At 71.5% G+C, this 56001-nt stretch carries 51 protein-coding genes and 1 tRNA gene (2 of these 52 cut by a window edge); 13 read left to right on the forward strand and 39 right to left on the reverse strand.

Annotated elements, in window-relative coordinates; all coding sequences use genetic code 11:
• The 17 genes from D9598_RS16500 to D9598_RS16580 all read right to left on the reverse strand — a co-directional run.
• Window positions 1–104: the beginning of a terminase TerL endonuclease subunit gene (locus D9598_RS16500; RefSeq protein WP_198367634.1), read on the reverse strand. Its footprint begins 1510 nt before the window's first position; the window shows 104 of its 1614 coding nt (coding positions 1–104); the start codon lies at window positions 102–104; its stop codon lies beyond the left edge, outside the window.
• Entirely contained in the window at window positions 101–502 is a 402-nt protein-coding gene (locus tag D9598_RS16505) for a phage terminase small subunit P27 family (protein ID WP_232477353.1), read from the reverse strand. The genes D9598_RS16500 and D9598_RS16505 overlap by 4 nt, the downstream gene beginning before the upstream one ends.
• Window positions 502–966 (reverse strand): HNH endonuclease, encoded by a 465-nt coding sequence (locus D9598_RS16510; RefSeq protein ID WP_198367636.1) that lies wholly within the window; start codon window positions 964–966, stop codon window positions 502–504. Before D9598_RS16510 ends, D9598_RS16505 begins: the two co-directional genes overlap by 1 nt.
• 2 nt (window positions 967–968) lie before the next feature.
• The gene (locus D9598_RS16515) at window positions 969–1361 is read right to left on the reverse strand and encodes a hypothetical protein (protein WP_198367637.1); all 393 of its coding nucleotides are present in this window, start codon (window positions 1359–1361) and stop codon (window positions 969–971) included.
• A gap of 13 nt (window positions 1362–1374) precedes the next feature.
• Window positions 1375–2559, reverse strand: coding sequence for a phage major capsid protein (locus D9598_RS16520; protein WP_198367638.1), 1185 nt, complete (start codon window positions 2557–2559; stop codon window positions 1375–1377).
• Complete coding sequence (locus D9598_RS16525; RefSeq protein ID WP_198367639.1) at window positions 2559–3095, reverse strand: HK97 family phage prohead protease; 537 nt, start codon at window positions 3093–3095, stop codon at window positions 2559–2561. The genes D9598_RS16520 and D9598_RS16525 overlap by 1 nt, the downstream gene beginning before the upstream one ends.
• The gene (locus tag D9598_RS16530) at window positions 3088–4323 is read right to left on the reverse strand and encodes a phage portal protein (protein ID WP_198367640.1); all 1236 of its coding nucleotides are present in this window, start codon (window positions 4321–4323) and stop codon (window positions 3088–3090) included. Before D9598_RS16530 ends, D9598_RS16525 begins: the two co-directional genes overlap by 8 nt.
• Before the next feature lie 619 nt (window positions 4324–4942).
• Complete coding sequence (locus D9598_RS16535) at window positions 4943–6964, reverse strand: DUF927 domain-containing protein (RefSeq protein WP_198367641.1); 2022 nt, start codon at window positions 6962–6964, stop codon at window positions 4943–4945.
• Entirely contained in the window at window positions 6964–7965 is a 1002-nt protein-coding gene (locus tag D9598_RS16540; RefSeq protein WP_198367642.1) for a hypothetical protein, read from the reverse strand. Before D9598_RS16540 ends, D9598_RS16535 begins: the two co-directional genes overlap by 1 nt.
• On the reverse strand, window positions 7962–8396 hold the full coding sequence (locus D9598_RS16545; protein ID WP_198367643.1) for a hypothetical protein: 435 nt from the start codon (window positions 8394–8396) through the stop codon (window positions 7962–7964). Before D9598_RS16545 ends, D9598_RS16540 begins: the two co-directional genes overlap by 4 nt.
• Window positions 8393–8893 (reverse strand): hypothetical protein, encoded by a 501-nt coding sequence (locus tag D9598_RS16550; protein WP_198367644.1) that lies wholly within the window; start codon window positions 8891–8893, stop codon window positions 8393–8395. The genes D9598_RS16545 and D9598_RS16550 overlap by 4 nt, the downstream gene beginning before the upstream one ends.
• Window positions 8890–9093, reverse strand: a complete 204-nt coding sequence (locus D9598_RS16555; RefSeq protein WP_198367645.1) for a hypothetical protein — start codon at window positions 9091–9093, stop codon at window positions 8890–8892. The genes D9598_RS16550 and D9598_RS16555 overlap by 4 nt, the downstream gene beginning before the upstream one ends.
• A 115-nt stretch (window positions 9094–9208) precedes the next feature.
• Window positions 9209–9445, reverse strand: coding sequence for a DNA-binding protein (locus D9598_RS16560; protein WP_198367646.1), 237 nt, complete (start codon window positions 9443–9445; stop codon window positions 9209–9211).
• A 50-nt stretch (window positions 9446–9495) separates the two neighbouring features.
• On the reverse strand, window positions 9496–10416 hold the full coding sequence (locus D9598_RS16565; protein WP_198367647.1) for a hypothetical protein: 921 nt from the start codon (window positions 10414–10416) through the stop codon (window positions 9496–9498).
• Window positions 10417–10531: 115 nt separating this feature from the next.
• A complete protein-coding gene (locus tag D9598_RS16570; RefSeq protein WP_198367648.1) occupies window positions 10532–10735 on the reverse strand; it encodes a hypothetical protein in 204 nt (67 codons plus the stop codon).
• Complete coding sequence (locus D9598_RS16575) at window positions 10732–11100, reverse strand: hypothetical protein (protein ID WP_198367649.1); 369 nt, start codon at window positions 11098–11100, stop codon at window positions 10732–10734. Before D9598_RS16575 ends, D9598_RS16570 begins: the two co-directional genes overlap by 4 nt.
• A gap of 17 nt (window positions 11101–11117) precedes the next feature.
• Window positions 11118–12248: a hypothetical protein gene (locus tag D9598_RS16580; protein WP_198367650.1), complete on the reverse strand. Its 1131-nt coding sequence runs from the start codon at window positions 12246–12248 to the stop codon at window positions 11118–11120.
• Between the two features lie 101 nt (window positions 12249–12349).
• Between D9598_RS16580 and D9598_RS16585 the strand changes: the two genes are divergently transcribed.
• The 3 genes from D9598_RS16585 to D9598_RS16595 all read left to right on the forward strand — a co-directional run bounded on the left by D9598_RS16585 (window position 12350) and on the right by D9598_RS16595 (window position 13592).
• Window positions 12350–12544 carry a helix-turn-helix transcriptional regulator gene (locus D9598_RS16585; protein ID WP_198367651.1) on the forward strand — a complete coding sequence of 65 codons (195 nt, stop codon included), beginning with the start codon at window positions 12350–12352 and terminating at the stop codon, window positions 12542–12544.
• 176 nt (window positions 12545–12720) lie between these two features.
• Window positions 12721–12945 (forward strand): hypothetical protein, encoded by a 225-nt coding sequence (locus D9598_RS16590; protein WP_198367652.1) that lies wholly within the window; start codon window positions 12721–12723, stop codon window positions 12943–12945.
• 233 nt (window positions 12946–13178) lie between these two features.
• Window positions 13179–13592, forward strand: coding sequence for an SRPBCC family protein (locus D9598_RS16595; protein WP_198367653.1), 414 nt, complete (start codon window positions 13179–13181; stop codon window positions 13590–13592).
• A 695-nt stretch (window positions 13593–14287) separates the two neighbouring features.
• Here the strand turns inward: D9598_RS16595 and D9598_RS16600 are convergent.
• Window positions 14288–15544, reverse strand: coding sequence for a site-specific integrase (locus D9598_RS16600; protein WP_198367654.1), 1257 nt, complete (start codon window positions 15542–15544; stop codon window positions 14288–14290).
• Between the two features lie 391 nt (window positions 15545–15935).
• Window positions 15936–17105: a zinc-dependent alcohol dehydrogenase gene (locus D9598_RS16605; protein WP_198367655.1), complete on the reverse strand. Its 1170-nt coding sequence runs from the start codon at window positions 17103–17105 to the stop codon at window positions 15936–15938.
• Between the two features lie 298 nt (window positions 17106–17403).
• Here D9598_RS16605 and D9598_RS16610 point away from each other — a divergent pair, with 298 nt between their 5' ends.
• Genes D9598_RS16610 through D9598_RS16620 form a run of 3 tightly spaced genes read left to right on the forward strand, consistent with a single transcriptional unit; the run spans window position 17404 to window position 20723 of the window.
• Window positions 17404–18600, forward strand: a complete 1197-nt coding sequence (locus tag D9598_RS16610; protein ID WP_370592062.1) for a glycosyltransferase — start codon at window positions 17404–17406, stop codon at window positions 18598–18600.
• Window positions 18597–19652: a glycosyltransferase gene (locus D9598_RS21510; RefSeq protein ID WP_198367656.1), complete on the forward strand. Its 1056-nt coding sequence runs from the start codon at window positions 18597–18599 to the stop codon at window positions 19650–19652. The genes D9598_RS16610 and D9598_RS21510 overlap by 4 nt, the downstream gene beginning before the upstream one ends.
• Window positions 19653–19676: 24 nt before the next feature.
• Window positions 19677–20723, forward strand: a complete 1047-nt coding sequence (locus tag D9598_RS16620) for a glycosyltransferase (RefSeq protein ID WP_198367657.1) — start codon at window positions 19677–19679, stop codon at window positions 20721–20723.
• Here the strand turns inward: D9598_RS16620 and D9598_RS16625 are convergent.
• Window positions 20717–21580, reverse strand: a complete 864-nt coding sequence (locus D9598_RS16625; RefSeq protein ID WP_198367658.1) for a galactosyltransferase-related protein — start codon at window positions 21578–21580, stop codon at window positions 20717–20719. The two genes, D9598_RS16620 and D9598_RS16625, sit on opposite strands and share 7 nt — an antisense overlap.
• Before the next feature lie 289 nt (window positions 21581–21869).
• On the opposite strand from D9598_RS16625, the gene D9598_RS16630 reads away from it, so the two are divergent.
• Window positions 21870–22334 (forward strand): MgtC/SapB family protein, encoded by a 465-nt coding sequence (locus D9598_RS16630; protein WP_198367659.1) that lies wholly within the window; start codon window positions 21870–21872, stop codon window positions 22332–22334.
• Between the two features lie 100 nt (window positions 22335–22434).
• Window positions 22435–22623 (forward strand): hypothetical protein, encoded by a 189-nt coding sequence (locus D9598_RS16635; RefSeq protein WP_198367660.1) that lies wholly within the window; start codon window positions 22435–22437, stop codon window positions 22621–22623.
• A 56-nt stretch (window positions 22624–22679) separates the two neighbouring features.
• On the opposite strand, the gene D9598_RS16640 is transcribed toward D9598_RS16635, so the two are convergent.
• The 8 genes from D9598_RS16640 to D9598_RS16675 form a co-directional block, all read right to left on the reverse strand.
• On the reverse strand, window positions 22680–22904 hold the full coding sequence (locus tag D9598_RS16640) for a hypothetical protein (RefSeq protein ID WP_198367661.1): 225 nt from the start codon (window positions 22902–22904) through the stop codon (window positions 22680–22682).
• 138 nt (window positions 22905–23042) lie between these two features.
• Window positions 23043–23903, reverse strand: a complete 861-nt coding sequence (locus D9598_RS16645) for a Ku protein (protein WP_198367662.1) — start codon at window positions 23901–23903, stop codon at window positions 23043–23045.
• Entirely contained in the window at window positions 23900–26410 is a 2511-nt protein-coding gene (gene ligD, locus D9598_RS16650; protein ID WP_198367663.1) for a DNA ligase D, read from the reverse strand. Before ligD ends, D9598_RS16645 begins: the two co-directional genes overlap by 4 nt.
• Before the next feature lie 96 nt (window positions 26411–26506).
• Window positions 26507–27430: a VOC family protein gene (locus tag D9598_RS16655; protein ID WP_198367664.1), complete on the reverse strand. Its 924-nt coding sequence runs from the start codon at window positions 27428–27430 to the stop codon at window positions 26507–26509.
• Complete coding sequence (locus tag D9598_RS16660) at window positions 27427–28164, reverse strand: serine O-acetyltransferase (RefSeq protein ID WP_198367665.1); 738 nt, start codon at window positions 28162–28164, stop codon at window positions 27427–27429. Before D9598_RS16660 ends, D9598_RS16655 begins: the two co-directional genes overlap by 4 nt.
• The gene (locus tag D9598_RS16665) at window positions 28154–29695 is read right to left on the reverse strand and encodes an aldehyde dehydrogenase family protein (protein WP_198367666.1); all 1542 of its coding nucleotides are present in this window, start codon (window positions 29693–29695) and stop codon (window positions 28154–28156) included. The genes D9598_RS16660 and D9598_RS16665 overlap by 11 nt, the downstream gene beginning before the upstream one ends.
• Window positions 29688–30596, reverse strand: a complete 909-nt coding sequence (locus tag D9598_RS16670) for an NAD(P)-dependent oxidoreductase (protein WP_198367667.1) — start codon at window positions 30594–30596, stop codon at window positions 29688–29690. The genes D9598_RS16665 and D9598_RS16670 overlap by 8 nt, the downstream gene beginning before the upstream one ends.
• Before the next feature lie 109 nt (window positions 30597–30705).
• Window positions 30706–31614 carry a LysR family transcriptional regulator gene (locus D9598_RS16675; protein WP_232477328.1) on the reverse strand — a complete coding sequence of 303 codons (909 nt, stop codon included), beginning with the start codon at window positions 31612–31614 and terminating at the stop codon, window positions 30706–30708.
• A gap of 134 nt (window positions 31615–31748) precedes the next feature.
• Between D9598_RS16675 and D9598_RS16680 the strand changes: the two genes are divergently transcribed.
• Window positions 31749–32690 (forward strand): 2-dehydropantoate 2-reductase, encoded by a 942-nt coding sequence (locus D9598_RS16680; RefSeq protein WP_232477329.1) that lies wholly within the window; start codon window positions 31749–31751, stop codon window positions 32688–32690.
• Between the two features lie 65 nt (window positions 32691–32755).
• Here the strand turns inward: D9598_RS16680 and D9598_RS16685 are convergent, their stop codons facing one another.
• Window positions 32756–33742 (reverse strand): tripartite tricarboxylate transporter substrate binding protein, encoded by a 987-nt coding sequence (locus tag D9598_RS16685; RefSeq protein WP_198367669.1) that lies wholly within the window; start codon window positions 33740–33742, stop codon window positions 32756–32758.
• A 439-nt stretch (window positions 33743–34181) separates the two neighbouring features.
• Between D9598_RS16685 and D9598_RS16690 the strand changes: the two genes are divergently transcribed.
• Window positions 34182–37919, forward strand: coding sequence for a PAS domain-containing protein (locus D9598_RS16690; protein WP_198367670.1), 3738 nt, complete (start codon window positions 34182–34184; stop codon window positions 37917–37919).
• Between the two features lie 17 nt (window positions 37920–37936).
• Here the strand turns inward: D9598_RS16690 and D9598_RS16695 are convergent, their stop codons facing one another.
• The 3 genes from D9598_RS16695 to D9598_RS16705 all read right to left on the reverse strand — a co-directional run bounded on the left by D9598_RS16695 (window position 37937) and on the right by D9598_RS16705 (window position 42835).
• Window positions 37937–38899: a GTP-binding protein gene (locus tag D9598_RS16695; protein ID WP_232477331.1), complete on the reverse strand. Its 963-nt coding sequence runs from the start codon at window positions 38897–38899 to the stop codon at window positions 37937–37939.
• Window positions 38899–40389, reverse strand: coding sequence for an amidohydrolase family protein (locus D9598_RS16700; RefSeq protein ID WP_198367671.1), 1491 nt, complete (start codon window positions 40387–40389; stop codon window positions 38899–38901). Before D9598_RS16700 ends, D9598_RS16695 begins: the two co-directional genes overlap by 1 nt.
• 148 nt (window positions 40390–40537) lie before the next feature.
• Window positions 40538–42835: an FdhF/YdeP family oxidoreductase gene (locus D9598_RS16705; RefSeq protein ID WP_198367672.1), complete on the reverse strand. Its 2298-nt coding sequence runs from the start codon at window positions 42833–42835 to the stop codon at window positions 40538–40540.
• A 177-nt stretch (window positions 42836–43012) separates the two neighbouring features.
• On the opposite strand from D9598_RS16705, the gene D9598_RS16710 reads away from it, so the two are divergent.
• Together D9598_RS16710 and D9598_RS16715 are read left to right on the forward strand one after the other, a co-directional pair.
• Window positions 43013–43993 (forward strand): tripartite tricarboxylate transporter substrate binding protein, encoded by a 981-nt coding sequence (locus D9598_RS16710; protein WP_198367673.1) that lies wholly within the window; start codon window positions 43013–43015, stop codon window positions 43991–43993.
• Window positions 43994–44064: 71 nt separating this feature from the next.
• Window positions 44065–45342 (forward strand): hydroxymethylglutaryl-CoA reductase, degradative, encoded by a 1278-nt coding sequence (locus D9598_RS16715; RefSeq protein ID WP_198367674.1) that lies wholly within the window; start codon window positions 44065–44067, stop codon window positions 45340–45342.
• A 9-nt stretch (window positions 45343–45351) separates the two neighbouring features.
• Here D9598_RS16715 and D9598_RS16720 read toward each other — a convergent pair whose 3' ends face one another.
• Window positions 45352–46809, reverse strand: coding sequence for a PLP-dependent aminotransferase family protein (locus tag D9598_RS16720; RefSeq protein ID WP_232477333.1), 1458 nt, complete (start codon window positions 46807–46809; stop codon window positions 45352–45354).
• Between the two features lie 94 nt (window positions 46810–46903).
• Window positions 46904–47389, reverse strand: coding sequence for an Lrp/AsnC ligand binding domain-containing protein (locus D9598_RS16725; RefSeq protein ID WP_198367675.1), 486 nt, complete (start codon window positions 47387–47389; stop codon window positions 46904–46906).
• A 168-nt stretch (window positions 47390–47557) separates the two neighbouring features.
• On the opposite strand from D9598_RS16725, the gene putA reads away from it, so the two are divergent.
• Complete coding sequence (putA, locus tag D9598_RS16730) at window positions 47558–51241, forward strand: trifunctional transcriptional regulator/proline dehydrogenase/L-glutamate gamma-semialdehyde dehydrogenase (protein ID WP_232477360.1); 3684 nt, start codon at window positions 47558–47560, stop codon at window positions 51239–51241.
• 179 nt (window positions 51242–51420) lie between these two features.
• On the opposite strand, the gene D9598_RS16735 is transcribed toward putA, so the two are convergent.
• The 5 genes from D9598_RS16735 to D9598_RS16755 form a co-directional block, all read right to left on the reverse strand.
• Complete coding sequence (locus D9598_RS16735) at window positions 51421–52344, reverse strand: manganese catalase family protein (RefSeq protein WP_198367677.1); 924 nt, start codon at window positions 52342–52344, stop codon at window positions 51421–51423.
• Window positions 52345–52586: 242 nt separating this feature from the next.
• Window positions 52587–52661 (reverse strand) — tRNA-Gln (locus tag D9598_RS16740).
• Window positions 52652–53560, reverse strand: a complete 909-nt coding sequence (locus tag D9598_RS16745) for a 4-(cytidine 5'-diphospho)-2-C-methyl-D-erythritol kinase (protein WP_198367678.1) — start codon at window positions 53558–53560, stop codon at window positions 52652–52654. The genes D9598_RS16740 and D9598_RS16745 overlap by 10 nt, the downstream gene beginning before the upstream one ends.
• A 2-nt stretch (window positions 53561–53562) precedes the next feature.
• A complete protein-coding gene (locus D9598_RS16750) occupies window positions 53563–55296 on the reverse strand; it encodes a tetratricopeptide repeat protein (RefSeq protein ID WP_232477334.1) in 1734 nt (577 codons plus the stop codon).
• A gap of 173 nt (window positions 55297–55469) precedes the next feature.
• Window positions 55470–56001: the final stretch of an electron transfer flavoprotein-ubiquinone oxidoreductase gene (locus tag D9598_RS16755; protein WP_198367679.1), read on the reverse strand. It continues 1094 nt past the right edge of the window; only the last 532 of its 1626 coding nucleotides appear in the window; its start codon lies beyond the right edge, outside the window; its stop codon occupies window positions 55470–55472.

The raw sequence follows: 56001 nt of genomic DNA on the forward strand, positions 1-56001 counted from the left end.
CGCAGCTTCTCGACGAAGCGCACCGCCCGCTCACCATGGCCCAGCGGATCGGGGATCTCACCGGCCAGGAAGCGGGAGCCGGTCAGGCAGCCAGCAGCACTCACGCCAGCATGCCCTCCCACGGGTCAGCCTTGGGCGCGTCTGTGTGCTTGCCGCGCCGGCTTGGCGTCAGGCCCAGCTCGGCCGCGTAGAGCCGCACATCGCGCATGGCGATGCTCAGCATCTTGTAGGCGGGGTGGCTGATCGGCCCATTCCGCCCCTCGATCACATGCCCTTCGGTGTCCATCAGCACCGAATACTGCCGCATGGCCCCCACAGCCCGGCAGTAAGCCTCCAGCGTGGCCATGGTGTCGTCACCCAGCAGTTTGCGCTGGTGCAGGACCGGAGCGACGCGACGCCACTCCTTCCGCGCCTCCTCCGTCAGGCCGGCCGGCGGAGACGGACATTTCCCGGGCGCAAAGCCGCCCTCGATGACGGTCAGTTCCTGCTTTCCACCCTTCATCACGAAGGCCCTTTCCCTGAAGAGTCCATTGGAGGCGAGAATTCGTGTGCTGTGTGGGGCTCGGTCTCGGGCCCAGGCAGGCCAGATCGGCACCCCCCTATCCCCTCCTGCGACCGACCCCCGCCCCCTCGCTCGCGGTTGAACCCGGCCGTGACCTGCCGGTGACAGGGGGTGCAGAGGGGTCGGATGTTGCTGGGCACCAGCCGCAGGTCGGGCCGTAGGCGAAGGGGCTGGATGTGGTCAGCCTCGGTCGCCGCCGTGACCCGTCCCTGCGCCGCGCAGAACCGGCAGAGCGGTTCCGCTGCCAGCACCGCCTCGCGTAGCTGGCGCCAATGCTGGTCGTAGCCACGAGAGGAAGCCGAACCGCGCTCCCGATCCCAGACCTTGCTGCACTCCGGGCAGCGCCGCCCCGTGAAGGCCGGATGGCCCGGCGTCTTGCAGAAGCGCGGCGCTGCCCAGGGCATGGTCAGGCCACCGGGGCCGCGGCCGGGTTGCCGCGCACCACCAGCACGCTGGCGATGGCGCCGGTGGTGGCGCTGGCCACCGTCAGCACCGGCCGGATGTAGCGCTTGTTGCCGATGTAGCTGACGCGCTGCACCGTGTTGCCGCCCGGCGCGGCGGAGACGGCGGACAGGCTGCCCGCCAGATCAATGGCCGCGACATCCGTCCAGCCGCTGCTGCTGTTGTCGCTCTCCTGCAGCTTCGGCGTGTGGGTGCCATCGGTCCAGGCGCCGAAGGCCACCAGCACCGCCGCCGTGCCGAAGCCCAGCAGATCCACGGCCGTGCCATTGGCCGTGGCCGTGCGCGCCGCGGGCGGCAGGGCCAGGGCGGGGCTGATGTTGTGGGACAGGTCACGCATGGTCGCTCTCCTCTCAGCTCGCCGCGATGCGCAGCTTGCGCAGGGCCTCGGCCTTGGCCACGCCACCCGCCACGCGACGGCGGCCGTGGAAGCGCGTCACCCCGTTGGTCGCCTGGCTGTAGGGGTCACGCAGCACGGACAGGGCGACGCGGTCGAAGATGCGATAGCCCTGGCCGAAATCGCCGAAGACGACCGGCGTGGCGCCGGCAGCCACGTCCGGCATGTCGGGCATCTCCACCACCGGGCGGCCCAGCAGCGTGGTGGCCATGGCGCCGGCGATGCCCGCGGTGGCCAGCAGGTAGTTGCCCGTCGTGTCCTTCAGCTTGCGCGCCTGGGCCAGGGTGTTGCTGTTCATCGCCCAGACCGCGTTCGCCCGGTAGGCGGACGGGATGGCGTGATAGAGATCCAGCAGGCTGTCGGCGCTGAAGGTCGCGGCGCTGCCGCTGGCCACGGTCGGGATGGTGGGGTCCGCCATGAAGCCGAAGGGCCGCAGCACGCCGTCGCCATTGACGAAGGCCGCACCCTCGGCCCGGCCGAACTCCTCCGCGAACTCGAAGGAAAGCTCCGCCGCGACGTCGAAGGCGCTGTCCTCCAGCATGGCGTTCGAGACATCCACCCAGCAGGCGATCTCCCGCACTTCGTATCGGTTCTGCCCGAAGGTCACGGTGGTCTCGGGTCGGGGCTGGATCTCGCCGACCCACTGCGCCGTCATGCCGCCGGTGCGCTTGGGCAGGAGAACCGCGCCGGCCGCCGTGCTGGCCACACGAGCTACGGAGCGGACGGGCGAGAACTGCACCACGTTGCGCAGCAGCTCGGCGACGAACTGGTCGGGCGCCAGATAGCCGCCGGCGGTGTCGTCGCTGACGCGGAGGGTGCGCAGCTCCGGCGCTTCCAGGGCCTCGCGGCCACGGCGCAGGAAGGTGGCGAAGGCCCGCGTCTCGACCTCCGGCTCCTGCCGCGTCTCCAGCCCGATGCCGGGGCGGCGCAGCACGGTCTCGGTGCGGTCGAGGCGCGAGCGGATCTCGGTCATGGCGCTGTCGAGCTGGCCGAAGCGCTGATCGGCGCTGGTGGTGAAGCCCTGCACGGCGGAGCGAATCTCGGCCAGGTCGTTGACCTCGCCCTGCTCCTGCCCGTCGGGGGCCTCACGCGTTTCCCAGCCGGTGCGCGGATCGACGCCCGGCGATGCGAAGTTCGGCATCACGGTTTCCTCAGTTTGCCCGCGCACTGGCGGATGAAGGCGGCAAGCCCGGCCGCCGCGGGAGGGGTGGGAGCGGAGCGGACACTGGCCACGCGCGCCGCATGCTGCGCCGGACGCGAGACCAGCGAGATCTCGATCAGCTCCATCTCGGAGACGACACGCCCGCCGCCGGTGGCCGGTGCGGCGCGGATCGTCCTGAAGCCGATGCTGAGGCCGTCGAGCGCCTGGGCCTTCAGCATGGCGTGGGCGTCACGGCCGGCAGTGCTGTCCATCACCAGCATGCCGGTGACATGCAGGCCGGTGTCGTCCTCGCGGATCTCGGTCCAAACGCCGACAGGGCGGGCCGGATCGTGGGCCCAGAGCATCAGCGGGCGCGTGCCGGCGGTCCTGTGCGCCGCCAGGGACTTCGCGAAGGCACCGCGCTGCACGACATCGCCGAAGAGATCGCGCCGGCCCCAGACGGCGGCGTAACCGCTGATCTGGCCGCTCTCCTCGGGGGCAAAGCGCGTCTCGACGCCGGCGGACCTCTCAAGCATCGGCGCTGTCCTCTGGCTGCCGATCGACCGGCGCGGAGTTGACGGGACGGGTGAAGACCTCGCCGCCGTCATAGGGGCTGCGGTTCTCCATGGCGCGGATCTCGTTCGGGTTGAACACGCCGGCGGCGATGGCCTGCGAGTAGGCGGTGAAGCGCGCGGCCAGATCGGCGCGGGCCAGGTCATCCACCAGGAACTCGACGTAGAGGCCACCGCGGCGTTCCTCCGGCGTCAGCAGCGATACGCGGATCGAATCCGTCCAGGCGCGCAGGATCGGCAGCAGCGTGAAGGTCAGGAACTGGCGGCCCAGCTCCTCGGCATTGCTGTGCGTGACGCGATCGAGATCGGCCAGCAGATGCAGCGGCACGCGCCAGATGCGGGCGATCTCCTGCAGCTGGAAGCGCCGCACCTCCAGGTACTGCGCATCCACGGACGACATCTGCAACGGCTCAAAGGTGAGACCGCTTTCCAGGATCGCCGTCTTGCCGGTGTTGTCGGCATTCCAGCTCTTGCGGAGCACCTCGCGCTGCTCATGCGTTAAGAAGCTGGGCGACTTCAGGATGCCGCCGGGCCGCGCGCCACGGCCGAACAGCTTGGCGCCGTACTGCTCCAGGACCTGCGACAGGGCGATGGCCTCGCGGGCCTGCACCACCGGGCTGTCACCCTGATAGAGCCCGGTGCCGACGCCGCGGATATGCAGGATCTGATCGCGGCCGTAGCTGCGGCGCGTGCCGTCCGCCTCGGTGACGGTATAGATCGGCTCCCGCGTCAGCACGTGTGGGGCAACGGAGACGCTGGAGGGCGCCAGCGGGATCAGCTCGGAGACACCGCCCTCGCCACGCCCGATCCAGGCATAGGCATTGCCGTGCAGCGAGAGCTGGGTTTGCAGGACCAGGCGGAACTCGCTGGCCGGCGTCCAGGGATTGGCCACATCGGACAGCAGCGATTCCAGGGGATGGTCGTCGGCCCGTTCGCGCCCGCCATCGGCAGCACGACGATACAGGTGCAGGGGTAGCTGGCTCACGGTCTCGGCCAGGACCTTCACGGCGCCGTAGACAGCCGTGCAGCGCATCGCGGTTTCGGCGGAGACGGAGATCCCGGCGGCAGTCGGGCCCGCGCCACCCAGCAGGATCGCGGTCCAGGGATCACGAAGGGTGCCGGAAGCCGCCCGACTTTCGGGGGCGGAGAACAGGGCCTTGATCGAGCCCAGCAGGGAGGAAGCGCGCGCCATATCCGGCAGCGCTACGCGTTCTCAGGTGGCAGCACCAAGCGGAATAGAACGACGCAATCGATTGAATTTAGGAGGAAATCTCGGGAGGCGGCGAGGCTAGGCGCGGCATCTCGCCGGCTCTAGCTCCGCACCGCCTCATACTCGCCCGGTGCGAGATGGTCAGGCGGATGACAGGTTGCGCAGCACCAGCCCGGTGCGCCGCCATCCCGCTCACTGCGCAGATCCCGCCACCACCGGCCACCCTGACGCGGATCGAACCGTCCGCAGCAGCCGCACCAGGCACCGGGAGACGGGCGAGCCGCCGGATCGGGCCAGGACGGCGGGCGCTGCAACCCGGCCCTCAGCAGGCTGTCGATCAGCCGCCGGGGTTCCTGGGATGGCTCGGGTGAGGGTGCCTTCTCCTGGATGGCGGTGCGCTCGGCAGAGGTGTCGCGGGCGTCCCGCTCCGCATCCGTCAGAATCCAGGCCAGCAGCCCACCCAAATGTTTGTTTTCATCTCCCCCTTCGACATTTCGGTCGGAACGGTCGGAACGGTCGGAACACCTAGTAATTACAGTGGCTTGACCCGTTCCGACCTCCGCGCCGATGGTCGGAACGGTCGGAACACCCCCCTCCCCGCTCACGGCCGCTTCTCGTCCGGCTGACCAAGGATCTCGGGCCGGACGCAGTAGCAGCGGGCAAGGCCGATACCCGGAATGCGCACCCGGCGCGTCAGGTTCTTGCCGTCCCCGCCCTCAAGCATCTCGGCATTCAGGAGTGTCCTGGCGGCTTCGTTCGGATCGATGCCGGCCTCGGCACAAACCTCGCGCCAGATCTCAGGCGGGATAAGATACTCGTCGCGCCCATCCGGCAGCCGCCGGCGCCACCCGGCGCGGCGGATCACCGGGCGCTCGGGGCTGATCTCGTACCAGTTCCCGCTCTCGACCTGCGCCAGGGCGACGAAGCGGGCAGCGCCATTCTCGGTGATGAACAGGCGGATGGCCCGGAGATGCTGCGCCTCCTCACTGGCGCTGGACCCGCCACGGCGGGCGATCCAGGCGGCCAGCAGGGCCTTACAGGCGCGGGTGGCTTCCCCGCGTGGCCAGGGCAGGATGCTCCATTCGGTGGCCAGCTCACCGGCCAGGGCCAGCAGGGCAAAGCGCCGGGCCACGTCGCGAACCTGCGCATCGGCCTCGGGATCAAGCTGGGCGGTGAAGCGCGTGCGCATCGCCTCGGCCAACTGTGCCAGCATACCCGTCTCAGCTGCCCGTCCTTCGGCCAGCCGTGCCAGAAAGGCGCGGATCGGCGTGCCGTGCTGGCGGCGCAGCGCACCGTGCAGATGCGCCATCAGCGCCTCGTGCGAGGGCTGGCCGTGCAGCTTGGGCCATAGCCCCGTCGCCGGCATCGGGATGGAGGGCAGCCGCACCTCGGCCCCGGCGGAGAGTTTCTGCCCGGCCTTGGCCACCATCGCCGCCAGATCCAGCTCACCGGTCGAGAGGATGAAGGTCCGCCAGGTGCGCCGCCGCGCCGCGCTGGTGTCGCGCCGCATCCGGCCCTTGCCGGATTCGTTGGCCAGCATGTAGACGGCGCTGGCCACCTCGCGCGGGTCGGCCTGGTGCAGCTCGTCCAACCCGAGCAGCCCGTCGCCGCATTCCTCGGCCGCGCCCTCCAGCCCGTTGGCGGTGGAGCGCCAGTCGCGCAGCGCGCCACCCTTGAAGGGCAGCCCCCACACCGAGAGCGCCAGACGCAGCGCCAGGGTCTTGCCGGCCTTGGAGCGCCCGGCCAGGTGCAGCCCGCCGGAGGCCTCACCGAGCGGCTCCAGCAGTGGCCCGGCGAAGGCGGCGCAGAGTGCCACCACCGCCACGTCATTGCCGACAGCGCAGGCGGCGATCTCCTGCCGCCAGCCGTCCAGCGTGCCGGCCTCGGCCACCATCTGCGCCGCGTTCTCCGCCGGGGCCTTGAGCACCAGTGATTCCGCGGCCCGGCCGATGATCGCACCGTCCGGCAGCACATAGGCGGCCGGCTGGCCGGGCTGGGCATGCCAGCCGGCGCGGGAGACCAGGGTGACGCGGGAACCGGCCTGGACACCGGCCAAAGCCCTGCGGAGCTGCAGGCGGGCGGCCGGCTCAGGGGCGACGCGCAAGCCCCTCGACACCATGGCGCCTTCCAACTCGCCGGGCTCGGTCATCAGCAGCCGGGCGGGCATCGGCCATGTCTGGGTGCGTCCGTCAGGATCGCGCCAGCGAAGCCACACGCCCCACTCCTCACCGCCATTGTTGCGGCACAGCCCCAGCACCTCGATAGGCGGCGCCAGCCAGACCAATCCTTCCTCACCGGCATCGGCATAGAGGCCGTCCTGCTTCTGCATGATGCCGAAAGGCCACCGCACTTCTCCCGGACCAGGAGCATCCTTGCCACGGTGCGCCGCGGCGGCCTCGGCGCGGCGGCGGCGGAGCTCGGCCTGCACCGCCTTGTCGAGGGCGATGACACCCATGCCAAGCGCCTGGGCGACCTTCTTGCGCTCCTGCGCGTAGCCAATGCGGTCCAGGCCGGCCAGGCGGGCGATCTCCAGCGCCTCGGCTGCGCGATCGCGCTCTGCCTCGGTCCCGTTCTCCAGCGGCTCATCGTCCAGATCGGGCGGCACGAAATTATCCCCGTCCATCAGCGCATTCCCTCCGGCAGGGTGCCGCTGTCTGTGCGCTGGCGGATGGCCCAGGCGGCGATGGCGGCGCCCTCGCCCTTGGGCTTTCCGGCCTGGCACAGCGCGCCGTCGATCGCGCGGGTCACCTCGGATTCCGTCAGCAGCCCGGCCTTGACCAGGCGGGCGAGCCCCCAGGCCTCGGCCACCGCGGCCGGGTGGCGGTCACCCTCGCCGCGGCTGCTGATGGTGCTGATGGCGCGCGTCAGCGCCGCCAGGGCGTAGCGGCTGCCGCTGCCGGGGCTGACCGGCCGAACCGGCGCAACAGGCTCGGGCGGCGGCGCCAGGGCCTCCGCGCTGGGTGCCTGGATGATCGCGCTGGTGCCCTGGATGCGCAGCAGGCGCGCGGGCAGCGGGTCGGTGGCACCAGGAGCGAACAGCGGCGCCGCGGTGTAGTTCAGCTGCGCCGGGCGGAACAGCGCGGCATCCACCGGGGTGCCCTGAAACCAACGCACCAATTCGCTGCGGGCCAGGCGGCGGTCGCACCAGCCCCAGAGGCGCAGCCGGGCGCCGGGCTTGATGCCGTGCGAACTGGAGGCCTGCACGACCAGATCCGCCTGCCGCAGCGGCTCCGGGAGCATCGGCAGCACGGCGGCGGCGCAGGCGGCGAGGTCCCGGCGATCGAGGCCTTCCGGCAGCGGCACGCCATCGAGATCGAGGCTGAGCCAGCGGCGCGGTATGTCGCGCAGCGTGGCGGCCTCGCCGGTTTCCGGATCGGGATGCGCCAGGCGGCGGACGCTACGCGTGCGGGCCGGGTCGGCGATGGCGCCGCGCACGACGGCGCAGTCCCAGCGCGGGGCCAGGTCGCGCAGCAGGGCTTCCAGCGCATCGAGCCCGTCGATGACGACCTCGTGCAGGTCGAAGTGCTTGGCGGAATCGTAGCCGTCGCAAGTGCCGTCGGCGTGCCAGGTCTTGGTCAGGCGACGGTGCTTGGCGTGAAGGATGGTGATGCCGTCAGAGGTCATGCCGCGGCCTCCTCCCTGCGTCGCCGAGTGATGCCATTCAGATAGTCGAGCTTCTGCTGCCAGTACTTGTTCCATCGGCCCGAACCGACACCCCAGGCGGCATCGATGACCGTGCGGGCCATGGACTGTTCCTCGGCATTCAGCAGATGCAGGTGCTTGCTCAGGCTTTGCACGGCAACGTCACGCAGCGCATCGCGCAGGCCGCTCTCCGAGAAGCCGCGGTGCTTTCGCGACGACGGGCGCGGCGGGGGCGGTACCGGAGCGACGGACACGAAGCTCGTTGCCAACAGCGCCTCCCAGGTCGTGCCGGATTTCTGGATCAGCCGATGCGCGGCCAGTGCCGCAGCGGCACGCTCGCCGTCGACATCGCTGCCGAGCAAGCCAAGGATTTTCACCAGCCGCTCGCGGGTGGCGGGAGTGAGTGCGCTCACTGGATCGTCACTCCCTCAGGCGCGCCGGGCCGGGGATGCACATCACCGGGCGGCACCACGATGCTGAGAATGCGGCGCTCATCCATCATGGTCCGCGCCAGGGCCCGCCACGCGTCATGGTGCTGTCCCTGCATTTCAACTAGCACCACGCGCCCGGTGATCATGGTCAGCATGGCGGCCAGGATGTAGTGCCGGTCCTGGCCACCGGCAGCGTGCAGGATCACCATCTCCGACCACCGGAGCAGCGTCTTCGCCTGTTCCCAGCGATCCGGCCCGGTGGCCGAAGGATGATCGTCGGCGAGCAGGACACAGGTCGCCTTCTTCGCTTTCAGCAGATTCGCCGGAACCGGCGAGCCGCGCGTCGAGATTGTGACCGCGATCAGGCTGTCAGCGGCGGCACGCAACAGCGGCGCACGGAAGCCCTCGCCTGCCTGGATCATCTTGTCGATGGTCAGCTCGATCTCGGCGCGCTTGCGGATGTTGACGGGTGCGTTCATCGCCCGGCCTCCAGCATGCGCTTGTGGCTGATCGCCGCGGCCAGGGAGGCGAAGAACCGCAGCGCAGGCCGCCGGTTCATCGCATCGGGGATCAACAAGGCCGCGCGCGGCGTGTCCGGATCGTTCGCGCAGGGCACTTCGAGCAGGCGGATGCGCTTGTCATCAGGGCGCACTTCGGGCGCCAAGAGCCGATGGCTCATGTTTTGATTTTCTCCGACTTTCGTGTCTCAGAAACGGTAGTTGTCGAGACCGGCGGAGGCGTGTAGGAGATCGGTGTCCAGTCGATCTGCCTGCTTTTCTCCGCCTAGACCCTCCCTACCCCGCGTCGCTGCTGCTGGTGCGCAGCTTGCCAAGCTTCTCAAGCGCCCAGCGGTCCAACTCCTGCTTCGGATACAACGGCGAGCGGCCCATCTTGAAGTAGCGCGGTCCACCACCGGTGGTGACCAGTTTCGCCAGTGTCCCGACAGCCACCTTCAAACCGTGCTTCTGGTAGAGGTAGAGTGTGGCTTCCTGTCGATAGTAATTCTCCCGGAACTTCGGCAGTTCAGTCATGTTCGTTCTCCTTCAAATCAGAGGGATGGGCTCGGGAATTCAGGAGTTGGTTAGGAGGTATCCGGTGGATCTTCCTCGCCTGATTTCGGCAAGTCCCACGAGGGGTGGGGAGCGATCGTCCGGCCGCTAATCTCCGGTTTGGATGAGATGAGATTCTCGAACACTGGCTCGCCCCGATGCTCATGAATTGCATCGAGCGCGTTGCGGATCGCCAGAGAGACATTGATCGACAGAGTGCTGATCGCGTTCTCCCTTGCCGCGATGAACTCCTTCTCAATGCGCTGCATCTGAGCGCTAGTTCCTCGGTCGCGATGAAAGTCGAGGCTCCTCACCTCGCCGCTGATGTTGCGAACCTCGGCGTCACTTCCTCGCTCCCATCCGATGATCCGATACTCGGGATACGCTGTGTACTTGCCCGTTCCGGAGGCCAAGCGGACGTTGTCATCGCCAGCGCGCCCATAGCGGGAGAACACGTACTGGCGATCCACGATCTCAATGTGCAGGTCATGCACCAGGGTGGTGCGCGGACGGTAGATATCAGTCCTGGTTCGCAGCATGTGATGGAGCCAGAAGTCATCATTGATGAGGAACCGAACCTGCTCCGCCGACACCTCATCGTCCCCCCATGGGTAGTAGGGAGATCGGGGGTTGAGAGGCTTGTGAAGATAATCCGTCAACCGAGTAGGAAGTATTCCCCGGTCCTCTTCGAACTCCCCCACGACAAGTCCGGCCAGCCGCGCAGCGGGAAGCAGTTCCATCCCGCCCCTGTACAGCGCGCCCGTCATCGCAATGGCGCCCAGTGCGCTGACACGCCAAGCCCTGCTGCTGGCGTAGCCCCCACCGATCTCGGAGTTGGGGACGAGCCCCTTGCTCACCAGCAAGGCGAAATTGCGCGGCGTGGTCCCCCCGGCCACCGCAAGCTCGGTGGAGGTGAAGGTGTCCGGGGGCGAATCCTTCCGAGGGCGGGCCATATGATCCAGCTATCCCATGGCCCGCCGCGACACAATAGAAACCGTCACTGATGTGGAGGTTTAAGTTTTCTAGAGGCGGTCCATGGCCGCCCCGATGCCCCTGTTGCCACAGCCATCACGGCGCCGGCTCCCGGCCGCGTTCCACGGCCATCCGGTCGGCGTGGTAGCGCTGCATCTTGGCCAGCGCCTCGGCCTCCTGGTCGCGGACGATGTTGGCCTTGTGGAGGAGATGCTCGTGGGTCTTCCGCTCGGCGACGGTGTCGAAGACCTTTCGGCACCAGGCGCAGCGATGCGTCGCGGGCGGGGTGTGGCGGCTCATGCCTTCCCCTCCAGCATCGCCTCGGCCCGCTCGCCGATGGCGTAGAAGACCTCGATCTCCTCCGCCTGGAAGGCGTTGTGCCCCACCTCCTCTACGCGGGCGACCATGGCCACCACGCGGTGCAGGAAAGCCTCCAGGCCCGGCGGGAAGTCCTCGGCCAGGGCGGTCAGGGCATCGCGCTCGTCGTCGCACCAGCGCTCAACCAGGTCCCAGCGGTCGTCCGGGCCGTTCTCCATGGCCTCGTGCGCGTCCATGACGGCACGGTAGCGGGTCAGGGCAGGATCGGGGTTCTCACCCTCCAGGGCGAAAACCTCCGTGGTGGAATTCGCCACGCAGACAGGCGCCAGCGCCGCGGCGATGAGCATCGATCTTCTGCTGCGGCTCATAGCGTCACTGCCCATCCGGCGCAGGCCGCGAAGATGATGCAGCAGGCGGCGAGGCTGGCGCGGAGGGCGGTATCGTCGGTGAAGCTGTTCAAGTGGCAAAGTTTGCCACTTGATTTCCGGTCGCCGCCATGCCGCGTCTCCGGATGCAGCGCCTCGTGGATCTCTTTTGCCCGGTCCGACAGGCCGGCGACCTTGGCGGCGCGGCGGGCGGCATCGCGGTCAACGCCGAGTTCTCGGGCGGCAGACCGAATGCCGCCCTCATTCCCTCGACCCTCCACTCTCCCTCGTTCGGAAACTGGCGCAACTTGCGCCAGTTTAACCTTCTCCTCCGTAAGCCTGATCCACTCCGCCACATGCTCTGACCGCTCCAGCACGATGGGCAGGGCGGTGTCGGCGCGCTGGGAACTAACGGCACTCTGCCGTTGGTTCTCAGGCACGTTGCCGGCCCGGGTGCCAGGATGGGCAAGCGTCCGTTTCGCGGCGGGACGCCGCTTAACCGGCGGCGGTGGTGGGATCCACGGCTCCCGCGCCGGCCAGACGAAGGCCAAGACCGGCGGCAGGTCGCCGTTCGCGATATAGGCCAGGGAGCGTCGCAGGAAGCCGGGGCGCCAGGGCTTATGCGCCGGGGCAGCGCGGAAGGGTTTGGAACCGCTGCGGTTCTGAACCACCCGCTCGGCCAGCACGAGAAGGCTGTGCTCACTGTGCACACCCTTCCCACAACCAAGATGGGTCCGCTCACTGTGCGGACCCTTCCCGCCGGGAAAGGGCTGCGGCTCCAGCGGGAGCGGCTGAAGGCTGCGCTCGGCGTCGGCGTCGGCCTCGTGGTCCCAGTCCGGCTCCATGTCGGCCATCGGCGCGTCGTAGGCGTCGAGCAGGTCGATCAATCGCGCGATCAGGCCCTCGATACGAGCGCGGTCGGGTGGCGCAAGTTGCGCCACCTTGGCGGTGAGGGCAGGTCGCTCACGGTGAGCAACCTTGGGCGGCAGTCTTCTTCTGGACGCGCAGTCAGTGCGCGCGTATTCGGCGCAGTTAGCCATTGCCTGCTCCTTGCCGAGCGGGTTGCGGTTAGGCCGGGCGGTGGAGGTGGTGCTCCTCGCTCGGCCGATTTCGGTTGGTGCGATGCCCAACCTCAATTATTATGATTGGCATTTCGCCTCAACGTCAATCAGAAAGATTGAGCTTGCCGGTAGATCCTATATCCGCGCCTCAATGTCGTGGTGCTCGCGCCATGCTCGGTTGGAGCCAGACCCAACTGGCCGAGGCTGCGAAGGTAGCTCGGCAGACTGTCGTGGACTTCGAGCGCGGCGCCAGGACCCCCTACCCCAACAACCTCACCGCCATCCGCGCCGCCCTCGAAGCCGCCGGGGTGGAGTTCATCGCGGAGGATGGGAGTGGGGCGGGGGTGAGGTTGAGGAAGCCGTGAATCGGCCCGCCTCATTGGACCTTCGCTCCGCCAGCAACCCGTCGCCGCCATGAAACAGGCCTTATGCTGCAATGAAGCATGAAGGCCCTGCCCATCGAGCTCAATCCGACATAGGTTGCGCCCGCGCCCGGCTGGGACGGGAAGGCAGATTCATCAGGCGAAGGAAGGACTAGGACATGAACGATCCCCTGAGCAGCCACGAAATCTGGGTGGTCTGGGGCGGGGTCTTCCGCGACACGAGCTTCACGGAGCTCGAGGCCGGCACGGAGGAGCTCCACGGTCCCTTCCACAGCCAGCAGGACGCCGAGAAGGCCTGGCTCGAGCGCATGCGGCGGATGGTGGACATAGCCTCGCATCGCCTCTTCGTGCTGCGCGCTATGCCGCCCTCCGAAGCGAAATGACAAGCTTCCGCTGATCGCTACCAGCTACAGTTCTGACGTCAGAATATCGGAAGGCCTGTTGACCCTGGGAGGGAGACTTCTGACGTCAGAAGTCTGGCAAGGAAGGCGGCATGCGCCAGCCGATAGATGGCACGAGGAGAGATGCCTCTGCCGAAGCCCTGACGGGCAGAGCCCGGCGTCGCAACTCATAATTCCGCCGTTGCGTTGGCAACCCAGCCAAAGGGAGCCGTGCCATGGACCAGAAGATCACTATCGCGCGCCCAGCCGCCGAGGTTTTCGACTACCTCGCAGATCATCGCCATCTGCGGCATTGGCTGCCTCATCTGCGTCGCGAAGAAGGCCCTCTCCCTGAGGGCGGTCTTAAAGCAGATCGCAGCGCTTTGAGTTTGGTCTGGTCCTTCGCGCCCGCCGGGCGCTGGCAGATCACCGGCGAGGGCTCAATCTCGACCTTGTGCCTCCATCTCGATACCGAGTTCGCTCAAGCCGTAGATCCGACTGAAGATGAGAACCCACACGCCGCGGCACTGCATGGAGCTGAGGCGGCGCTGCAAAGCCTGAAGTCTCATATTGAGCAGGCAGAAGGTGGTGATCCAGACTTGAGAATGCCCCCAGCGTCGCAGCGTTCGTTCGGACAATCCCCGAACTAAATACGCGTGGGAACATCGCAATAGGGCAGCGATCAGCCCGCCAGATGGGCGCGGGCGCTACGGCATGATGGCAGGAGCATAATGCCCCAGACTTGATATGCGGCTGCCTCCAGAATGGCTTCGTGGTACGGCCGAGACATCGAGCATCGCATTCAGCCCGACAAACATTGTCACGCTGGTGATCAGTATCAGCAGAAGAAATTTCGGCGTGGACATCGCGGGCTCCTACTTTGGCCCTTATCACAGATCAGTGAGTGAATATCAATCCTGAGTTGATTAGCTGGAATGGTGTTTCCCATCCGATTGACGCGTCCGGCTTATGGAAGCCAGATGGGCTCGCCTCGTAAGGTAGGGCCCGCCCCGCTCTGGAACGCTGATCACCGTTCCCGGAACGCTGACGCGGATCGCTAGTGTTCCACGTAACGCATTGATTTTGGCCGATGTGGAACGCTGGAACGCTTGGAACGCTGTTTTGCCTACCCTAGGCTCCCGCACCCCGCATGGCCCCGCCTGTTCCGACCGTTCCGACCAGCCGCACGATGGTCGGAACGCCTTAACATACTGATTTTCTTGACTGTTCCGACCGTTCCGACCGTTCCGACCTGAAAGTCATAGGGGGAGATGAAAACGACATTCGGGTTAGCCTGGGATCGCTTGGGTTTTCCCGGGATCGCTAAATCGGGTTTTGGGGGAAATCACCCGGAACCGGTCGGAACAGGGTTCTGCCCTCGCATCGCATCCGCGATCCGCCCCGCCACCCGATCGGCGGCTGCCACCAGCACGGCATCGAGGTGGTGCACATACCGCCCCGTCATGGTTCCGGAGGAATGCCCGATCATCGCGGCGATGGTCGGCTCGCTGTATCCGAGGTCGGCGGCCATGGAGGCGAAGCCGTGCCGCAGGGTATGCGGCGTCACCCCTTCCAGCCCGGCTTCCTTGACCAGCCGGCGCCACGCCCCGGTCAGTCCGCCATAGGGTCTCTCAGGCTCCCGGCCGGGGCAGACGTAGGGCCCGCTCCGGCCCAGCCCTTCCAGCAGATCCACCACCGCCTTGCCGATCGGGCGCACCGAGGCGCCTTCCTTGCTGTCCGCGAGCCGCAGCGCCTGGCCCGGCAGGTCCACCTCCACCCAGCGCAAGTTCTCGATCTCGCCTCTGCGGCAGCCGGTCAGGGCCAGGAGGCGGATGGCCAGGATGGCGACCTCGCTGCCGGCCTCGGCTTCCCACGTCTCCAGTGCCTTGCCGAGCTGGCAATAGGTCTCTGGGGTCAGCCGCAGACGCCGCCGGTTGTCCGCGGGCCGCTTCACACCATGCACAGGATTGGCCGGAATGATCCCTTCGGACACGGCGAAGGAGAGGATACCGCCCAGCAGGCCCATGGTGCGGGTGGCGGCCCCCTTCCCGCCCTCCACGATGGAGCGCCCATGTGGCTTGCCGGTCTTGATGTCCCGCGCCGCCTTGCCGGCCACCACGTCCCGCATGAACCGCGTCACGTCCGTCCGGGTTAGGTCCGACACCTTCCGATTGCCCAGCAGCGGCAGGATATGCGCGGCGATCCGGCTCCGGTCAGAGACCAGCGTCGTGGCTTTCTTGGCCGCGCCCCGCTTGCCCAGGATCAGGCCCTTGTCAGCCGCCTCCAGGTAGCGCTCGCACAACTCCCGCATGGTCAGGGTCTTGCGGCGGGTGGCACGTTCCTCAGCGGGGTCTTCCCCCTGCAGCACGCTGCCCAGGGTAATCACGGCCAGTCTTCTGGCCTCTTCCGTCGTCAGCTTGCCATGCACCCCCAAGGACATACGCTTCCGGCCACCGGCCTGAGGGCGGTAGTCGGCGTAATAGACCCGCCGGCCGGAGGGGAAGACCCGCACGCCGAAGCCCGGCAGATCACTGCACCAGATGAAATAGGCCGCGTCCCGCGGCTCGGCGGCATCCACGATACGCTTGGTCAGCTTCGCCATGACGACCTTTGCCCTGGGCTTCTAGTGTCACCAGGGAGTCACCACGGAAACGGAAATCGGGGAATAGGCGGGAAATTTCCCGAGATGGCGCGTGATACCATTCCCGTTCGGAATCAGCGTCTTAGAAAGCTCCAGCCATCTCAGGAAAACTCCAGAAAGCCCCTTTCGAGCGCCCTCCGAAGGCAAAGGTCGTACGTTCGAATCGTATCGGGTCCGCCAGTCTTTTCAAGCATTTAGCTTTCAGCCGCCCTGCCCGACCGCGGCGTCCAGCCAGCAGCCCCACGGCTTGTCATCAGCCGCCGAATGAACCTGATCGTGGTGATTTCGGACGTAAAGAGGCAGGTGAGGCGGGCCTGTCCGGTGGCATCGAGCGCCGGACAGGCGGCAGACCTCACGGCTTGAGGACAACCTTGATGCAGCCATCCTTCTTGTCGCGGAAGGTTTTGTAGAGGCCCGGCCCCTCCTCCAGCGGCGCGGTGTGCGTGATGACGAAGGCAGGGTCGATCTCGCCCTTCTGAATCCGCTCCAGCAACATGGGCAGGTAGTGCTGCACCGGTGTCTGCGCCATGCGGAAGGTCAGGCCGCGGTTGATGGCCGATCCCATGGGGATCTTGTCCAGCAACCCACCATAGACGCCGACGATGGAGACGATGCCGAAGTTGCGGCAGCAATGGATGGCCTGCCGCAGCACATGGGGCCGATCGGTGCCCATGAAGGTCGCGACCTTCACGCGGTCCAGGACCGCATCCAGCGAGCCTGTGGCGCTCGCCTCCGTGCCCACCGCGTCGATGCAGGCATCCGCGCCGCGGCCCGCTGTCAGTTCCATGATCCGGTCGTAGACGTCATCCTGCTTGAAATCGAGGACGAGTGCGCCGGCCTGCCGCGCCATCTCCAGGCGCTCCGGAACCGTGTCGATCGCGATGACGCGCTCGGCGCCCAGCAGGAAGGCGCTGCGGATCGCGAACTGGCCGACCGGCCCGCAACCCCAGATGGCCACGGTCTCACCGCCCCGCAGATCGCAGAACTCGGCGGCCATATACCCTGTCGGGAAGATGTCCGAGAGGAACAGGACCTGCTCGTCCGTCATCCCGTCCGGAACCTTGATCGGCCCCACATCGGCATAGGGCACGCGCAGATACTCGGCCTGTCCGCCCGCGAAGCCGCCCAGGAGATGCGAGTAGCCGAACAGGCCGGCGGGGGAGTTGCCCCAGAGCTTGGCGGCCTTCTCGCGGTTCGGGTTGGAACGCTCGCAGCCGGAGAAGAAGCCCTTCCGGCAGAAGAAGCATTCGCCGCAGGCGATGGTGAAGGGCACGACCACGCGGTCGCCGACCTTCAGCTTGTGGTTGTCGCGGCCGACCTCGACCACCTCGCCCATCGTCTCGTGCCCGAGGACATCCCCTTTCTCCATCGAAGGAATGACGTGGTCGTAGAGATGGACGTCCGAGCCGCAGATGGCGCAGGAAGTGACCTTGATGATGGCGTCACGCCCATCCTCTATCCTCGGGTCCGGGACGCTCTCGCAACGGATGTCGCCTTTCCCGTGCCAAGTCAGTGCCTTCATGGGATTCGCCTCCATCTGGATCTGGCCGCCGGACCATAACGTCGCGACCCCGACGGAGATCGACGCCGTTCCGTCATCACATCCCGCTGTGGCTTGGGCCTGACCATGAGCGGCCGGCCGCTCTCCCTGGCTGCGCGGCGTGGCGGGCTCTGGCGCGGCAATAACCTCCTCCACCCTGCGGAGTTGAGCATGGGAACGCCGTTCCGCAGGAGACAAAGCGTGCCCAGACAGGACGTGCCGCCATGGAAGCAGGCTGGTTCAGGCGCCTGGCGCGCCATCCGGCGGGATCCTTCCCCACGTGACTGACGCGCCCCCCTCCCTTGACGGGCCAGCGCCCCTCCTCCCCTGCGAATCCCTGCCACCCCCTCCCGACGTCATGATGGAAAGCCTCGACGGACTTCCGCCGCGCCTGAGGATCGCGCTCATCGCGCACCTGAAGTATCCGATCGCCGAGCCCTTCGCCGGCGGCCTGGAGATGCATACCCATCTCCTGGCACGCCATCTTCTGGCGCGGGGCCATGATGTCACCCTGTTCGCCGCCGAGGCCTCGGACGTGGCGCTCGAGCCCTGCTGCGTCTGCCCCGCGACGGGGACGCCGGCCACGCCCTTCGCCGCCAGGCTCACCGCCCTCCGCGAGCGCCGCGCCTATGCGGAGATCATGGCGAGCATCGCGCGGGGCGGGTTCGACGTGGTGCATAACAATTCCCTGCACGCCCTGCCGCTGCTCGCGGCGCACCGGCTGCCGGTGCCGTTCGTCACCGCCCTGCATTGCCCGCCTTTCCCGGCGCTGGAGAAGGGCGTGAGGGGCCGCGTCAGGCCGGACCTTCGCTTCGTCGCCGTGTCCGAGGTGGTGCGCGGGATGTGGCGGAGCCTCCTGCCGGTCGATGCCGTCATCCCGAACGGCATCGACCTCGACCGCTTCCGGCCCCGCCTGGAGCCGGCGCCGGAGCGGCATGCCATCTGGTCCGGCCGCCTCGTCCCCGAGAAGGGCGCGCATCTCGCCATTGCCGCGGCCCGCCTGGCCGGCATGCCGCTGCGGATCGCCGGACCGCTGAGCGACCCGGACTACTGGCGGGCCGAGGTGGCGCCGATGCTGGGCGCGGACGTCACCTACCTGGGCCATCTGAACCACGCCGCCCTGTCGCGGGCCGTCGCGGCGGCCTCCGTCGCGGTCATCACCCCCCGCTGGGAGGAACCCTATGGCCTGGTCGTGGCCGAGGCCCTGGCCTGCGGCACGCCCGTCGCCGGCTTCTCGCGCGGCGCCCTGCCGGAGCTGACGGATGCCGCCACGGGCCGCCTCGCCCCCGCCGACGACGTCCGCGCGCTGGCCCGCGCCATTCCCGCCGCCGCCACCCTCTCGCGCGCCGATTGCCGGGCCCGCGCGGAAGCGATCTGCGATGCCCTCGCCATGGTGGACGCCTATGAGGCGCTGTATCGCCGGGAGATCGCCTGCGGGGCCGGCCGCCACGGCCTTGTCGGCGGCACCGTGTCGTGAGCGGCCCGCCCTGTGTCGTCTGCGTGCCGGCGCGGAACGAGGCGGAGGCGCTGCCGGATCTGGTGTCCGCGCTGGCCGGCCAGGACACGCCGGGGCGCCTCCGGGTCGTGGTGGCGGCGAACAACTGCACCGACGGCACGGCGGACCTCCTGCGCGCGCTGGCGGGGCGCACGCCACGCCTGTCGCTCCGTGTGCTCGAGATCACGCTGCCCACTGCGCGTGCCCGGGTCGGCGTGGCCCGTGGCCTCGCGATGGATGCGGGCGCGGCCTGGCTGCGGGAGGAGGGCGTGGCGGAGGGTGCGCTGATCAGCACGGATGCCGATGCCGTGCCGCCGCCCGGCTGGGTCTCCGCCCAGCTCGGCGCGCTCGCGCGGGGCGCCGAGGCCGTCGGCGGCGAGCTCCGGCTGCTGGAGCATCCGGACCGGCCTCTGCCGGCCTGGCTGACGGAGGCGCGCGCCCGCGTCGCGCGCTACTGGTCCGCCGTGCGCGGCCTGGCCCACCGGATCGACCCCCTGCCGCATGATCCGCCGCCCCGGCATGGCGACCATACCGGCGCCAGCCTGGCGGTCACGGCCGCCGCCTACCGTGCCGCAGGCGGCGTGCCGCCGCTGGAGAGGCAGGAGGATCTCGCCCTCGTCGCCGCCATCGAGCGGATGGGCGGCCGGCTGCGCCACGCGCCCGAGGCCTGGGTGCGGGTCTCGGCGCGCGAGGATGGCCGGGCGCCGGGCGGCATGGCCGAGGAGATGCGGAAATGGCGGCGCGTGGCCGAGGGCGCCGAGGCGCACCTCCTGCCCGACGCCGCCCATTGGCGGGCGGTGTTCCGCCGCCGCCGCGCCCTGCGCCAGGGCTTCATCGAAGGCCCCGGGGCGGTCGCCGCCCGGCTCGGGGCCGATCCCGCCCTGCTGGCGGCGGTCGCGCGGGAGAGCGTGAACGGGATCGCCTTCGTCGCGCGGGCCGAGCCCCTGCTGCCGCCGCTGGCGCCGCGCTGGGAGGCCATCGAGGCCGTCATTCCGGTGCTGGAGGCGATGGCCCTGGAGACACGGGCCGCATGACGGGGGCCGCATGATGGGGGCCGCATGAGGCCGATCGGCTACTACGTGCATCACCATGGCTTCGGCCACTGGCAACGCGCGGCCGCCCTGGCCCGCCTGCTGCGGCGGCCCTGCACCCTGCTCGGCACCTTCCCCGAAAGCGTCACGCGCGCGGCACCCTGTCCGGTGGTGCCCTTGCCGGACGACGCGCCCACCGGCGCGGAACCGCCCGATCCCGGGGGCGTGCCGGGGCTGCATTACGCCCCGCTGGGGCATGACGGTCTCCGCCGGCGGGTCGCGCGGATGGCGGGCTGGATCGCCGAGGCCCGCCCGGCGCTGATGGTGGTGGATGTCTCGGTGGAGGTCGCGCTGCTGTCGCGGCTGATGTCCACGCCCTTCCTCTACGTCCGCCTGGCGGGGCTGCGGGACGATCCGCCGCACCTCGCCGCCTTCCGCGCGGCGGCGGCCCTGCTCGCCCCCTTTCCCCGCCCGCTGGAGGCGGAGGGGATGCCGGAGGGAATGCCGGACTGGGTCCTGGACAGGACGTTCCATGCCGGCTTCCTGGCGGGGCCGTCGATCCGGCCCTCGGAGGGGGGCGGCATCCTCGCCGTCTTCGGGCGCGGCGGGAGCGGCGGTGACGCGGAGGCGCTGGCCCTGGCGGCGCGCGCCACGCCGCGGTGGCGATGGCGCGCCATCGGCCTGCTGCGCGGCGATGCGGCGCCGCCGCCCAATCTCGAGCTGCTGGGCTGGCGGGAGGACGCCCGGCCGCTGCTGGCCGGGGCGGATCTGGTCATCGGCGGCGCCGGGGACGGCCTGCTGGCCGAGGTCGCCGCGCTCGGCAAGCGCTTCCTGTGCCTGCCCGAGCCGCGGCCCTTCGGGGAACAGCACCACAAGGCCCGCCGCCTCGCCGCGCTGGGCGCCGCGGTGGTGCGGGAGGCCTGGCCGGCGGCGGAGGACTGGCCCGCGCTGCTCGCCCAGGCCATGGCGCTGGACCCGGGCCGCATCGCCGCGCTCCACGATCCCGGCGCCCTCGCGAGGTGCGCGGCCTTCATCGACGCGGAGGCGGATCGCGCCGCGCGCCCGGGTCAGTAGGCGCGCTCCGGCGGGCAGACGGCGGCCGCGATCTCCGCCGTGGAAGGCGGGCGCAGAACCACGATCCGGTCCGACGCGGCATAGGGCGCGATCAGCCCCCGCCGGTGGAAGGCGTCCAGCCAGCCCGTCATCGGCCAGAAGCCGTGCCGGTCCCGGAAGCGCCGGGCATTCGCGACGATGTCGGCGAAATGCTGCAGCGGCGGGTCGTACACCGTGTGGTGCTGGTGGAAGGCCAGGGTGCTGGCCGTGAACAGCAGGGGGAGGCCGGCCTCGCGCGCGCGGAAGGCGAGATCGGTGTCCTCCGCCCCGTAGCCGTCATAGGTCTCGTCGAAGCCGCCGAGGCGCAGGAAGGTGTCCCGCCGCACGGCGAAGGCCAGGGACCAGAACAGCCCCGCATTCGGCTCGGTCCGGAGGCCGCGCGGCGGAAAGGACCGGGCCTCGTGCCGCTGACCCAGCGCGCGCAGCCGCGCCTCGTCCGGCCCGTCCCGCAGCGCGCCGGCGGGCAGGTAGAGGATCTCGCAGCAGATCAACGCCTCCTCCGCGGCGGCGTCGGCGGCCAGGCCGGCGACGAGGCTCGCGGCGGGAATGCAGTCCACGTCAAGGAAGATCAGGACCGGCGCCGTGGCCAGGGCCGCCGCGGCATTGCGCGCGCGGGCCAGCGGCAGGCCGGCCGAGGGCATCCGGTGGTGCCGGACGGGGAAGGGCAGCGGCGGGATCTCCAGGGCCGTGTCGCCGAGGTCCACGACGACACATTGCTCGGGGAGGCAGGTGTTCCGGGCCAGCCCGCCGAGGAGATGGCGGAGATGCCCTTCCCGCCCGCGGGCCATGGTCAGGACGCTGGCGGCGGGCAAGGGCATGGACCTTCCGTGGCGCGATGGCGCGCCCGATAGCGCCCTGGCGGATCTGACGCGCGCGGCGCCGCCCCGTCAAGCGGACCGCCGCGGCGCGGTAACGGTTCAGCTCGGCCGACACCTGGCCTCCGGGCACGGTTGTTCATGCCGGGGCGCGAAACAGGGCAGCCTTCCGGCGATTCGGGCTTGAGTCGTCACTGCGGGGCAGGGAAGCTGGTCCGGCGGCGGTCAGGGCGGGATGCGAGCGGAACCCTCGCGCCGCGCCTGTCCGCGCGTCTGGAGGCCGGCCCGAACCATGATGATGACCGACCCATCGACCGAGGACATCCTCCTGCGCCTTGGCGGCGCGGCCGGGCTCGGCATGCTGCTCGGCCTGGATTGGGAGCGGCGCGGCTTCGACGCGGGCATCCGCACGCATGGCCTGATCGCCCTCAGCGCGGCGCTGCTGATGCTCTCCGCGACCTCCATCGCCGCGACGGTGCTGCAGAGCGGTGGAGAATCGGATCCGCTGCGGATCGCGCAGGGCCTGTTCCAGGCCCTCGGCTTCATCGGCGCGGGCATGGTCTTCGCCTGGCGGGAGGAGGTGCGCAACCTGACCAGCGCCAGCAGCCTCGTGCTCACCGGCGCCATCGGCATGAGCTGCGGCGCGGGACACTGGCGCATGGCGTTGATCGCCGCCGGGTTGGGGCTCATCCTGATGGTCATGGTCCGGCTTGGCACCCGCCATCTGCCGGGCCGCGACAGGGCGGAGGGGGAATGACGCCCTGTGGCATGGTGCCGGTGACGGCCACGCCAGGCGCCGCCGTCCTCACGGCCAGCGTGCCGCCGCCCGCGTCGTGATCCGGGGAGTCTCCGATCGCATGACCCCGCCTGCCCCTGCGCTTCCCGAGGAGATGAGGGCCAGCCTTCATCTGGACCTGGGCCATGGCAGGCTGCTGACCGCCACCGCCCGCGCGACACCGGCCGGGCTGATCGCCGCCGCGATCCTGGTCTCATCGGTCCTGCTGTCGGCGGCGGTCCTGCGGCGGATATCGGCCAGGGCACGCTGAAGGGCATGCCGGCCCGCCGGCACCGCGGGCCCCCGGGATGACGGCGGCCGGAAAGCCTATGCCTGCCCCGTGATCGGCATCATGGCATGCCGGTCCACCGTCCTGCGGGCGTCGGCCAGGACCTCCGCCAGTTTGGCGGGCATCGGCGTCGTCAGGACGGCGACCTTGTGGCCACTCCGGACGTCGGCCGGCGGATAGACATGAACCGCCCAGCCGGTATCCCCATACTCGCGGATCTCCAGAGGATAGCGTCGGTAATACTTCAGTTCGCGGTAGGCCATGTCCGAAGCCCTAGACAAGTTTCGCGCTTGTCTAGTGCCCCTTGACGCGGGAAGTCCACGCCCCCTGAGTTGCATGCAGAACTGTCATTCAACCGAAGCCCCGGCGTGGGGGCCCCGATGCCCAGGGCGCGCGCGGCCTCAGGCCCGCTTGCGGCGGGCCGGCGCGGCCTTGTCTCCGGCGGGCGTCTTGCGCTTCGCCTTGCCGCGCGAGGGCCTCGTGCCCTTCAGGCTGGCGCGCAGGGCGGCCATCAGATCCACGACATTGTCCCGCCCTTCCGTCTCGTCCTCCACCTCCGGCGTGATGGTCTTCCCCTGGCGCCGCTCCTCGATCACCTCCCGCAGCCGCGCCTCGTACCGGTCCTCCGTGTCGGCCGGGTCGAAGGTGCCGGCCTGCCGGGCGATGAGCTGCCTCGCCAGCTTCACCATCTCCGCGTCGGGCGCGCCCCGGGGCACCTCGGCGAAGGCCTCCTCCGCATCCCGGAGGTCGCCCTCCTCCTGCAGCGTGTGCAGCACCAGCCCGCGTTCGAGCGGCAGGATGGCCACCGCCCTCTCCCGCCGGAACAGCACCAGCCGGGACAGCGCCATCATGTCGCTCCGGCGCAGGGCTTCCCGCAGCACGGCGTAGACATCCGCCGCCTCGTCCTCCTGCGGCACGAGATAGTAGGAATTCTCGAAATGGAGCGGCGTGATGCTGCCCGATTTGACGAACTTGGCGATGGTGAGCGTTCGGCTGCTCTCCACGCGGGCGCTCTCGAAATCCTCCTCCGTGAGCAGGACATATTCCCCCTTGGCCACCTCGTAGCCATGCACCAGGGCGGCGCGCTCCACCGCCTTCCCCGTCTCCGCATCGACGGTGCGATTGCGGATGCGATGGCCGGTCTTCGGATTGATCAGGTTGAAGTGCAGGTTGTTGCGCTCCTGGCGCGCCGGCAGCAGGGCGACGCGGCAGGACACCAGCGCCAGGCGCAGCGTCCCGCGCCAGATCGGACGGGCCTTCACGCCACTCCGCCTTTCCGGGCGGCCCCGCGCCGGAACACCGGCAGGGGGCGGGCCGCCGCCTCATGGCCCGCCCAGGGATCCTTGCTCAGATGCGCCGGCGCCGTCCGCAGGGTGAAGGCCTTCGGGTCCAGCCCCGGCGCCACCTCCTGCCAGCCCAGGGGCATCGAGACGGGCGCGCCGGGCCGCGCGCGGGGAGACCAGGCGGAGACCGCCGTCGCCGTCCGGTCGTTGCGCAGGTAGTCGAGGAAGATGCGGCCCTTGCGCGCCTTCCGGGCGAGGTTGGTGGTGTAGAGGCGGGGCTGGTCCTCGGCCATCAGGGCGCAGAGGGCCTGGCAGAAATCCCGCGCCTCCGGCCATCCCGCGCGGGGCCGCAGGGGCACGACCAGATGCAGGCCCTTGCCGCCCGTGGTCTTGGCGAAGGCGACGAGGCCGAGGGCCTCCAGCCTCTCGCGCAGCGCCAGCGCCGCGTCGATCACGGCGCCGAAGTCGAGACCCTCATCCGGATCGAGGTCGAAGACCAGCCGGTCCGGCCGCTCGGTATCGTCGGCCCGGGCCCCGCCCGGATGGATCTCCAGCACCCCGGCCTGGGCCAGGGCCACCAGCCCCTCCACGCTATCCACCGCCAGGTAGGGATCCTCCTCCCCGGCCAGCGGCACCCGCGCCAGCAGGGCGGAGGTGCCGCGCCCCGGATGGCGCTGCAGGAAGCGGGGGCCGGCGATCCCGTCGGGGCAGCGCAGCAGGGCCACCATCCGGCCGCCGGCATAGGCGAGCAGGCGCGGCGCCACCGCCGCGTAGTACTGCGCGAGGTCGTGCTTGGTGATGCGCTCCTCCGGCCAGAGCAGCTTGTCCGGATGGCTCAGCCGCACCCCCGACACGGTATGGGCGCCGCCCCCGGCCGGCCGGCGCGCACCCGGCTCCGGCGGCGGATCCTGCCCCGCGATCGGGCCGGGTGGTGTCACGCTGTCCGCCGGCTTGTCCTCCCGCACCCCCTTGAACGAGGCCTGGCGGATCCGCCCCTCCCCGGTCCAGCCGGCATAATCCACCTCCGCCACCAGCCGGGGCTCCACCCAATGGGCGCGCCGCCGGTCCGACGGATCGGCCGCCGTCGCGAAGGGCGAGGTCTTTCGCGCCAGGGGCCTGAGCTGCCGCGCCAGGGCCCGCGCCCGCTGGCCCGAGATGCCCGAGCCCACCCGGCCGAGATAGATCAGCTTCCCGTCCCGCCATGCCCCCAGCAGCAGGGTCATGTTGCCCTTGGGACCGGTGCCGTGGCCGCCGATGACGAATTCATCGTTGCCGCGGCACTTGGTCTTCACCCAGTCCTCGCCGCGCCCGGCGCGGTAGGGCGCCTCCGCCCGCTTGGAGACGATGCCCTCCAGCCCCATCCGGCAGGCCGAGTCGAGCATGGCCCGGCCCGGCGCCGTGAAGTGCTCCACATAGCCGATCGCCGCCGGCGCCTGGCGCAGCAGCGTCTCCAGCGCCGCCTTGCGCCGCAGCAGGGGCTCCTCCCGCATGTCCCGGCCGCCGAGGCCGAGCAGGTCGAAGGCCATGTACCGCAGCTCGCCGCCCCGTCCCGCCTCCATGGCGGCCAGCAGCGCGGCGAAGTCCGGATGGCCGTCCTTGTCGGGAGCGATCAGCTCGCCATCCAGGATGGCGTCGGGCAGGCGGGCCAGGGCCTCGGCGGTGTCGGGGAAGCGCGACGTCCAGTCCAGCCCGTTGCGGGTCAGCAGCCGTGCCCGGCCGCCGGCGATCTGTGCCTGCAGCCGGTAGCCGTCCAGTTTCACCTCATGCACCCAACCCTCGCCGGCCGGGGCCGCGGCGGCGGCGGCGCAGAGCTGCGGCGGCAGGAAGCCGGCCGGAGCCTCGGCGCCCGTGTCGGCGCGGGGCCTCGGCTTCGGCTTCGGCGCCGGCTTCGCCGTCCCGGCGATCTCCTCGAGGCTGCGGCCCGAGCTGACCGAGCGGGTCTCCCGCCGCAGCAGGGCATCGCCCTCGCCGGGGCGGGCCTCCTCGTCGCGCTCCTTGATCAGCAGCCATTGCGGCGCCTTCTCGCCCTTGCGCGGACGCATGCGGACCAGGGTCCAGCCGCCCCGCAGCCGCTCGCCCTCCAGGCGGAACTTCAGCTTGCCCTCCGCCAGCGCCGCCTCCGGGTCGGCATCCTCGCCGCGCCAGCGGCCCCGGTCCCAGAGCATCACGGTGCCGCCGCCATACTGGCCCGGCGGGATGGTGCCCTCGAAGCCGCCATAGTCCAGCGGATGATCCTCCACCTGCACGGCGAGGCGCTTGTCCGCCGGGTCCAGGCTCGGCCCGCGCGTCACGGCCCAGCTTTTCAGCGTGCCGCCCAGCTCCAGGCGGAAGTCGTAATGCAGGCGGGTGGCGTCATGCTTCTGCACCACGAAGCGATGCGCCGCGCGGCGGCGCGGAGCCTTTTCGCCGGCGGGCTCGGCGGTGCGGGTGAAGTCGCGGCGGGCGCGGTAGCGGCCGAGCGAGGCGTCCTGGTCCCGGGCGGGCATGGCCTGTCCCTCCGACGCCGCACGGCGGCGCCTTCATCGGACGGGAAAAGCCGGCGCGGGATGGTGGTTTCCTCGGCGCCGCCGGAGGGGGGGGCGCTAGGCCCCGCGCCCCGCCGCTCCGGCGCAGGCCCGGACGAAGCGGATCACGACATTGCCGCAGCCGGCCACATCGGCGATGGCGGGGCCGGCCGCGGTCTCGACGGTCGCGACACCCGCCCCCGCCAACACCGCCCGCGCCACCGCCAGGTCCCGGACCGCCACGTCGATCGCCGCGCCGCCGGGCTCGCCGGGCGTCAGCCGGGGCATCGGCGTGGCGCCGAACGCCGCCGGCCAGTCGGCCGGGCGCAGCACGCGGAAATGGCCCTGGCCCGTGGGGAATTCCGTGGGGAATTCCGCCGCGAACGCCGCCGGCCCGCCGCCGAACATGCGCCCCAGCCGCGCGCACACGGGCGCCGGGTCCTCCGCCAGATAGGTCACGGCGGCGACATGGGTGGCGCCATTGGCGTGCCGCATCCAGTCGGGCACCCAGAGCAGGTGCGGCTTGTGCTGCTGCGCCAGGAAGTGGGAGACGCGCGGCAGGGCCGGGTCCAGCAGGATCTGCAGCGACACCACCGCCTCGTCCCAGTCCAGGCCCGGCGGCTTCACCTTGCGGCGGAAGTCGATGCGTCCCTGCGTGGCGATGCCGCGCCCCGCCATGGCGGCGCCGTCGCCGGACACGTCCCGGCTGTGCAGCGCGACCAGCGCCATGCCCTCGCGCTCGGCCAGCGCATCGCGCATGTGCCGGCCGAAGCGGAAGCCGCCGGTCTCCAGGCCGTCGATCAGGCTCTCGTCGTAGATCCCCATCAGCTCCAGCGCCGACCGCTCCAGCACGGCCAGCGCGGTGCTGGTTCCCCAGGGGTGCCGGCCCACCGGCGTGACGGTGAAGCCGAGGCGCGCGTAGAAGGCCCGCCCCGCCTCGATGTCGCGCATCAGGATCAGCGGATGGTCGATGCCGGGAAGCGGGACGGTCGCGCGGCTCATGGTGTCTCCCCGAGGCCGTAAGGGTGGCGGTGACGCGGCTTCGGCCGGGCCGGATGGCCGGCGACGGTGGTGCGCGGCGGCACGTCGGCCAGGACCACGGACCCGGCGGCGACCACGGCGAAGGCCCCGACCTCGATATTGCCGAGCAGGGTGGCCCCGGCCCCCAGCACCGCCCCCCGCCGGATCTTCGGATGCCGGTCGGCGCCGGCCTGCATCAGGGTCGAGCCCAGGGTGACGCCGTGCCAGAGGCTGACGTCATCCTCGATCACCGCCGTCTCGCCCACCACAAGGCCGAGGCCATGGTCGAGGAAGATGCCGCATCCGATGCGGGCGGCGGGATGGATGTCGCAGCCGAGGTAGCCCGCCGCGCTGCGGACCGCCATCGCCAGCGCGGGCTGGCCGCCGGTCCAGAGGCGATGCGCCAGGCGGTGCGACGCCAGCATCTGGAAGCCGCGGTGGCCGACCCAGGTGCCGAGCAGCCCGGACGGCTCGAAGTTGCGCGCGGTGATGGCCTCGAGATCCGACAGCACCGCCGCCGCGTCCGCCTCGGTCAGCGTGGCGGCGGCGAGCGGCCCGGCCTCCAGCCAGAGCGGCGGCAGCAGTCGGCCGAGCAGGGCGGCGATGCCGGCGACCGGCGTCGCCGCCCCAGCGGTGACGGCCAGCGCCGCCGCTAGGGGCGCGGGCGCCTGGTCGGCCTGGGCCGCGAGCCGCCGCCAGGTCGCCTCAGCCGACATAGCCGAAGGCGACGCCCGGCTGCGCGGCGGTCTCCACCCAGACGCTCTTGGTCTGGGTATAGGCCATCAGCGCCTCCCGCCCCGAGGAGCGGCCGAAGCCGGAGCGGCCGAAGCCGCCGAAGGGCGAGGCGACATGGATGGTCTTGTAGCCGTTCACCCAGAAGGTGCCGGCGCGCACCCCGGCGGCGACGCGGTGCGCCCGGCCGACATCCCCCGTCCAGACCGCCCCCGCCAGGCCGTAGGGCGTGGCATTGGCCAGGGCCACCGCCTCCTCCTCCGTGTCGAAGGGCAGCACGGCGAGCACCGGGCCGAAGACCTCCTCGCGGGCGATGGCGGCATCGGCCGCCACGCCGTCGAGGATGGTGGGCGCGAAGAAGAAGCCGCCCGTCTCCCGCAGCGCCGGCGGGCAGCCCCCGCCGGCGGCGATGCGGCCGCCCGCCGCGGCGGCCTCGGCCACCATCGCGGCGATCCTGTCGTGCTGGCGGCGGTTGTTGATCGGGCCGATCTGCGTCGCCGGATCGGCCGGCGGGCCGACCGGGATGTGCCGCGCCGCGACCGCCAGGCGCTCGACCAGCGCGGCGTGCACGGCGCGCTGCACCAGCAGGCGCGAGCCGGCGACGCAGCTCTGCCCGGCGCCGCCGAAGATCGCCGCCTGCGCGCCGATCGCGGCGCGGTCGAGATCGGCATCGGCGAAGACGATATTGGCCGACTTGCCGCCCAGCTCCAGCAGGCTGGGGACGATGTTGCGCGCCGCCGCGGCGGCGATCTCCGCCCCCGCCCCGGCGGAGCCGACGAAGACCACGAGCCGCGTCCCGCGATGCGCGACCGCCGCCGCCCCGGTGGTGGGCCCGGCGCCCGCCAGAACGTTGACCAGGCCCTTCGGCATCCCCTCGGCGGTGTTGCAGAGCCAGCCCAGCGCCAGGGAGGTGAGCGGCGTCAGCTCGGAAGGCTTCAGCACCACGGCGTTGCCGGCGCAGATGGCCGGAGCGATCTGCCAGCCGGCGGTGAAGACCGGCGCGTTCCAGGGGGTGATTTGCACCACCGTGCCGAAGGGCTCGTGCCGCGTGTAGTTCAGGTGGCTGGTCGGGACCGGGATGACCTCGCCATGCAGCTTGTCGCACCAGCCGGCATAGTATTCGAACATCTCCGCGACCTTGGCGACCTCGCCGCGCGTGTCGCGGATCGGCTTGCCGGCGGAGAGCGTCTCCAGCTCGGCCAGGGCCTCGGCCTGCTGCCGCACCAGGCGCGCCACCTCCCACATCGCGCGGCCGCGCGCCGCGGCGGTCATGCCCCACCACTGGCGCTGCGCCTGGGCGGCCGCCTGCATGGCGGCCTCGACCACCTCGCCACCGGCATCCGCGTAGGAGAGGAGCGGGCGGCCATCGGCGGGGTTGACCAGCTCCAGCGCCGCGCCACCGCCCGGCAGCACCGCGCCGCCGACGACGCTGCCGGCCGCGCCACCGGGCAGGAGGCCGTCCAGCAGCGCGGCGACGCGGGGGGCGGCCTGGCTCGGAAGGGTCGCGTCAGTCATCCTGGCTCTCATCCTGGCTCTCTGGGGTCTCACGGTAATCGGCCATGCGGGTGAAGTCGGCGCTGTCGGGAAGGCGGTCCGCGGCATCGCGCCAGATCCGGGCGACATGCTCCGAGAGCGGCAGGTCGAGCCCGGTCTCGGCGGCCAGCTCCAGGGCGAGGCGGACGTCCTTGCGCATCAGCCCGGCGGAGAAGCCGCTGTCGAAGGTGCCGGGCAGCACCCAGCGCGGCAGCATCACCTCGCTGACGGCGCTGCGGCCCGTGGCGGTGTTGACCACGGCGACCGCCTCCGCGGCCGAGAGGCCGGCGGCCTCGGACAGGCGCATCGCCTCACCCGTGGTGACGAGATGCGCCGCGACCAGGAGATTGTTCACCAGCTTGACGATATTGCCGGCCCCCGACGGCCCGACATGCGGCGCCCGCGCCGACATCGCCTCCAGCACCGGCCGCGCCAGCGCGTAGTCCTCCGCCGCGCCGCCGATCATCATGGTCAGCGTGCCGGCGGCGGCGCCGGACGGGCCGCCGCTGACCGGCGCGTCCAGCAGGCCGTGCCCCGCCGCCGCGAGCTGCGCGGCCAGGCGCCGGCTGGTGCCGGGGTCGGAGGTCGAGGTGTCGATCACCACCACCTTGCGGTCCCGCCGGTCCAGCAGCCCGCCGGGCGCGGTCACCACCGCCTCGACGTCGCGCGCCAGCGGCAGGGAGAAGACCAACGCGTCGGCGCCGGCCAGCATCTCGGCCAGCGTGGCGGAGACGGCGATGCCGGCGCCGGCGGCCAGCGCGCGCCGCGCCGGGCTGATGTCGTGACCCCGCACGGCGAAGCCCTTGCCGGCGAGGGTGGTGGCCATGGCCAAGCCCATATTGCCGAGCCCCACCACGCCCAGGGTTGCGATCTGCTGAGACATGCGGCCCTCCTGGCCCAGGACGTTACAGAGACGACCCGTCATCACAATCAGAACATTCCGTACATCCCGTGCTGATTCCGGCAACACCCGACCGGAGCCTGGCCCCGCCTCAGCCCCCCTGCCGGAACGCCACCATCCGCCCGGCCAGCCAGTCGATCAGTCGCGCGGCCGCCTCGGGCATGCGGCGCCCCGCCCGCACCAGGAGATGCGCGCGCGCCTCGGAGAGCATGGCGTCGCTGAGCGGCAGGGCCGCCAGGCTGGCATCGCGCAGTTCCGCCGCGACGGTGAAGGGCGGCAGGAAGGCATAGCCCATCCCGGCCATGACGAAGCGGCGGTGCAGCCCGAAGGAGGCGCTTTCCAGCCGGGGCACCAGCCGGAAGTCGCCATCGGCCTCGACGCGGGCGAGCAGTCGCCGCACGCCGTGATCGGCCGGCAGCAGCGCGACCGGCTCGGCGGCGAAGCCGCGCAGCGGCAGGGGAGCGCCGGCGAGGGCCAGCGGATGCCGGGGCGGCAGGATGGCCTGCAGCGGCTGGTTGGCGGAGAGCAGGCTGCGCACCTCGGCATGGGAGGGCGGCGTATAGGCCAGGCCGATATCCGCCTCGCCCTGCGCCAGCGCCGCCAGGATGCCGTCGCTGGTGGCCGTGGAGACGCGGAAGGCGATGCCGGGATGGGCGGCCGAGAAGCCGGCCAGGCCATGATCCATCAGGTCGGCCAGGAAGCCGGCGCCGCAGCAGAGCCGCACCGTGCCCTGTTGCGCGCCCTGCAGGCGGCGCAGCCGGTCCCGCAGCAGGTCCAGCTCATCCATCTGGCGCTGGGCGTGGTCGACGAGGATGCGCCCGGCCTCGGTGACGACGACACCGCGCGGCAGGCGCTCCAGCAGCGGCTGGCCACACTCCGCCTCCAGCTCCATGATCTGCCGGCTGATGGCCGAGACCGCGACATTCAGCCGCGCGGCCGCGCCGCGCACGGAACCGGCCCGCACGACCGCCAGGAAATACCGCAGGGCCCGGCCATTCATCACCTCCGCAGGGTGCCGGCGGGGCATGGCGCTGGCAAGCGGCGCCGCCCGGCGACGCCGCGCTCCCCCCGGTCCGCGAAGGGCCGGGATATGCGACACTGGCCGGACGCCACGCCATCCGGAGGACAGCGGCCATGAGGATTCTCGTACTGGGTGCCGGCGGCACGGGGGGCTACTTCGGCGGCAGGCTGGCGGCGGCCGGGGCGGATGTGACCTTCCTCGTCCGGGAGCGCCGCCTCACGCAGCTACAGCGCGACGGCCTGCGGATCGAGAGCCCGCTCGGCGACGCGACCGTCCCGGTCAGGGCCGTGCCGCGGCCGGAGCCGGGCCGGCGCTACGACCTGGTCCTGCTCACCTGCAAGGCCTACGACCTGGCCGATGCCATGGCCTCGATCGGGGCGGCGATGGAGGGCGGCGCCACGGTCCTGCCGATCCTCAACGGCATCGCCCATCTCCAGCGGCTGAACGAGCGCTTCGGCGCTGGCCATGTCCTGGGCGGGACCGCGAAGATCCAGGCGACGCTGGGGCCGGACGGCGTCATCCGGCACCTGAACGACTGGTGCAGCCTGACCTTCGGCGAGCAGGACGGCGCCGGAACCGCGCGGTGCCGGGCGCTCCTGGACGCCTTCGCCGGCACCGGCGTCGATGCCCGGCTGTCGGGAGACATCCGGCGCGAGCTCTGGCTCAAGCTCGTCCATCTCGCCACGGTCGCCGCGCTCACCGTGGTCCTGCGCGCGAATGTCGGCGAGATCGTCCGCACGCCCGAGGGCGGGGCGCTGTTCCAGCGGCTTCTCGACCTCCATGCCGGGATCGCGGCCCGGGAAGGCTTTCCGCCGGACGAGGCCTTCCTCGCCTCCTACCGCGCGCTGTTCTCCGACCCTGCCTCGACCTATGAGGCCTCCCTCCTCCGGGACCTCGAGCAGGGGCGGCCCATCGAGGGGGATCACATCCTGGGCTTCATGCTGGAGCGGTGCCGCGCCCACGGCCTGCCGGACGAGATCCTGTCCCTCGCCTGGACCCACGCCCGGGCCTATGAGCAGCGGCGCGCCGCCGGACGCCTGCCGGGCGCGGCCTGACCGGCCCTCCCCGCCCGCCGGGGCGGAGGGCGGGCGGGCGGCTCCTTGCCGCGGCGGGCAGCAGGCTAGTTCACCACGATCCCCGCCGCGCGCACCACGGGCTCCCACTTCTCCATCTCCGCCTTGAGCCAGGCGGCGGCGTCCTCCGGCGTGCCGCCGGGGCGGGGCTGGACGGACAGCTCGGCGAAGCGCTGCTGCAGGGCATCGGAGCGCAGGACGGCGTTGATCGCCTCGTTCAGGCGCGTCACCACCGCCGCCGGCGTGCCGGCGGGCGCGAGGACCATGTGCCAGGTGTAGGCCTCGTAGCCGGGCATCCCGGCCTCCGCGAAGGTGGGAACATCCGGCAGCTGGGGCAGGCGCCGGTCGCCGCTCACCGCCAGGCCCCGGGTGGCGCCGCTGCGCACGCTCTCGATCCCGTCCGAGGCGACGTTCAGGAACATGGTCAGATTGCCGTTGAGCAGGTCCGGCATGGCCGGGGCGGAGCCGCGATAGGGGATGTGGTTGACCCTCAGCTGGCCGGCCTGCCGCAGGAACAGCTCCGTCGCCAGATGCACCGCCCCGCCATTGCCGGAGCTGCCGTAGTTGAACTGTCCCGGCTTGTCGCGGAAGAGCGCCACCAGCTCCGGCAGGGTGCGGGCCGGAACATCCCTGTTCACCATCAGCAGCATCGGCACCGTGCCCACCAGGGCGACCGGCCTGAAGTCCGCCACGGGATCGAAGCTGAGATTGTGGAAGAGCGCGCGCAGCACGGCATGGGCGATGGTGTTGTAGAGCAGCGTGTGGCCATCGCGCGGGGCCCTGGCGACGGCCTCGGTGCCGACCACGACGCCCGAGCCCGTCCGGTTCTCCACCACCACGCGCTGGGGGAGCTGGCTTCCCAGAGCCTCGGCCACCAGCCGGGCCGCGACATCGGTGGGACCGCCGGCGGCGAAGGGGCAGATGAGGCGGATGGGCTGGTCGGGCCAGGCGGCGGCGGCCTGCCCCGGCCAGGCGGCCGGCAGGCCGGCCGCGGCGGACAGTCGCAGCAGGTCGCGGCGAGGAAACTTGGACATCGTGCTCTCCCTGGTGACGGAGCGCGCGACCGGCCCGGGATCTCTGCCCCGTGGGCGGCGGCGCCCTTCTGGCGTTCAGCGCAGGCCGGAGGGACCTGGCGTGGCGCGTGAAAGGTTCGCCCAGACGGCCGCCATCTGCAAACCTTCATGGACGGGCCGGGCGGGTGTCGGCCCGGCCCGCCGGGCGAGGGTCCGGTATAGTATTTCCCTCGCGCGGCGCGGCTTGCTATCCTCGCCGCATGCCCGCCCGCTCCCCCGCCCCGGCCCTGATCACGCGTCCTTCCCGCCACCCCGGCGAGGCGGCACCGTCGCCGGCCGCCATCGGGCGGACCGGGGCGGCCGGTCGCTCCTGACCCTGCTCACGAGGCGAGGCCCCGCCCCGACGCATCGGCGCCGTGCCGGCTTCCGGTGCATGACTGACTGAAGGCAGCCGAGCGCGATGGATGACAGGATTCAGGCTCCCGGCTGGACCGAGGCCGACCGGCTTGCGGCTCTCGACCGTTACGGCATTCTCGACACGCCCCGCGAGCAGGACTTCGACGATCTCGTCCGCGTGGCCTCCACCCTGCTGGAGGCGCCCATCGCCGCGGTGAACCTGATCGCGCGGGACCGCCAGTGGTTCAAGGCCGAGGTCGGCCTCGACATGCGCGAGATGCCGCTCGACAACGCGATCTGCGCCCGGGTCATGCTCCAGCCCGGCGAGATGGTCATTCCCGATCTGCGGGAGGATGCCCGCTTCCGCTGCAACCCGCTGGTCACCGCAGAGCCGGGGCTGCGCTTCTATGCCGGCGCCCTGCTGGAAACACCGGAGGGGCTGCCCCTCGGCACCCTCTGCGTGCTCGACACGGCGCCGCGCCCCGGCGGGCTGACGCCCCAGCAGCACTTCGTGCTCAGGACGCTGGCGCGGCAGGTCATGAGCCAGCTGAACCTCCGCCGCAGCCTGGCGCAGCAGGAGTTCCTGCGGGCCGAGCAGGCCCGCTCCGAGGCCCTGCGGCGGCAGGTCCTGAACAGCGCGACGGACTTCGCCATCATCAGCCTCGACCTCGCGCGCCGGGTGACCGGCTGGAACACCGGCGCCGTGAACATCCTGGGCTGGAGCGAGGCCGAGATGCTCGGCCGCTCCGCGGATCTGATCTTCGTGCCGGAGGAGCAGGCCGCCGGCCTCCCGGACGCCGAGGTGGCGCTCGCCGTCCGGAACGGCCAGGCCTCCAACGAGCGCTGGTACCAGCGCAAGGACGGCTCCCGCTTCTGGGGCTCGGGCGAGATGATGCTGCTCCGGGACGAGCGGGGCGCGCACACCGGCTACCTCAAGGTGTTGCGCAACCGCACGGAGCAGCATCTGGCCGGACAGGCCCTGGAGGTCGTCAACGAACGCTTCCGGCTGGCGCAGCGGGCGACGCGGGACGCGATCTGGGACTGGAGCTTCGAGGACGATCGCGTCCTCTGGAACGAGGCCCTCGAAGAGGCCTACGGATGGCGGCCCGAGCAGGTCGAGCCGACCGGCGGCTGGTGGCTCTCCCACATCCATCCCGAGGACCGGGACCGGATCGACCGGGAGATTCACGCCGCGATCGACAGCACCGGGACGAGCTGGTCCGGCGAGTACCGGTTCCTTCGCGCCGATGGCAGCTATGCCGAGGTGCTGGACCGCGGCTACGTCATCCGCGCGCCCGGTGGCCAGGCCATCCGGATGATCGGCGCCATGCTCGACATCAGCGAGCGGCAGCGCACCAGGGCGGCGCTGCAGGAGGCCGACGACCGCCTGCGCCTGGCGACCAGCGCCGCCGGGATCGGTACCTTCGACTATCACATCCCCTCCGGCGAGCTGACCTGGGACGACCGCTGCCGCGCGCTGTTCGGCCTGCCGCCCGGCGCGTCCGTCAGCTATGAGGACACCTTCGTGGCCGGGCTGCATCCGGAGGACCGGGCGCGGGCGGAGCAGGCGGTGCGGCAATCCATGGACCCCGCCGGATCGGGGCATTTCGCCGCCGAGTATCGCACCATCGGCCTGCAGGACGGGATCGAGCGCTGGGTCTCGGCGCAGGGCGAGACCCATTTCGAGAACGGGAGACCGGCGCGGCTGGTCGGGACCGTGCTCGATATCACCGACCGCAAGCGATCCGAGGCAGCGCTGCGCGAAAGCGAGACGCGCTACCAGACCCTGTTCAACTCGATGGATGAAGGCTTCTGCATCATCGAGTTCATCGACGGGCCGCACGGCCCCCTGAGCGACTACGTCCATGTCGAGGCCAATGCCGGGTATGAGCGGCACACCGGCATTCCAGACATCGTCGGCAAGACCATCCGCGGCCTCGCGCCGCAGGAGGCGGAGGGCTGGCTCGAACTCTACGGCAGCGTGCTGCGCACCGGCCGGCCCATCCGCTTCGAGCGGTATTTCGCCGCGGCGGGGCGCCATATCGAGGTTTCGTCCGCCCGTGTCGAGCAGGCGAGCCGGCCACAGGTCTCGGTGCTGTTCCGCGACGTGACGGCCCGCAAGCAGGCGGAGGCGGCGCTGCGCGAAAGCGAGGCCCTGGCGCGGGAGAACATCCAGCGCGTGCAGCTCGCGCTGGCGGCGGGCGCCATCATCGGCACCTGGCTCTGGGACCTGCCCACCGACCGCTTCACGGTGGACGAGGCCTTCGCCCGCAGCTTCGGCCTCGATCCCGCGCTCGGGCATATCGGCCTCAGCCTCCAGCAGGTCGTCGCGACCGTCCATCCCGATGACAAGCCCGGCCTCGTCGCCGCGATCAACACGGCAATCGCCCGTGGCGGCGCCTATGCCCACCAGTACCGGGTGCGCCGCGCCGATGGGCGGTATCACTGGATCGAGGCCAATGGCCGTGTCGACCATGCGCCGGACGGCACGCCGCTGAGCTTCCCCGGCGTGCTGATCGGCGTGGAGGAACGGCGCGCCGTGGAGGCGGAGCGCGACCGCGCCGCCGCGGCGCTGCGCGCCCTCAACGAGACGCTGGAGCAGCGCATCGCCGAGCGGACGGCCGAGCTGCTGCAGGCGGAGGAGCAGCTGCGCCAGAGCCAGAAGATGGAGGCCGTCGGCCAGCTGACCGGCGGCCTCGCCCATGACTTCAACAACCTCCTGACCGGTATCACCGGCAGCCTGGAGTTGCTGCGCGCCCGCGTGGCGCAGGGCCGGGTGACGGACATGGATCGCTATGTCGCGGCGGCGCAGGGAGCGGCGACGCGCGCGGCCTCGCTGACGCACCGCCTGCTCGCCTTCTCCCGCCGGCAGACGCTGGACCCCCGGCCGACGGATGTGAACAGGCTGGTCACCGGGATGGAGGAGCTGATCCGCCGCACGGTCGGGCCGGCGATCGAGGTCGAGGTGGTGGGGGCCGGCGGCCTCTGGCCCACGCGGGTGGATCCGCCGCAGCTCGAGAACGCGCTGCTCAACCTCTGCATCAACGCGCGCGATGCCATGCCGCGCGGCGGACGCCTGACCATCGAGACCGCCAACCGCTGGCTCGACAGCCGCACCGCGCGGGACCGCGACCTCGGGCCCGGGCAGTACATCTCGCTCTGCGTGTCCGATACCGGCACGGGCATGACCCCGGATGTGGTGGCCAAGGCCTTCGATCCGTTCTTCACCACCAAGCCGCTGGGCCAGGGCACCGGGCTCGGCCTTTCCATGATCTACGGCTTCGCCAGGCAGTCCGGCGGGCAGACGCGCATCTATTCGGAGCCCGGCCAGGGCACGATGGTGTGCCTGTACCTGCCGCGGCACCTGGGCGAGGCGGAGCCGCCGGAGGCGCTGCCCGAGCTGGCCGACGCCCCCCGGGCGGGGCTGGGCGAGACCGTCCTGGTGGTGGATGACGAGCCGACCGTCCGGATGCTGGTGATGGAGGTGCTGGAGGAGCTGGGCTATGCCGCCATCGAGGCGGGAGACAGCGCCACGGGCCTCAAGGTGCTGCAATCCGATGTCCGCATCGACCTGCTGGTGACCGATGTCGGACTGCCCGGCGGCATGAACGGGCGGCAGATGGCCGATGCCGCCCGCCTCAGCCGCCCCGACCTGCAGGTGCTGTTCATCACCGGCTATGCCGAGAACGCCGTGGTGGGCGACGGGCACCTCGACCCCGGCATGCATGTGATGACCAAGCCCTTCACCATGGAGGACCTGGCCGGCCGGATCCGAAGGCTGATCACCGACAAGGCTTCGTAAGGGACAGGACGGCGGCCCTATCCCTCCCGGTCCGCCAGGCAGGTCCGCATGGCCTCGCCGATCCGGGCCTCGGACAGCCGGCCGATCTCCGCGATGAACACGATCCGGCTGCGGGGAGCCTCCCCGGCCGTCCTGCCCGCCAGCGGCGCCAGGGTGGCGCGGCCGCCGGCCAGCTGGAACAGAAGCCGCCGCCCGGGCTGTTCCACCGCCTCGAAGATTCCCTTGGCGCGCGCCAGCCCGGGCGCCAGCCGCCCGATGGCCGCCTGGAAACGGGACAGCGAGAGGGGTGCCTCGGCGGTCCAGCTCAGTGTCTCGAACCGGTCGGCCTGCGGGCGGCGGCGGCCCGGCTCGCGCGGCACCGGCGGGCGGGCCGGGTCGTCCGGCAGCACCAGGGGCAGCGGCACCTGCCCGTCCGGCGCCTCCACCAGCGTCGCCGCCGGGCGAAGCGCGGCCAGGGCGGCGCGGGCACGCTCCAGCGCCGCCGCGTCGCCCAGGTCGGTCCGGCTCAAGGCCACCACATCGGCCATGCGCAGCTGCGCGCGCAGCAGCGGATCCTCGAAGGCCGTGGGCGGCGCGGTGGCATCGACCACGCACAACACCGTCTCCAGCGGCGCTTCCTTCCACACCACCGGGTCCATCAGGTTGCGCACGATGTCGGCGGGGTCGGCGACGCCGCTGGTCTCGATGACGATGGCCTCCGGCCGCGGCGCGCGCCGCAGCAGCGTGGCCAGCGTCCGCAGCAGGTCGCCTTCCAGTGTGCAGCAGATGCAGCCATTGGCCAGGCTCACCACGCCGTCGCTGGCACCGGCGATCAGTTCGGCATCGATGTTGATGGCGCCGAAATCGTTGACGACGGCGGCGATGCGGCGCCCGCCCGCTTCACGCAGGATATGGTTGACCACCGTGGTCTTGCCCGCCCCCAGAAAGCCGGTGACGAGCAGGACAGGAACGGGCAGGACGGGAACGGGCGGGCCGGCCATCAGCGCGCGATGCTGGGCCGGCGCACCGGCCTGCCCGGCCGCGCGGCGACGTCCATCACCCCATCGGCGATCACCGGCACGCCGCCGACGATCAGGTGGCGCACGCCTTCCGACGGCCGGTTCATCGCGCTGAACTCCGCCTTGTCGCTCAGCGTGTCGTAGTCGAACACCACCACATCGGCATCGGCGCCGACGCCCAGCCGCCCCTTGCCCAGCATGGCCGGCGTGCTGGCTTCCAGGATCTGCGCCGGGATCAACGAGCATTTGCGAATGCCCTCCAGCAGCGACACCGCCTGCCGCTCCCGCACCCAGTGGCGGATGAAGCGGGTGAAGCAGCCGGCGGACCGCGGGTGGGACGTCGCTTCCTTCGGCAGCGGCCAGGCATCGCCGGTATAGGTGCTGCCATCCGGCATGGACCACGGCATGGCGTCGGAGGCGATGGCGCCGTCCGGGTACAGCACGGCCATGTCCAGCAACTCGCGGTGCCGCTGGTTGTGCTCGGTGTCCAGCACATGCCACAGCACCAGCTGGGACGGGTCCTCGGCCTGCGCGGAGAGCAGCTCCTCCCGGTCGCGGAAGCGGTGGCCATCGGTCACGCGCTGCACGGAATCGTAGCCGAGGCCGTTGCGCGCCTCGAATTCCGGGTCGCTGAAGAAGGCCGCCGCCAGCACGGTGGAGCCGGTGCCGTAGGGATAGGCCTCGACGGTGATGTTCAGCCCCTTGAGCTGCGCGTTGCGCACCAGCTCGTAGCAGCGGGCGATGTCGGTCTTGCTGGAGCTGTTGAAGTGGCAGATGTGCATATGCGCGCCGGTCGCGGCGGCATAGCCGATCAGGCGGATATAGGCCTCGGCGGCGCTCTGCGGATCGATCCGTGCCATGTAGGCGACATGCGTGAAGGTAGGCACGGTCCGGGCGGCGGCGAGCTTGCAGACCTCGAGCAGCTCCTGCACGCCGGCGCCGGGCGCGTAGGCGTTGAGGATGCCGATGCCGATGCCGCCCTCGTCCAGTCCCTGGGCCAGGCGCTCGATGATCCCGGCCTGCTCGGCCTCCGTCGCGATGTTGTCCATCCAGCGCCGGTCCCGCATGGCGCGGCCGAAGGCCTCGAGCGAGGATTCCTCGTTGGTGCCGACCATGGCGCCGATGCGCGCGAAGGCCCAGTTGGTGGCGGCGCCGTAGTTCAGCACGCGCCCCTCAGTGGCCTGCCGCCGGTACCAGGAGGCGACGGGCAGCACGCCGGCCTCCAGGTCCAACGTCGTCGTCACGCCGTCGAAGGCCTGCATGCGGTCGGCGGGGATGGACTGGCCATGGGCATGGAGGTCGATGAAGCCGGGAGCGACCACCAGGCCGGTGGCATCGATCACCCGCTCCGCCCCGCCGAGGCCGGTGCCGACGGCGAGGATGCGGCCATCGCCGATCGCCACATCCGCGACACCGTCCAGGCCGCTCGCCGGATCGACCACCCGGCCGCCGCTGATCATCAAGGCACCCATTCTCGCCACTCCGCCTGCCATGACCTCGAACCACGCCGGACCCCGTCACGGCCGCATGCCATGTCCACCCGGCGGAGATCCGGAACGGGTCAATAGAGGCGCAAACCGCCCAGGCCGCAACAGCCGGACCATGACAACCGGCCGGATCTCAGTCGCCGGCGGTGCCTCCCTCGCCCATGCGCCGGATGCGGACGGGAATGGCCTTGGCGGCGGGAACGTGGCTCTCCTTCGCGTGGTGCCAGAGCGGCAGCAGCGGATTGCACTCCGGGTAGTAGGCGGCGACGCAGCCCTCCGGCAGATCGAAGGGCACCACCTGGAGGTTGTCCACCTCCCGATGCACCCCATCCCCGGCCACGGTGAGCAGCGAAACCCGGTCCTCCGGGGCCAGGGCCAGGACATCCATGTCCCGCCGGTTCATCATGACGATGTCGCGGCTGCCATGGATGCCGCGGAAGCGGTCGTCATAGCCGTAGATGGTGGTGTTGAACTGGTCGTTGCTGCGCACCGTCATCAGGGCGAAGACGCCGGCTCCCGTCACCGAGATGTCGGGATTGGCATCGAGGCTCGCGGGCGGCAGGAAATTGGCCTTGCCGGTCTCCGTCTCCCAGTTCCGCTCCCGCGCCGGATTGGGGCGATGGAAGCCGCCGGGCCGGCGCATGCGCTCGCTGTAGCGGTCGTACCATTTCGGGAATGTCTCGGCGATGGCCTGGCGGACCAGCCCGTAATCGCCCACCCAGGCATCCCAGTCGAGCTTCGGGTTCGCGGGAAGGGTCGCCTTGGCGATGCCGGCGATGATGGCGGGCTCGGACAGGAGATGCGGGCCCGCCGGCTCGCGGATGCCGCGCGAGGGATGGATATAGGAGGTGCTGTCCTCCACCGAGACCTCCTGCGGCCCGCTGGCCTGGCGGTCGATCTCGATGCGGCTGAGGCAGGGCAGCAGATAGGCCGCCCGCCCGTGGATGACGTGGCTGCGGTTCAGCTTGGTGGTGATCATCACGGTCAGCGGCAGCTTCCGCCAGGCCGGCTCCAGCAGGCGGTGTTCCGGGAGCGAGCGCACCAGGTTGCCGCCGAGCTGGATGACGGCCCCCATCCGGCCCTGGATCACCCGCTCCGCCGCCTCCACCACATCGGTGCCCTTGTGGCGGGGCGGGCTGAAGCCGAACATCTCGCCGAGCTTGTCCAGGGGCGCCAGCTCCGGCTTCTCGGTGATCCAGACGGCCCGCTGGCCCTGCACGTTGGAATGGCCGCGCACCGGGCAGATGCCGGCGCCGGGGCGGCCGATATTGCCGCGCAGCAGCAGGAAGGCGACGAGCATGTGCAGGATCTCGACCCCGGCACGCTGCTGCGTCAGGCCCATGCCGTAGACGCCGAGGACCCGCCCGGCGCCGCGATAGGCCCGCGCGACCTCCTCGATCTGCCCGCGCGCCACGCCCGAATGCCGCTCGATCTCCGCCCAGTCCTGGCGCCGCATCGCCTGGGCGAAGTCCTCGAAGCCATGCGTGTGGCCCTCGATGAAGGCCCGGTCCAGGACCGGCTCCCCGCCCTCGTCCTCCCATTCGAGAAGGATCTTGCACAGGCCCGCCAGCAGGGCGAGGTCGCCGCCCGCGCGGGGCTGGACGAAGAGCGAGGAGATCCGCGTCGACGGCTGGACCGTCATCTGCAGCGGATCCTGCGGATTGGTGAAGGCCGCCAGGCCCTGCTCGCGCAGGGGATTGATGGTGATGACGGGCACGCCGCGCCGCCGGGCCTCATCCAGCTGATGCAGCATGCGCGGACTGTTCGAGGCGGTGTTGTGCCCGAAGATCAGGATCAGGTCGGTCTGGGCGAAGTCCTCCAGCGTCACCGTGCCGACCGGCACGCCGATCGACTTGGGCAGGGCGACGGAAGTGCTCTCGTGGCACATGTTGGAGGAATCGGGCAGGTTGTTCGTGCCGTACATGCGCGCCAGGAGCTGGTACATGTAGGAGGCCTCGTTGCAGGCCCGGCCCGAGGCGTAGAAGACCGCTTCGTCCGGCCGCATCCCCCGCAGCGCCGCGCCGATCTCCTGGAAGGCCGTGGACCAGGCGACCGGCACATAGCGGTCCGTCGCCGCGTCCCATTTCATCGGCTCGGTCAGGCGGCCGGCCATCTCCAGGTCGTGGTCGCTCCAGGCCTCCAGCTCCGTCACGCGATGCCGGGCGAAGAAGTCCGGCTCGACCCTCGCGCTGGTCAGGTCCCAGGCGCTGGCCTTGGCGCCGTTCTCGCAGAACTCGAAGAGGTGCGGCGGGTTCGGCTTGGCCCAGGCACAGGAGACGCACATGAAGCCGCCATCCTTGTTCTGGCGGCGCAACGCCAGGCCGGTGCTGACCGCCCGGCCCTCCTGCCGGAGGATGCGACCCAGCGACTTGACAGACCCCCAGCCCCCCGAAGGCCCGTCATAGGGCCGGTATTCGACGTCCTCGGTCACGCCCAAGATCTCCCGCACGCTGTTCTGGAATCAACCAATCGGTGCCGGGAAGAGTTGCGCCGGCGGCGCCCGCGGGTCCCGACTGTGTCAGCGATTCTGCCGCCAACTGTCCCTTTCCCGGGCACGGTTCCAGGGACAGTCTGTCGCCATAAAGCAACAAGATCCGGGGAACGTCCGATGCACCGTCGCAGCCTGCTCGCCGCCAGCCTGGCGGCACCCGGCCTCCTGGCCGCCCGTCCCCTCCTGGCCCAACCCGAGGCCGCCTGGCCCAGCCGCGCCATCACCCTGGTCGAGGGCTACCCGCCCGGCGGCGTCACCGATCTCGCCTCCCGCGCCGTGGCCGATCCGATGTCGCGCGGGCTCGGCGTCCCCGTGGTGGTGGAGAACCGCCCCGGTGCCGCCACCTCCGTCGCCACCACCTACGGCGCGCGGGCGAAGCCCGATGGCTACACGCTGGTCATGGGCACCACGACGCTCGCCATCAACCAGACGCTGCAGCCCAACCTGACGCCGAAGGACCCCGTGCGCGAGCTGGACCCGATCGGCATGGTGTTCCGCACGCCCTTCATCCTGCATGTCCATCCCGGCGTGCCGGCGCGGACCACGGCGGAGCTGATCGCCCATTGCAAGGCCAATCCGGGCAAGGTGCTGTTCGGCTCGCCGGGCACCGGCTCGGTCAGCCATCTCTGCCTGGAGCTGTTCCGCGCCCGCACCGGCATCGACATCGTCCACGTGCCCTACCGCGGCGGCGCGCCGGCCGCGCTCGACCTGCGGCAGGGCCGCATCCATGCCGTCTTCCAGGCGATCCAGGAGGCCGCCACCACGCTCGGCGACGGCGGCACGCGCGGCCTCTCCGTGACCGCCACCGCGCCGATCCCGAACTACCCCGACCTGCCGCCCGTGGCCGCGACGCTGCCGGGCTTCGAGGTCTTCTTCTGGCAGGGGCTGTTCGCGCCCGCCGGCACGCCGGCCCCGATCCTGGACCGCGCCGGCGCCGCGCTGCGCGCCGCCACGGAGGATGCCGGGCTGCGCGCGCGCCTGGCCGAGCAGGGCGTCTCCCTGGTCAGCAGCGACGGCCGGACGCTGCGCGAGACGTTGATCGCCGACACCCGGAAATGGGGCGAGGTGATCCGCGAGGGCAATATCCGGCTCGAATAGGCGCGGACGCCGCCCCGAGCCGCCCGGCCCGCCCGCCTTTCTCCGCCCAGCCGTTTACACGGATCTCCCGCATGTCCCTGAGCAACCTCACCTCGCGCATTTCCGGCTTTCACCGCATGAGCACGGCGGAGCGGCTGGAGGCTGTCGCGGCCTTCGCCGGCCTCGACGAGGCGAGCCGGGCGCAACTCGCGGCACCCGGCAACATCGACCCGCATCTGGCCGACCACATGATCGAGAACGTGGTCGCCACCCTGGCCATTCCCATCGGCGTCGCGACCAACATGCGCGTCGATGGCCGGGACGTGCTGGTGCCGATGGCGACCGAGGAATCCTCCGTCGTCGCCGCCGTCTGCAACTCCGCCCGGCAGTGCCACGACGCTGGCGGCTTCACCACCTCCGTCTCCGGCACGCTGATGATCGCGCAGATCCAGCTCGTGGGCGTCAGCGACCCAGAGAATGCGCGCCTCACCATCCTGGAGCAGCGCGCCGCCATCGCCGAGCTGTGCGATGGCTGCGACCCGATGCTGGTCTCGCTCGGCGGCGGCTTCCGCGACCTCGAGGTGCGGATCGTGAAATCCCTCGGCGGCCCCATGGTCGTCACGCATCTGATCGTCGATACGCGCGATGCGATGGGGGCCAACACCGTCAACACCATGGCCGAGGCGCTGGCGCCCCGGATCGAGGCCTGGACCGGCGGCAAGGTCTTCCTGCGCATCCTCTCCAACCTCGCCGACCGCCGCCTGGCCCGCGCCCGTGCCCTCTGGCCGGTGGAGGCCATCGGCGGGCCCGAGGTGCGGGACGGCATGATCTCCGCCTACCACTTCGCCGAGGCCGATCCCTACCGCGCCGCCACGCACAACAAGGGCATCATGAACGGGGTCTCGGCCGTGGTGCTGGCCACCGGCAACGACACCCGCGCGGTGGAGGCCGGCGCCCATGCCTATGCCGCGCGGAGCGGCCGCTACACCAGCCTGACCCACTGGGAGGTGACGGCGGAAGGGCATCTCGCCGGCTCCATCGAGCTGCCGATGCCGGTCGGGCTGGTCGGCGGCGCGACCCGGATCCATCCCACCGCCCGCGCCTGCCTGAAGATCCTCGGCGTCGATACGGCGGCGGGGCTCGCCCGCATCATCGCCGCCGTCGGCCTGGCGCAGAACTTCGGCGCGATGAAGGCCCTGGCCACCACCGGCATCCAGAAAGGCCACATGGCGCTGCACGCCAACAACGTGGCCATCGCCGCCGGCGCGGTGGGCGCGGAGGTGGCGCGGCTGGCCGCCATCCTGGTCGAGAGGCGCCAGGTCCGGCAGGATGTGGCGGCGGCCGAGCTGGCGCGGATGCGCGCCGGCTGAGGCCAGCCGCTACGCCCCCGCCGCCAGCGCCCGCGCCATGAAGTCGAGGAAGCGCGGATCGCCGGCATGGGCGACATTGATGCGCAGCGCCGCGGGGCCCGCGCCGCGCTCGGGGCTGAACACGGCGCCGGGCGCCAGGAAGATGCCCTGCGCCGCGGCCCGGCGGCAGAGCGCCTCCTCGTCCAGGCCCGGAGGCAGGCGCGCCCAGAGATAGAAGCCGCCTCCCGGCGGGCGCGCCAGCGGCAGGCCGATGGCCGCGAGATCCCGCAGGGCCTGCGCCGTCGCCGCCTCCACGCGGCGCGCCAGGCGGCGCAGGTGGCGCCGGTAGTGCCCGGCCTCCATCAGCCGGCAGACCAGCCGCTCGGCATATTGCGAGGTGGAGACCACCGTCAGCAGCTTGAGGTCGTTCAGCGCCGCCACCAGCGGCGCCGGCCCCGCCAGATAGCCGACGCGGAGCGAGGCCGAGAGGGTCTTGGAGAAGGTGCCGACGTAGAGGACCTGCCGCAGCCCGTCCAGCGCCGCCAGGCGCGGGCCGGCCGCCGGCAGCAGATCGGCGAAGGGATCGTCCTCCACCAGCAGGCAGCCGTGCCGCTCGGCCAGCCGCAGCACCGCCGCCGCCACCGCCGGGGTCAGCGTGCCGCCGGTCGGGTTGTGCGCCAGGGACTGCGTGAAGAAGGCCCGTGCCGGCCGCCGCGCCAGCTGCGCCGCGAGATGCTCGACATCCGGCCCCGCGGCCGTGCGGCGGACGCCGAGGATCTCGGCCTTGGCCAGGCGCAGCTTGGCGAAGAGCGGGTAGTAGCCCGGATCGTCGACCAGCACCCGGTCCCCGGGCGCGATCAGGTGGCGGATGACGAGATCGAGCGCATGGTTCGCGCCCTGCGTCAGCAGCACCTGCTCCGGCCCGCAGGGCAGCGAACGCTCGGCGAGCGAGAGGGCGATCCGCTCCCGCAGCGGCGCATAGCCCCAGGAGCTGCCATAGCCATGCGCCTCGCCCCGGTACAGCGCCCGGCTGGCCTGGGTGAGGTGACGGGCCAGTTCCGAGCCCTCCATCCAGGAGGGCGGCGGGCGCCCCTCCCCGGGGCGGACCAGATAATGCTCCTCCGTCTGCTCGCGCAGCAGGGAGACGAGGTTCAGCGCCTCCGCCACCTCCCGGCGCGCCGCCGGGACCAGGCCGGCCGGGCGCGACGGGCGGCCGCTGACGAAATAGCCGGCGCCCCGCCGCGCCTCCAGATGGCCCGAGGCCACCAGCCGCTCATAGGCCTCCGCCATGGTGTTCTTCGACACGCCCTGCTCCCGCGCGCCCTGGCGGATGGAGGCCAGGCGCGATCCCGGCCGCAGCTGCCGCCCCTCCATCGCCGCCACCAGCCGCGCGGCGATGCGCCCGGCCTTGGAGAGGGCCTTCCGCCCGCCCTGGCGGAACTCCGCCATCGGCCGAATGTCAGGCTGCCCGTCCGGCCCCTCGCGCATGCATCCCTCCCGCCGCCTCCGCTTCCGGGCGGAGGCAGGCCACACGGATGGTGACGCCTTCGGGGCCCGCCCGGAAGGGCGAAGGGCCGCCGCCTCAGCCCGCCTCTCCCGCCGGCTCCACGCTCCGCAGCAGCGACAGCGGGGCGTCCTCCTTGACCTCCTCCATCACCGCGTAGGTGCGGGTCTCCTTTACGCCCGGCAGGCTGAGGAGCACCTCGCCCAGGAAGCGGCGATAGGCGTTCATGTCCTTCAGCCGGACCTTCACCAGATAGTCGAAGCCGCCGGCCACCATGTGGCATTCCAGGACCTGCGGCGCGCGGTTCACCGCGCGGGCGAAGCGGCTGAAGGCATCCGGCGTGGTCTTGTCGAGCGACACCTCGACAAAGGCGAGCAGCCCGAAGCCGAGCTTGCGCGGATCGAGGCGGGCCGCGAAGCCGGTGACATAGCCCTCCTTCACCAGGCGGCGGAACCGCTCGCTGGTCGCCGTCGGCGAGAGGCCGATCTGCTCGGCCAGCTCCAGGTTGGTGATCCGGCCATCGCGCTGGATGATGTCCAGAATCCTGAGGTCAATCCGGTCCATGGCCGTATCTTTCGCGGCGATCTCGGCTGAGAGGGAGAATCATGCGGCAGAACCGGCCCGATGTCCCGTACTGATCCGCCCGCGCCTGCTCTAGCATCCCGCCGTCCCGCCGCCCTCCGGCGGGCAGCCCCGGAGCCCGCCATGCCCCCGTCCGAGATCCCCGACGCGATGCCGCCCGCCGAACCGCCCTTCGCCGGGCTGGCGCGCGAGGCCGTGCCGCGCGATGCCCTGCGGCGGGCCGTCACGGCCGCCTGCCGCCGCCCGGAGAGCGCCTGCCTGCCGCCGCTGATCGAGGCCGCCCGCCTCGCGCCGGCCGAGCGGGAGGCGACGCGCGCCCTGGCGCGGCGGCTGATCCTCGGCCTGCGCGCCCAGGCGCGCCGCGGCGGCGTGGAGGCGCTGGTGCAGGAATTCTCCCTCTCCAGCCAGGAAGGCGTGGCGCTCATGTGCCTGGCCGAGGCGCTGCTGCGCATCCCCGATGCCGGCACGCGCGACGCGCTGATCCGCGACAAGATCGGCGGCGGCGGCGGCCAGGCCTTGGACTGGCGGCGGCATCTCGGCCACTCACCCTCGCTCTTCGTCAACGCCGCGACCTGGGGGCTGGTGGTGACCGGGAAGCTGGCCGCGACCAGCAGCGAGGCCGGGCTCGGCGCCGCGCTGACGCGGCTGATCGCCCGCGCCGGCGAGCCCGTGATCCGCCGCGGCGTCGATCTCGCCATGCGGATGATGGGCGAGCAGTTCGTCACCGGGCAGACCATCGAGGACGCGCTCGCGCGCAGCCGCGCCATGGAGGCGAAGGGCTTCCGCTACTCCTACGACATGCTGGGCGAGGCGGCGATGACGGCGGCCGATGCCGCGCGCTACCGCGCCGAGTACGAGCGGGCGATCGAGGCCATCGGCCGCGCCTCGGCCGGGCGCGGCCTCCTCGACGGGCCCGGCATCTCGATCAAGCTCTCGGCGCTGCATCCGCGCTACAGCCGGGCGCAGCGCGGGCGGGTGATGGCGGAGCTTCTGCCCGTCCTGCTCGATCTGGCGCGGCGCGCGCGGCGCCACGACATCGGCCTCAACATCGACGCGGAGGAGGCCGACCGCCTGGAGATCTCGCTCGACCTGCTGGAGGCGCTCTGCGGCGACGCGGCGCTGCGTGGCTGGGACGGCGTCGGCTTCGTCATCCAGGCCTACCAGAAGCGCGCGCCCTTCGTCGTCGATGCCGTCATCGACATGGCGCGGCGCACGGGGCGGCGGATGATGGTGCGGCTGGTCAAGGGCGCCTACTGGGACAGCGAGATCAAGCGCGCGCAGCAGGAGGGGCTCGCCGACTTCCCCGTCTACACCCGCAAGATCCACACCGATGTCGCCTATCTCGCCTGTGCCCGCCGGTTGCTCGCCGCGCCCGACGCGGTCTTTCCGCAATTCGCCACGCACAACGCCATGACGCTGGCCGCCCTGCACAGCATGGCCGGGCCGGAGCGCTACCGGCCCGGCCAGTACGAGTTCCAGTGCCTGCACGGCATGGGCGAGCCGCTCTACGAGCAGGTGGTGGGGCCCTCGAGGCTCGATCGTCCCTGCCGCATCTACGCGCCCGTCGGCACCCATGAGACGCTGCTGGCCTATCTGGTGCGCCGCCTGCTCGAGAACGGCGCCAATTCCTCCTTCGTCCACCGCATCAACGACCTCGGCATCCCGGTCGAGGCCCTGCTGGAGGACCCCGCCGAGGCCGCCGCCGCGCTCGACCCGCCCGGCCGGCCGCATCCGCGCATCGCGGCGCCGCGCGACCTGCTGGCGCCGCGCCGCAACTCCGCCGGCCTCGACCTCGCCGACGAGGACCAGATCGCGCGGCTGGCGGAGCTGCTGGGCGAGGGCGCGGCGGTGCCGCTGCACAGCGCGCCAGAGCCTGGCCAGGACGGGGCGGAAGGCCCTTCGCGGGAGGTCCGCAATCCCGCCGATGCCGCCGATCTCGTCGGCCATGTCGTGGAGGTGGGCGAGGCGGCGGTGGAGGCCGCCCTCGCCCGGGCCGCCGCCGCCGCCCCCGCCTGGGCCGCCACCGCCCCCACCGAGCGCGCCGCCCTGCTGGACCGCGCCGCTGACCTGATGGAGCAGCGCCGCGAGGCCCTGCTCGGCCCCATCGTGCGCGAGGCGGGCAAGTCCCTGCCCAACGCCGTCGCCGAGGTGCGGGAGGCGGTGGATTTCCTGCGCTACTATGCCGCGGAGGCGCGCGGCCTCGAGGCCGCCACGCACTCTCCCCTCGGGCCGGTGGTCTGCATCTCGCCCTGGAACTTTCCGCTCGCCATCTTCACCGGGCAGGTCGCGGCGGCGCTGGCCGCCGGCAACCCGGTGCTGGCCAAGCCGGCCGAGGAGGTGCCGCTGATCGCCGGCCTGGCCTGCGGCCTGCTGCGCGAGGCCGGCATCCCGCCCGCCGCGCTGCAATTCCTGCCGGGCGATGGCGAGGTCGGCGCGCGGCTGGTCGCCGATCCGCGCGTGCAGGGGGTGATGTTCACCGGCTCGACCGAGGTGGCGCGGCTGATCAACCGCCAACTCGCCACGCGGCTCGGCCGCCACGGTAGGCCGGTGCCGCTGATCGCCGAGACGGGCGGCCAGAACGCCATGGTGGTGGACAGTTCCGCCCTGCCGGAACAGGTGGTGGCCGATGTCCTGGCCTCGGCCTTCGACAGCGCCGGCCAGCGCTGCTCGGCGCTGCGCCTCCTCTGCCTGCAGGAGGATGTGGCGGACCGTGTGCTGACCATGCTGAAGGGCGCCATGGCGGAACTGCGCATCGGCCGCCCGGATCGCCTGGCCACCGATATCGGCCCGGTCATCAGCGGGGAGGCGCGGCAGGGCATCGAGCGCCATCTGGCCGCCATGCGCGCCGCCGGCCGCGCCGTTCATGCCCTGCCCCTGCCCGGGGAGGCCGCGCGCGGCCACTTCGTCTCGCCAGCCCTGGTGGAGATCGAGCGGCCGGCCATGCTGGAGCGCGAGGTCTTCGGCCCGGTGCTGCACGTGCTGCGCTTCCGGCGCGACGGCCTGGAGGCCCTGCTGCGCGACCTCGCCGCCACCGGCTACGCGCTGACCTTCGGCGTGCATTCGCGCATCGACGAGACCATCGCGCGGCTGACCGACCGCGCCCCGGCCGGGAACATCTACGTCAACCGCAACATCATCGGCGCCGTGGTCGGCGTGCAGCCCTTCGGTGGCCACGGGCTTTCCGGCACCGGCCCCAAGGCGGGCGGGCCGCTCTACCTGCGCCGGCTGCTGGCCGCCGCGCCGGAGCCCCCCTTGCCGCCCGGCCCCGCCCCCGCTCCCGCCGCCCTGGCCTGGCACGGCCACCTCTCCGCCCGGGGCCAGCACGAGGCGGCGGCCCGCTGCGCGGCGATGGCCCGGGCCTCCCGCCTCGGCCTGCGGCTGGCGCTGCCGGGGCCGGTGGGCGAGACCAACACCTACATGTTGGACCCGCGCGGCGCCGTCCTCTGCCGCCCCGCCACGCCGCTCGGCCTGATGCTGCAGGTCGGTGCCGCCCTGGCCTCCGGCAACCGCGCCCGCGTGGCGGCGCCCGACGGCCTGCGCGACTGGCTCGCCGGCCTCCTGCCCGCCGATCTGGCGGAGCATGTCACGCTGGTGGAGGCGGAGGCCCTGGCGGGCTGCGCCGTCGCGCTCTTCGAGGGAGAGGCGGCGGAGTTGCAGGCCTTCTGCGCCCGCGCGGCCGCGCTGGACGGACCGCTGCGCCCTGTCCTCGCGGCCACGCCTGCGGAACTGGCCGGAGGCGGGGACTATCCGCTGGATCTCCTGCTGCGGGAACGCTCGGTCAGCACCAACACGGCGGCGGCGGGCGGCAATGCCAGCCTGATGAACATCGGCTGACGGCGCGTTTTCCGGTTCTCGAAGAAACGCACCCTCGCGAAGCCGAAGGCGATCACCGCGGCGGGCAGGACAGGTTCGCTCGTCCCTGCCCCCTCCGCGCGGTCATCGCCCACCGCCCGCCCGGGATGCTCCTGACCCTGCCGTCGGATACGAGGATATCCAGAAGGTTTCTGGCTTCCCTATCGAGATGCCTTGTAGAGTTTGGTGGCAATCTCGAACATTTCCTCGGGCGAATAGTCCGGGCTGAAGGCCGAGGGTATGCCGGTCAGCTGGTGAATCTTCCCACCTTCCGGCAGGCCGTCGACCACCGTCAGTTCTCCTGGCGGATCATCGGGAAGCGCCTGCTCTCCATTGCCCCAGATGCCGGCCATCTCCTTGTAGTCGGCGGGGCTGAATGTGTAGAGCCGGCGGTGGGATCCCTCTTGCAGGTACTTCTGACATTCCGGAATCTTGTCGAGGGGAATGTTCGGCGTGGGCAGGAACTTCTCCAACTCCACCCCCGTGATCTGCTTCAGAGCCAGGGCATAGGCATGCGCATGCACGGAGCCCCGGACGAGCAGGTACCCACAGACCTCGCGCCCTGTCGGATCCGACAGGGTCTCATAGACCCGCAGCTTGTGCAGGCGGGCGCCGCATTCGAGATGGAAGTTGTGCAGCAGGTCAACGACCACATTGCCGGTCGTCGTCACCATATCCGCATTCCAGGACATGGAGTTGCTGTTGACCGGCAACGCACCGCCGCCGTTGGAAGCGAACGACGCAAAGGAGCGGATGTCCTTCATGGCCTCGAAGGGCGCGCCGGAGATGTCACCGCCATCGGCCAGATCACCGCTGTTGTCGGGCCCGTTGGCGAGCATGGCGACACCGTTGCTCACCAGCTCCACATGCCCGAGCTCTTCCGCCGTGATGCTGGCCACCAGGCTATAGAATGGCCTGAGCTTGTCCTTGCTGCGGAAATTGAAACTCTGGAACATGTAGTTGCCCAGGGTGGACATCTCGCCGTACTTGCCGCCCAACAGCTCCTGTAAAGCTGCCGCTGCGTTTGGATCCGCTCTCTTGGGCGATGGAAGCTCAGCCTGGAGTTTGTCTATTCTCATGAACATCGCGGTGTTCCTTCGGGGAGTTTCCCGTTGGAAGAACCGTTCAGGGCTGCATGAGTTTGGCTCTCAAGAATTATCTCCTGCGCTTCCGGGGCGAACATCCCCCCTCCAGACGCCACCGAGGTCGCGCGCCTGGCCCGTCGCCAGCGCGAAGGCGATGGCCCGTCCGCCTCCATCGCGGCTGCCGCTGCTCCAGGCCGCATCGCTTCTGCCACACGGCTCTGATCTCATGCGGGGAAACAGGGTGGTTGGGGCGCCAGGATTCGAACCTGGGAATGGCGGTACCAAAAACCGCTGCCTTACCGCTTGGCTACGCCCCAGCGCCGCCGCGTGGGGCTGAATAAAGGCCGGACGGGCCATTCGTAAAGCCCCCACCCCAGCGCCACCAGGCCTCCGGCAGGCCGGCCGCGGCGGCGCGCGCGGCGGCGGCATCGGGCAGCAGCGCGAAGCAGGTGGCGCCCGAGCCGCTCATCCGCGCCAGCAGGCAGTCCGGCAGCGCGCGCAGGGCGGCCAGCGTCTCGCTCACCGCCGGGCAGAGGCGGATGGCGGCGGCCTGCAGGTCGTTGCGGCAGGAGGCCAGCCCCTGCGCCATGGCGCCGGCATCGGCCCAGCCCGCGGGCAGGGTCGCGGCGGCGCCGAAGGCCTCGGCGGCGCGGGCGCGGAACACGGCGGGCGTCGACAGCGGCTGGCGGGGGTTGACCAGCACCAGCCCGGCCGGCGGCAGGCGGGGCGCCGCCTCCAGCCGCTCGCCCACGCCGCCCATGCGCGCCGGGCGCCCGTCCAGGCAGACCGGCACGTCGGCGCCGAGCTTCGCCGCCAGGGGCGCGAGCCGGGCCAGCGGCCAGTTCAGCCCCCAGGCGCGGTTGAGCAGGCGCAGGGCGGCGGCCGCGTCGGCCGAGCCGCCGCCGATCCCGGAGGCGACCGGCAGGCGCTTCTCCAGGCGGAGCGCGCCACGGGGCGGCAGGCCGGCCTTCTCGGCGAGCAGGCGCGCGGCGCGCAGCACCAGGTTGTCCGGCTCGGCCGCCAGCGACGCCGCCTCGGGGCCGGCCAGTTCCAGGCTCAGCGCCTCGGCCGGGGCGACATCCAGCCGGTCCGCGGCGCCGGCGAAGACCACCAGGCTGTCCAGCAGATGGTAGCCATCGGGCCGCCGCCCCAGGACGTGCAGGTGCAGGTTGATCTTCGCCGGCGCCATCTCGGTGCCCGCCAGCACGGCCGGCATGCTCAGCGCGCGACCGGGGCGGCCGCGTCGGGCAGGCCGTCGCGCAGCTTGGCGGCGATGCGCGGCCCCTCCCCGTCCTCCGGCCCCAGGGTGAGGGCGCGGTGCCACTGATACTGCGCCTCGATATGGCGCCCGCTGGCCCAGTAGACATCGCCCAGGTGGTCGTTGATGACGCTGTTGCGCGATTCCAGCTCGACCGCCTTCTCCATCCACTGCGTGGCGGCCGGCAGGTCGCCCAGCTTGAAGAGCGCCCAGCCCAGGCTGTCGGCGATGTTGCCGTCCTGCGGGCGCAGCGCGGCGGCGCGCTCCAGCATGGCGCGCGCCTCGGCGAGGTTCTCGCCCTTCTCGACCCAGGTGTAGCCGAGATAGTTCAGGACGTAGGGCTGTTCCGGGGCGAGGCGCAGCGCCTGCTGCAGGTCGCTCTCGGCGCCCTTCCAGTCGCCCGAGCGCTCCAGCGCGATGCCGCGGGCGTAGAACAGCACCCAGTGCGACGGGGCCGGCCGCATGCCGACGCGGGCGAGCGCGGTGGAATAGGCCTCCGCCGCCTCGGCATAGCGCTCCCGGCCCCGCAGCAGGTCGCCCAGCCGGGCCGGCACCAGCACGGACTCCGGATGCGCCGAGGCCAGGGCCCGCAACGCCGCCACCGCCGCCTCCGGCTGCTCCGCCCGGTCCAGCAGGGTGGCCCGGCGCAGCGCCACCACCGGCGCCAGCGGATCGTCCTCGGCCGCGCCGCGCAGCAGGGCCAGGGCGCTCTCCGGGCGCTTCTGCTCCGCCAGCGCATCGGCCGCCACCAGCAAGGCGGGGGTGAAGTCGGGCCGCAGCCGCAGCGCCATGCGGGAGAGCAGCAGGGTCAGCTCCGGCGCGCCCTGGCCCCGCATGGCGCCGGCCAGCGCCAGCTCGGCCTCCGCCATGCCCTCCACCGCCGAGGCCACGGCACGGCCGCGCAGCAGCGCCCGCCGCGCTGCCTCCGTGCCGAGCAGGGACAGGTCGTCCGCGCCCTCGGCCAGGGCCTGCAGCATCCGCCCCGCCTCCTCCTTCCGGCCGGCGCGGTCGAGGATCCCGGCGATGATCTGCACCATGCGCAGATTGACCTCGGGGCTGCCGGCCAGGGCAAGGCGCACCAGCCGCTCGGCCTCGGCGCCACGGTTGGCGAGGTCGGCGATCATCGCCGCGTGCAGGGCGGCGAGGCCGCGCAGCCGGCCGGATTCGATCTGCGGCCGCAGCGTGGCCAAAGCCGCGTCCGTCTGGCCACGCCCCGCCTGCGCCCAGGCCAGCAGCAGCGGCTGCAGCACCTGCGCCGCGCCGTTCGGCGGCAGCTGGCGCAGCCGGGCCTCGGCGCGCTCCCAGCGCCCCGCCATGGCATCGGCCCCGGCGAGCACGATCCCGGCCAGCTCGTTCTGCGGCAGGCGGCGGGCGAGGCGCACCGCCTCGGCGCGGCCATCCATCACCGTGGCCAGGAAGGCGCGGCTGACCACCTCCGGCTCGTCCGGCGCCAGGCGATAGGCCTCGAGGAACTGGAGGGCGGCATTCGCCGTATCGGATTCGGCGGCGGCGAGGCGGCCCGCGAGATAGGCGCCCGCGGCGGTGACGCGCGGCCCCGCGGCCGGACCGCGCGCCTGCGTCGCGGCCGCCTGGGGCGCCGCCGCGGGGGCCGGGCCGGCGCCGGCGGCCAGCAGGGCGGCGGCCAGGAGAAGGATGCGGGCGGCGGGGCGCGGCACGGGGGCGGACATGACCATGCGGCGGAGCCTAGAGCAGCGCCCGACCGGAGGGAACCGCCGAGCGATTCCCGCCGGTCGGACACAAGCCCTTCTGGAAGCTTTGTTTTCCGGCACCTTTCGGCCGGGCCTGAAAAGAAGGCCGGCCGGGGCTTACACGCCGTCAGCTTTTGTCACGAAGTCCCGCCGGCGCCTCACATGCCGCCGATGTAGTTCGGCCCGCCGCCGCCTTCCGGCGTGCACCAGTCGATGTTCTGGTCCGGGTCCTTGATGTCGCAGGTCTTGCAGTGGACGCAGTTCTGCGCGTTGATCACCAGCCGCGGCTCGCCCTCCTCGGCGCCCACCGCCTCGTAGACGGCGGCCGGGCAATAGCGTGCCTCCGGCGCGCGATAGACATCCCAGTTCACCGGCCGCCACTTCGCCGGGTCCTTGAGCTTCAGGTGCGCCGGCTGGTCCTCCTCATGGTTGGTGTTGGAGAGGAAGACGGAGGAGAGCCGGTCGAAGGTCAGCTTGCCGTCCGGCCGGGGGTAGGCGATCTTCCGGCTCTGCTCCGCCGGCCGGGTCGTCTTGTTGTCGGCGTGATGCGCCAGGGTCCAGGGCGACCTGCCGCGGGTGAGGTAGGTCTCCAGCGCGGCGTTGACCATGCCGCCCCACAGGCCCCATTTGGCGAAGCCGGGGCGGATGTTCCGCACCGCCTGCAGCTCCTCCCACACCCAGCTCTTCTCC

This window comes from Roseomonas sp. KE0001 (genome assembly GCF_016107285.1).
Taxonomy (GTDB): domain Bacteria; phylum Pseudomonadota; class Alphaproteobacteria; order Acetobacterales; family Acetobacteraceae; genus Pseudoroseomonas.

Bases quoted from the DNA above. Each gene is read 5' to 3' on its own strand.
- D9598_RS16605 (WP_198367655.1), bottom strand. From the start codon at position 17,105: ATGAAGGCACTGACTTGGCACGGGAAAGGCGACATCCGTTGCGAGAGC.
- D9598_RS16745 (WP_198367678.1), bottom strand. From the start codon at position 53,560: ATGCCGGCCGTGCTGGCGGGCACCGAGATGGCGCCGGCGAAGATCAAC.
- D9598_RS16625 (WP_198367658.1), bottom strand. From the start codon at position 21,580: ATGCCCTTGCCCGCCGCCAGCGTCCTGACCATGGCCCGCGGGCGGGAA.
- D9598_RS16505 (WP_232477353.1), bottom strand. From the start codon at position 502: ATGAAGGGTGGAAAGCAGGAACTGACCGTCATCGAGGGCGGCTTTGCG.
- D9598_RS16725 (WP_198367675.1), bottom strand. From the start codon at position 47,389: ATGGACCGGATTGACCTCAGGATTCTGGACATCATCCAGCGCGATGGC.
- D9598_RS16655 (WP_198367664.1), bottom strand. From the start codon at position 27,430: ATGAGCCGCGCGACCGTCCCGCTTCCCGGCATCGACCATCCGCTGATC.
- D9598_RS16550 (WP_198367644.1), bottom strand. From the start codon at position 8,893: ATGAACGCACCCGTCAACATCCGCAAGCGCGCCGAGATCGAGCTGACC.
- D9598_RS16695 (WP_232477331.1), bottom strand. From the start codon at position 38,899: ATGGCCGGCCCGCCCGTTCCCGTCCTGCCCGTTCCTGTCCTGCTCGTC.
- D9598_RS16585 (WP_198367651.1), top strand. From the start codon at position 12,350: ATGCTCGGTTGGAGCCAGACCCAACTGGCCGAGGCTGCGAAGGTAGCT.
- D9598_RS16710 (WP_198367673.1), top strand. From the start codon at position 43,013: ATGCACCGTCGCAGCCTGCTCGCCGCCAGCCTGGCGGCACCCGGCCTC.
- D9598_RS16700 (WP_198367671.1), bottom strand. From the start codon at position 40,389: ATGGGTGCCTTGATGATCAGCGGCGGCCGGGTGGTCGATCCGGCGAGC.
- D9598_RS16565 (WP_198367647.1), bottom strand. From the start codon at position 10,416: ATGGCCCGCCCTCGGAAGGATTCGCCCCCGGACACCTTCACCTCCACC.
- D9598_RS16665 (WP_198367666.1), bottom strand. From the start codon at position 29,695: ATGACTGACGCGACCCTTCCGAGCCAGGCCGCCCCCCGCGTCGCCGCG.
- D9598_RS16675 (WP_232477328.1), bottom strand. From the start codon at position 31,614: ATGAATGGCCGGGCCCTGCGGTATTTCCTGGCGGTCGTGCGGGCCGGT.
- D9598_RS16570 (WP_198367648.1), bottom strand. From the start codon at position 10,735: ATGAGCCGCCACACCCCGCCCGCGACGCATCGCTGCGCCTGGTGCCGA.
- D9598_RS16575 (WP_198367649.1), bottom strand. From the start codon at position 11,100: ATGCTCATCGCCGCGGCGCTGGCGCCTGTCTGCGTGGCGAATTCCACC.
- D9598_RS16590 (WP_198367652.1), top strand. From the start codon at position 12,721: ATGAACGATCCCCTGAGCAGCCACGAAATCTGGGTGGTCTGGGGCGGG.
- D9598_RS16595 (WP_198367653.1), top strand. From the start codon at position 13,179: ATGGACCAGAAGATCACTATCGCGCGCCCAGCCGCCGAGGTTTTCGAC.
- D9598_RS16735 (WP_198367677.1), bottom strand. From the start codon at position 52,344: ATGTTCATGAGAATAGACAAACTCCAGGCTGAGCTTCCATCGCCCAAG.
- D9598_RS16635 (WP_198367660.1), top strand. From the start codon at position 22,435: ATGACCCCGCCTGCCCCTGCGCTTCCCGAGGAGATGAGGGCCAGCCTT.
- ligD (WP_198367663.1), bottom strand. From the start codon at position 26,410: ATGCCCGCCCGGGACCAGGACGCCTCGCTCGGCCGCTACCGCGCCCGC.
- D9598_RS16560 (WP_198367646.1), bottom strand. From the start codon at position 9,445: ATGACTGAACTGCCGAAGTTCCGGGAGAATTACTATCGACAGGAAGCC.
- D9598_RS16555 (WP_198367645.1), bottom strand. From the start codon at position 9,093: ATGAGCCATCGGCTCTTGGCGCCCGAAGTGCGCCCTGATGACAAGCGC.
- D9598_RS16750 (WP_232477334.1), bottom strand. From the start codon at position 55,296: ATGGTCATGTCCGCCCCCGTGCCGCGCCCCGCCGCCCGCATCCTTCTC.
- D9598_RS16640 (WP_198367661.1), bottom strand. From the start codon at position 22,904: ATGGCCTACCGCGAACTGAAGTATTACCGACGCTATCCTCTGGAGATC.
- D9598_RS16600 (WP_198367654.1), bottom strand. From the start codon at position 15,544: ATGGCGAAGCTGACCAAGCGTATCGTGGATGCCGCCGAGCCGCGGGAC.
- D9598_RS16530 (WP_198367640.1), bottom strand. From the start codon at position 4,323: ATGGCGCGCGCTTCCTCCCTGCTGGGCTCGATCAAGGCCCTGTTCTCC.
- D9598_RS16540 (WP_198367642.1), bottom strand. From the start codon at position 7,965: ATGACCTCTGACGGCATCACCATCCTTCACGCCAAGCACCGTCGCCTG.
- D9598_RS16510 (WP_198367636.1), bottom strand. From the start codon at position 966: ATGCCCTGGGCAGCGCCGCGCTTCTGCAAGACGCCGGGCCATCCGGCC.
- D9598_RS16715 (WP_198367674.1), top strand. From the start codon at position 44,065: ATGTCCCTGAGCAACCTCACCTCGCGCATTTCCGGCTTTCACCGCATG.
- D9598_RS16660 (WP_198367665.1), bottom strand. From the start codon at position 28,164: ATGTCGGCTGAGGCGACCTGGCGGCGGCTCGCGGCCCAGGCCGACCAG.
- D9598_RS16515 (WP_198367637.1), bottom strand. From the start codon at position 1,361: ATGCGTGACCTGTCCCACAACATCAGCCCCGCCCTGGCCCTGCCGCCC.
- D9598_RS16520 (WP_198367638.1), bottom strand. From the start codon at position 2,559: ATGCCGAACTTCGCATCGCCGGGCGTCGATCCGCGCACCGGCTGGGAA.
- D9598_RS16670 (WP_198367667.1), bottom strand. From the start codon at position 30,596: ATGTCTCAGCAGATCGCAACCCTGGGCGTGGTGGGGCTCGGCAATATG.
- putA (WP_232477360.1), top strand. From the start codon at position 47,558: ATGCCGCCCGCCGAACCGCCCTTCGCCGGGCTGGCGCGCGAGGCCGTG.
- D9598_RS16690 (WP_198367670.1), top strand. From the start codon at position 34,182: ATGGATGACAGGATTCAGGCTCCCGGCTGGACCGAGGCCGACCGGCTT.
- D9598_RS16685 (WP_198367669.1), bottom strand. From the start codon at position 33,742: ATGTCCAAGTTTCCTCGCCGCGACCTGCTGCGACTGTCCGCCGCGGCC.
- D9598_RS16680 (WP_232477329.1), top strand. From the start codon at position 31,749: ATGAGGATTCTCGTACTGGGTGCCGGCGGCACGGGGGGCTACTTCGGC.
- D9598_RS16525 (WP_198367639.1), bottom strand. From the start codon at position 3,095: ATGCTTGAGAGGTCCGCCGGCGTCGAGACGCGCTTTGCCCCCGAGGAG.
- D9598_RS16720 (WP_232477333.1), bottom strand. From the start codon at position 46,809: ATGCGCGAGGGGCCGGACGGGCAGCCTGACATTCGGCCGATGGCGGAG.
- D9598_RS16620 (WP_198367657.1), top strand. From the start codon at position 19,677: ATGAGGCCGATCGGCTACTACGTGCATCACCATGGCTTCGGCCACTGG.
- D9598_RS16535 (WP_198367641.1), bottom strand. From the start codon at position 6,964: ATGGACGGGGATAATTTCGTGCCGCCCGATCTGGACGATGAGCCGCTG.
- D9598_RS16630 (WP_198367659.1), top strand. From the start codon at position 21,870: ATGATGATGACCGACCCATCGACCGAGGACATCCTCCTGCGCCTTGGC.